The 57671-nt window shown below is 68.5% G+C and carries 40 protein-coding genes (1 of these 40 only partly in view); 18 read left to right on the plus strand and 22 right to left on the minus strand.

Annotated features, from left to right (window positions below; translation table 11 throughout):
• Positions 1-93 precede the first annotated feature (93 nt).
• Positions 94-1608: an alpha-N-arabinofuranosidase gene (locus G3I71_RS26810; RefSeq protein ID WP_164318121.1), complete on the plus strand. Its 1515-nt coding sequence runs from the start codon at positions 94-96 to the stop codon at positions 1606-1608.
• A gap of 14 nt (positions 1609-1622) precedes the next feature.
• Here the strand turns inward: G3I71_RS26810 and G3I71_RS26815 are convergent, their stop codons facing one another.
• Positions 1623-4619: a beta-galactosidase gene (locus tag G3I71_RS26815; protein ID WP_164318123.1), complete on the minus strand. Its 2997-nt coding sequence runs from the start codon at positions 4617-4619 to the stop codon at positions 1623-1625.
• Positions 4620-4713: 94 nt separating this feature from the next.
• On the opposite strand from G3I71_RS26815, the gene G3I71_RS26820 reads away from it, so the two are divergent.
• Positions 4714-5172, plus strand: coding sequence for an Rrf2 family transcriptional regulator (locus tag G3I71_RS26820; RefSeq protein WP_164318125.1), 459 nt, complete (start codon positions 4714-4716; stop codon positions 5170-5172).
• A 230-nt stretch (positions 5173-5402) separates the two neighbouring features.
• Positions 5403-7514 carry an N-acetylmuramoyl-L-alanine amidase gene (locus G3I71_RS26825; RefSeq protein ID WP_343243088.1) on the plus strand — a complete coding sequence of 704 codons (2112 nt, stop codon included), beginning with the start codon at positions 5403-5405 and terminating at the stop codon, positions 7512-7514.
• A gap of 98 nt (positions 7515-7612) precedes the next feature.
• On the opposite strand, the gene G3I71_RS26830 is transcribed toward G3I71_RS26825, so the two are convergent.
• Positions 7613-8488, minus strand: a complete 876-nt coding sequence (locus tag G3I71_RS26830) for an intradiol ring-cleavage dioxygenase (RefSeq protein ID WP_164318127.1) — start codon at positions 8486-8488, stop codon at positions 7613-7615.
• 359 nt (positions 8489-8847) lie between these two features.
• On the opposite strand from G3I71_RS26830, the gene G3I71_RS26835 reads away from it, so the two are divergent.
• Positions 8848-9492, plus strand: coding sequence for a DUF4360 domain-containing protein (locus G3I71_RS26835; RefSeq protein WP_164318128.1), 645 nt, complete (start codon positions 8848-8850; stop codon positions 9490-9492).
• A 131-nt stretch (positions 9493-9623) separates the two neighbouring features.
• Here the strand turns inward: G3I71_RS26835 and G3I71_RS26840 are convergent, their stop codons facing one another.
• From G3I71_RS26840 to G3I71_RS26850, 3 genes are all read right to left on the minus strand, one after another.
• Complete coding sequence (locus G3I71_RS26840; RefSeq protein WP_164318131.1) at positions 9624-10394, minus strand: intradiol ring-cleavage dioxygenase; 771 nt, start codon at positions 10392-10394, stop codon at positions 9624-9626.
• A gap of 170 nt (positions 10395-10564) precedes the next feature.
• A complete protein-coding gene (locus tag G3I71_RS26845) occupies positions 10565-11473 on the minus strand; it encodes a hypothetical protein (protein WP_164318133.1) in 909 nt (302 codons plus the stop codon).
• 333 nt (positions 11474-11806) lie between these two features.
• Positions 11807-12025, minus strand: coding sequence for a hypothetical protein (locus G3I71_RS26850; RefSeq protein ID WP_164318135.1), 219 nt, complete (start codon positions 12023-12025; stop codon positions 11807-11809).
• Positions 12026-12241: 216 nt separating this feature from the next.
• Here G3I71_RS26850 and G3I71_RS52335 point away from each other — a divergent pair, with 216 nt between their 5' ends.
• Both G3I71_RS52335 and G3I71_RS26860 read left to right on the plus strand, forming a co-directional pair.
• Positions 12242-18475: a DNRLRE domain-containing protein gene (locus G3I71_RS52335; RefSeq protein ID WP_343243089.1), complete on the plus strand. Its 6234-nt coding sequence runs from the start codon at positions 12242-12244 to the stop codon at positions 18473-18475.
• 78 nt (positions 18476-18553) lie between these two features.
• Positions 18554-19009, plus strand: a complete 456-nt coding sequence (locus G3I71_RS26860) for a hypothetical protein (protein ID WP_164318139.1) — start codon at positions 18554-18556, stop codon at positions 19007-19009.
• A gap of 101 nt (positions 19010-19110) precedes the next feature.
• Here the strand turns inward: G3I71_RS26860 and G3I71_RS26865 are convergent, their stop codons facing one another.
• Positions 19111-19359 carry a DUF397 domain-containing protein gene (locus G3I71_RS26865; RefSeq protein ID WP_164318140.1) on the minus strand — a complete coding sequence of 83 codons (249 nt, stop codon included), beginning with the start codon at positions 19357-19359 and terminating at the stop codon, positions 19111-19113.
• Entirely contained in the window at positions 19356-20204 is an 849-nt protein-coding gene (locus tag G3I71_RS26870) for a helix-turn-helix transcriptional regulator (protein ID WP_164318142.1), read from the minus strand. The genes G3I71_RS26865 and G3I71_RS26870 overlap by 4 nt, the downstream gene beginning before the upstream one ends.
• 159 nt (positions 20205-20363) lie before the next feature.
• Here G3I71_RS26870 and G3I71_RS26875 point away from each other — a divergent pair, with 159 nt between their 5' ends.
• From G3I71_RS26875 to G3I71_RS26885, 3 genes are all read left to right on the plus strand, one after another.
• Entirely contained in the window at positions 20364-20858 is a 495-nt protein-coding gene (locus G3I71_RS26875; protein ID WP_164318144.1) for an ATP-binding protein, read from the plus strand.
• A gap of 162 nt (positions 20859-21020) precedes the next feature.
• Positions 21021-21545 (plus strand): hypothetical protein, encoded by a 525-nt coding sequence (locus tag G3I71_RS26880; RefSeq protein WP_164318146.1) that lies wholly within the window; start codon positions 21021-21023, stop codon positions 21543-21545.
• A gap of 205 nt (positions 21546-21750) precedes the next feature.
• Positions 21751-23109 (plus strand): DUF3500 domain-containing protein, encoded by a 1359-nt coding sequence (locus tag G3I71_RS26885; protein WP_239149370.1) that lies wholly within the window; start codon positions 21751-21753, stop codon positions 23107-23109.
• Here G3I71_RS26885 and G3I71_RS26890 read toward each other — a convergent pair.
• The 9 genes from G3I71_RS26890 to G3I71_RS26930 all read right to left on the minus strand — a co-directional run bounded on the left by G3I71_RS26890 (position 23081) and on the right by G3I71_RS26930 (position 36799).
• Positions 23081-26179 carry an ATP-binding protein gene (locus tag G3I71_RS26890; RefSeq protein ID WP_164318148.1) on the minus strand — a complete coding sequence of 1033 codons (3099 nt, stop codon included), beginning with the start codon at positions 26177-26179 and terminating at the stop codon, positions 23081-23083. The genes G3I71_RS26885 and G3I71_RS26890 overlap by 29 nt on opposite strands.
• Positions 26180-26364: 185 nt before the next feature.
• Positions 26365-28062 (minus strand): histidinol-phosphate transaminase, encoded by a 1698-nt coding sequence (locus tag G3I71_RS26895; RefSeq protein ID WP_164318150.1) that lies wholly within the window; start codon positions 28060-28062, stop codon positions 26365-26367.
• Positions 28063-28250: 188 nt separating this feature from the next.
• Positions 28251-29315 carry an aldose epimerase family protein gene (locus G3I71_RS26900; RefSeq protein WP_239149372.1) on the minus strand — a complete coding sequence of 355 codons (1065 nt, stop codon included), beginning with the start codon at positions 29313-29315 and terminating at the stop codon, positions 28251-28253.
• Between the two features lie 102 nt (positions 29316-29417).
• Positions 29418-30662 (minus strand): multiple monosaccharide ABC transporter permease, encoded by a 1245-nt coding sequence (mmsB, locus tag G3I71_RS26905; RefSeq protein WP_164318154.1) that lies wholly within the window; start codon positions 30660-30662, stop codon positions 29418-29420.
• Entirely contained in the window at positions 30659-32209 is a 1551-nt protein-coding gene (gene mmsA / locus G3I71_RS26910; RefSeq protein WP_164318156.1) for a multiple monosaccharide ABC transporter ATP-binding protein, read from the minus strand. Before mmsA ends, mmsB begins: the two co-directional genes overlap by 4 nt.
• A 32-nt stretch (positions 32210-32241) precedes the next feature.
• Positions 32242-33354 carry a multiple monosaccharide ABC transporter substrate-binding protein gene (gene chvE, locus G3I71_RS26915; RefSeq protein ID WP_369335574.1) on the minus strand — a complete coding sequence of 371 codons (1113 nt, stop codon included), beginning with the start codon at positions 33352-33354 and terminating at the stop codon, positions 32242-32244.
• Positions 33355-33497: 143 nt separating this feature from the next.
• Positions 33498-34466 (minus strand): hypothetical protein, encoded by a 969-nt coding sequence (locus G3I71_RS26920; RefSeq protein ID WP_164318161.1) that lies wholly within the window; start codon positions 34464-34466, stop codon positions 33498-33500.
• Between the two features lie 174 nt (positions 34467-34640).
• A complete protein-coding gene (locus G3I71_RS26925; protein ID WP_164318163.1) occupies positions 34641-35645 on the minus strand; it encodes an alcohol dehydrogenase catalytic domain-containing protein in 1005 nt (334 codons plus the stop codon).
• Positions 35642-36799: a mandelate racemase/muconate lactonizing enzyme family protein gene (locus tag G3I71_RS26930; RefSeq protein WP_164318165.1), complete on the minus strand. Its 1158-nt coding sequence runs from the start codon at positions 36797-36799 to the stop codon at positions 35642-35644. Before G3I71_RS26930 ends, G3I71_RS26925 begins: the two co-directional genes overlap by 4 nt.
• 486 nt (positions 36800-37285) lie before the next feature.
• Here G3I71_RS26930 and G3I71_RS26935 point away from each other — a divergent pair, with 486 nt between their 5' ends.
• From G3I71_RS26935 to G3I71_RS26960, 6 genes are all read left to right on the plus strand, one after another.
• Positions 37286-38302, plus strand: coding sequence for a LacI family DNA-binding transcriptional regulator (locus G3I71_RS26935; protein ID WP_164318251.1), 1017 nt, complete (start codon positions 37286-37288; stop codon positions 38300-38302).
• Positions 38303-38535: 233 nt separating this feature from the next.
• Positions 38536-39534: an ABC transporter substrate-binding protein gene (locus G3I71_RS26940; RefSeq protein WP_164318166.1), complete on the plus strand. Its 999-nt coding sequence runs from the start codon at positions 38536-38538 to the stop codon at positions 39532-39534.
• A 151-nt stretch (positions 39535-39685) separates the two neighbouring features.
• Positions 39686-41224: a sugar ABC transporter ATP-binding protein gene (locus G3I71_RS26945; RefSeq protein WP_164318168.1), complete on the plus strand. Its 1539-nt coding sequence runs from the start codon at positions 39686-39688 to the stop codon at positions 41222-41224.
• On the plus strand, positions 41221-42342 hold the full coding sequence (locus G3I71_RS26950; protein ID WP_164318170.1) for an ABC transporter permease: 1122 nt from the start codon (positions 41221-41223) through the stop codon (positions 42340-42342). The genes G3I71_RS26945 and G3I71_RS26950 overlap by 4 nt, the downstream gene beginning before the upstream one ends.
• On the plus strand, positions 42342-43391 hold the full coding sequence (gene yjfF, locus G3I71_RS26955) for a galactofuranose ABC transporter, permease protein YjfF (RefSeq protein WP_164318187.1): 1050 nt from the start codon (positions 42342-42344) through the stop codon (positions 43389-43391). Before G3I71_RS26950 ends, yjfF begins: the two co-directional genes overlap by 1 nt.
• Before the next feature lie 272 nt (positions 43392-43663).
• A complete protein-coding gene (locus G3I71_RS26960) occupies positions 43664-44419 on the plus strand; it encodes a hypothetical protein (protein ID WP_164318189.1) in 756 nt (251 codons plus the stop codon).
• 163 nt (positions 44420-44582) lie between these two features.
• Here G3I71_RS26960 and G3I71_RS26965 read toward each other — a convergent pair whose 3' ends face one another.
• Positions 44583-46214 (minus strand): subtype B tannase, encoded by a 1632-nt coding sequence (locus tag G3I71_RS26965; RefSeq protein ID WP_164318191.1) that lies wholly within the window; start codon positions 46212-46214, stop codon positions 44583-44585.
• A 158-nt stretch (positions 46215-46372) separates the two neighbouring features.
• Positions 46373-46810, minus strand: coding sequence for a MarR family winged helix-turn-helix transcriptional regulator (locus tag G3I71_RS26970; RefSeq protein WP_164318193.1), 438 nt, complete (start codon positions 46808-46810; stop codon positions 46373-46375).
• 112 nt (positions 46811-46922) lie between these two features.
• Here G3I71_RS26970 and G3I71_RS26975 point away from each other — a divergent pair, with 112 nt between their 5' ends.
• Positions 46923-47951, plus strand: a complete 1029-nt coding sequence (locus tag G3I71_RS26975) for an NADP-dependent oxidoreductase (RefSeq protein WP_164318195.1) — start codon at positions 46923-46925, stop codon at positions 47949-47951.
• A 107-nt stretch (positions 47952-48058) separates the two neighbouring features.
• On the opposite strand, the gene G3I71_RS26980 is transcribed toward G3I71_RS26975, so the two are convergent.
• Complete coding sequence (locus tag G3I71_RS26980; RefSeq protein WP_164318196.1) at positions 48059-49246, minus strand: serine hydrolase domain-containing protein; 1188 nt, start codon at positions 49244-49246, stop codon at positions 48059-48061.
• A complete protein-coding gene (locus G3I71_RS26985; RefSeq protein ID WP_164318198.1) occupies positions 49243-51861 on the minus strand; it encodes a M14 family zinc carboxypeptidase in 2619 nt (872 codons plus the stop codon). The genes G3I71_RS26980 and G3I71_RS26985 overlap by 4 nt, the downstream gene beginning before the upstream one ends.
• Positions 51862-52033: 172 nt before the next feature.
• Between G3I71_RS26985 and G3I71_RS26990 the strand changes: the two genes are divergently transcribed.
• The gene (locus tag G3I71_RS26990; protein ID WP_164318200.1) at positions 52034-52840 is read left to right on the plus strand and encodes an EI24 domain-containing protein; all 807 of its coding nucleotides are present in this window, start codon (positions 52034-52036) and stop codon (positions 52838-52840) included.
• On the opposite strand, the gene G3I71_RS26995 is transcribed toward G3I71_RS26990, so the two are convergent.
• Positions 52813-54147 (minus strand): pyroglutamyl peptidase, encoded by a 1335-nt coding sequence (locus G3I71_RS26995; RefSeq protein WP_164318202.1) that lies wholly within the window; start codon positions 54145-54147, stop codon positions 52813-52815. The genes G3I71_RS26990 and G3I71_RS26995 overlap by 28 nt on opposite strands.
• Before the next feature lie 138 nt (positions 54148-54285).
• Between G3I71_RS26995 and G3I71_RS27000 the strand changes: the two genes are divergently transcribed.
• Positions 54286-56781, plus strand: coding sequence for a glycoside hydrolase family 3 C-terminal domain-containing protein (locus G3I71_RS27000; protein WP_164318204.1), 2496 nt, complete (start codon positions 54286-54288; stop codon positions 56779-56781).
• Between the two features lie 143 nt (positions 56782-56924).
• Here G3I71_RS27000 and G3I71_RS27005 read toward each other — a convergent pair whose 3' ends face one another.
• Positions 56925-57671, minus strand: the 3' portion of a protein-coding gene (locus G3I71_RS27005) for an aldose epimerase family protein (protein WP_164318206.1). Its footprint extends 276 nt past the window's final position; the window shows 747 of its 1023 coding nt (coding positions 277-1023); the start codon falls outside the window, past its right edge — the gene reads right to left on this strand; its stop codon occupies positions 56925-56927.

Raw genomic sequence — 57671 nt, forward strand, 5'->3', positions numbered from 1 at the left:
AGTTGCGAGCGGGCGCCGATATATCGAACGCCGACGAACGCCGGTGACCGCCGATGAACAGAACACCGCACGCCGAATGTCGGAGAGGAACCCATGTCCCGCACCGCCCGCTTCACCCTCGACCCCGCTTTCAAGGTCGGCGAGGTCAACCCCCGACTCTTCGGCTCCTTCGTCGAACACCTCGGCCGCTGCGTCTACACCGGCATCCACGAACCGGACCACCCCGCCGCCGACGAGGCGGGCCTGCGCACCGACGTCCTGGACCTGGTCCGGGAGCTGGGCGTCACCACGATCCGCTACCCCGGCGGCAACTTCGTCTCCGGCTACAAGTGGGAGGACTCGGTCGGCCCGGTCGACGAACGCCCCCGCCGGCTCGACCTCGCCTGGCGCTCGACGGAGTCCAACCGCTTCGGGCTCTCCGAGTACATCGACTTCCTCCGGAAGATCGGTCCGCAGGCCGAGCCGGTGCTGGCCGTCAACCTCGGCACGCGCGGGGTCGCCGAGGCCCTCGAACTCCAGGAGTACGCCAACCACCCCTCCGGCACCGCCCGTTCGGACCTGCGTGTCACGCACGGCGACAAGGACCCGTTCGGCATCAAGATGTGGTGCCTCGGCAACGAGATGGACGGCCCCTGGCAGACCGGCCACAAGACCGCCGAGGAGTACGGCCGCCTCGCCGCCGAGACCGCCCGCGCGATGCGCCAGCTCGAACCGGACCTCGAACTCGTCGCCTGCGGCTCCTCCAGCCAGAGCATGGACACGTTCGCCGAGTGGGAGTCGACGGTCCTCCAGGAGACGTACGACCTGGTCGACTACATCTCCCTGCACGCCTACTACGAGCCCCACGACGGTGACATCGACTCCTTTCTGGCCTCCGCCGTGGACATGGAGTCGTTCATTGACAACGTGGTCGCGACCTGTGACCACGTCGGCGCCCGCCTCAAGTCGAAGAAGAAGATCAACCTCTCCTTCGACGAGTGGAACGTCTGGTACATGTCGGGGTGGCACGCGATCGAGAACTCCGGCGCGCGGGACTGGGCGGAGGCCCCGCGCCTCCTGGAGGACGTCTACTCCGTCACCGACGCCGTCGTCTTCGGCTCGCTCCTCATCGCCCTGCTGCGGCACGCGGACCGCGTCACCGTCGCCTGCCTCGCCCAGCTCGTCAACGTCATCGCGCCGATCATGACCGAGCCGGGCGGCCCGGCCTGGCGCCAGACGACGTTCTTCCCGTTCGCGCAGGCCAGCAGGTACGGGCGCGGCGAGGTCCTCGACGTACGCGTCGACTCGCCGACGTACGAGACGAAGAAGTACGGCGAGACGGACCTCCTGCACGCCACCGCCGTACGCGCCGACGACGGCACGGTCACCGTCTTCGCCGTGAACCGCGACCGCACCCAGCCGCTGCCTCTCGAAGTCGTCCTGAACGGCCTGGAGTTGACGTCGGTCGTCGAGCACAGCGTGATCGCCGACGCCGATCCGGACGCCCGCAACACCCTGGACGACCCGGAGCGCGTCACCCCGCACCAGGCCACCGGCACCACCCTCCAGGACGGCAGGTTGACCGCCGTACTGGAGCCCCTGTCGTGGAACGTGATCCGACTGGCCTGAGCCCTACCGGCAGTTCACGGGCCGGGGGAGGGAACGACCGTCACCGGAACTCCCCCGGCCGAACTGCCCGTCAACGTCAGCCGTACGTCCCCCGGCCCCGACTCCGTCGTACCGTCCGAAAGCACCGCCAGAGCAAGGGTGTTGGCGCCCCGGGTGCGCAGGACGCCGTTGGGGAGGGCGAAGGTGTGCTGGGGGCCGACGTCGTTGACGTACTGGCCCATGTTCCAGCCGTTCAGGAAGATCTGGACGCGGTACGCACGCGCCGGATCGTCCTCCAGTACCAGCCCGATCGACGCGTCGACGCCCGGATCGACGGCGAGCCGGAACCCGGTCCGGTACCAGGTCACCCCCTGCCGCCGCCGCTCGGCACGCGGAAGGCCGACCGCGGGCCAGTCGTCGTCCCCGAACCCCGGCAGATGCCAGCCCGACCGTTCCCCGTACAGACCGCCGGTGTTGAGCGGCCCACGCACCGGATCGGCCGCCGCCGCACCCTGCAACCGCCAGCCCACCGAAGGAGAGGCACCCGCGAAGGTCACCGCCGTCAGACCGCGCGCGACCTTGTGCGTGTCCAGGGCCTTCCCGTCCATGTCGTGCTGCATCCGCCGCACCAGCACGGACAGTACGTGTGTGCCAGGCGTCCGCACCTTCTCCGGCACGTCGAAGGCCGCCGTGGCTGCCCAACTCCCATTCCTTACCGTCTTCTTGTCCGGCACCGGCATCCGGTGCGTGCCCAGCGGCTCACCGTCCAGCCAGGCCATCAGCAGCCCCTGCGTCCCGGTGCTGTAGGCGAGGGACACGGATTCCGTCCCCGTGGCGTCGGTGAAGGAGCCCCGGTACCAGACGTCCCCGTAGTGGAAGCCGTAGTCGTCGGCGAACAGCACGGGCTGCCCGTCGGGCACGGCGGTCGTACTGAACGTCGAAGTCCGGTCGGCGACCGTCCAGTTGGCGTCGTCGAACCCGGGCTCGGACTCGGGGTTCTCCGCCTGCCGCCGCCAGCCGTCCAGCGTGGGAAGCGTGACCGCCGGGACCCCCGCCAACGGCTCTTCGGCCCGCAGACTCCCGGAGCCGGTGGACCGCACCCTCAACGTCCTCTGATTCCAGACCACTTCACGAACACCGTCCGGCCCCCACACCTCAAGTTCGGTGGCCTCAACGGTGTCCCCGGTCAACCGCACTGCGCTGTCCCGTAGTTCGGCGGTCCGCAGCAGGGGCGGCCCGTAGACCAGCACCGACCCCGACGGGGTCTCGCGCGGCCACAGCCGTACCGAGGTCTCGTCGTCGGCGAGGAGGAGAAGGAGGGGGGCCTGGACGCCACCGCCTTCCACCAGCACCCGGGTGAGCCCGTCGAGCCGGGCGGTCACGCGCACTCGCCCGTTCGCGTACGAGGACTCCGCGTCCCCCGAGAGCACGGTCACCGTCGGCTCGCTCGCGCACTCCACCGCGGTCACCGTCGACTCACCCGCCCGGCCCGTCAACACGGCGATGTCCTGGCGCCCCGCCGCCAGCCACAGCATCGGCTGGGCGTTGGAGTACGCCAACTTCCGCCGCCCCAGGGCGATTCCGGCGGCGAGGAGACGGGCGTCCGAGGCGGGGACGGTGACCGGCAGAGAGGTCCCGGCGACCGGGAGCGTCGAGGTGGCCGACTCCGGGGAGTCGTTGCGCAGGACGTACACGTGGGCTCGGGTGTCCGGGTTGGTGAGGTGGTAGACCTTGATCCGCCCGTCACCCGCCGAGCTGCTCCCTGCCGCGACGCCCTCGGCCCGGTCCAGTTTGGCCAACTCCGGTACGGACCGCACCAGATGGCCGAACTGGTGCATGGGGACGACCTTCGGGGTCGCCCGGCGCCCCTCGTCGAAGGCGGCGCCGTAGTCGTACGAGGTGTACACCTGCGGGGCTGGCAGCCAGCCCCAACTGGTGCCGCCGAAGGTCATGTAGACGTTGTGGACGGTGATGCCGTTGGCGAGGTTGGTGAGGTAGAAGCGCCGCTCGTAGGCCGCGTCCCGGGTCCGTGCCGACCCTGCGTATCCCGCCCCGTCGAACTCGGCCCCGCCCCACGGATCGAACCAGCCGCCCCCGAACTCGGGGATGAATCCGGGGGTATCCGGACTCGCCGTGGCCCCGCCCTTCTCACCGCCGATGCCGAAGTGCCCCCAGTCCGGCGGGATCTGGTCAGGGTCCGGGTATCCGTCGAAGCCGTACAGCCAACGCCCGCGCTCGCCTCCGGTGTCGAAGGTGCCGGGGGCCCAGTAGCCGTTCCTGCCGAGGTCGTTGTGGAAGAGGGGGACGTCGATTCCGTCGGCGCGGACCTTGGCGTACAGGTGGGCCATGTAGTCGACGCCGGCGGGCTCGGTGACGTACGAGCCGTACTCGTTCTCGATCTGGTAGAGCAGGACCGTGCCGTCGCCCCGGGTGTGGAGATGGCGGGCCGCGATCCTGTTGACCGCCGTCAGCCACTCGTCGACGTACCCGAGATAGGTGGGGTCGGAGGTGCGGGCGCGGCCCTTCGTCGCGGTCAGCCAGCCGGGGAAGCCGCCGGCGTCGACCTCGGCGTTGATGTACGGGCCCGGACGCAGGATGACGTACAGGCCGGTCTCGGCGGCCTGGCGCAGGAACAGGTCCAGGTCGCGGACGCCCGTGAAGTCGTACCGGCCGGGAGCGGGGGAGTGGAAGTTCCAGGCCACGTAGATGCTGACGGCGTTGTAGCCGTGCGCGCGCATCTTCTGCAGGACGTCCCGCCACAGGGACGGGCTCGGCAGGCGGAAGGGGTGCATCTCGCCCGACCACAGGACGAGCCGTCGGCCGTCGACGTGGAGGGAGTAGCGGTCGAAGCCGACGGTGTGCGGGAGGCCGTCAGCCGAGGGCGGGTCGGGGGCCGGGCCGGTGGGCACGGTGTGGGCCGCGTACGCCGACCCGCCCGGGCCGTCGGAGCCCATGCCGGCGCTCGCGCTGAGGGAGAGGCCGAGGGCGGCGGTGCCGGCGAATGCGGTGAAGGTCCGTCTGCTCAACACCAACGTGGTCTCCTCGGCCGTACGGGGCCCGCGTGTGTGCGATCGCGGATGAGCGGGTGCGGTCATTGTCCACACCGTGACGACCGACAATGACCCCATGAGGATCTCGGCGCGGGCGGACTACGCGGTACGAGCGGTGCTGGAGCTCGCCGTACGGCAGGACGAGGGCGCCGTGAAGGCGGAGACCGTCGCCGCGGCCCAGGCCATTCCGCACAAGTTCCTGGAGGGCATCCTCGGCGACCTGCGGCGCGGCGGGATCGTCGACTCCCGGCGCGGCGGCAACGGCGGCTACCGGCTGGCGCGCCCCGCCGCCGGGATCACCGTCGCGGATGTCGTCCGGGCCGTCGACGGGCCCATCGTGTCGGTGCGCGGCGAACGGCCGACCGGCCTCGCCTACACCGGCCCAGCCGAACCGCTGCTGCCGCTGTGGGTCGCCCTGCGCGCCAACGTCCGCAAGGTGCTGGAGGGGGTGACCTTCGCCGATCTGGCGTCGGGGGAGCTGCCCGAGCCGGTGCGGGGGCTGGCCGAGGAACCGGCCGCCTGGGAAAACCCGTAGAGCCGGCAGAGTTCGCAGATCGCGCAGGTCGCGCGAATCTCGTAAATTTCTCAGTATTTCAGGGCCGGTGCACGGTGACTGATCTTGCTCCAACGGGGCGCTCATAAACCACTGGGATGGATGAATATCCCCGTTGGTGCGTTGACGTCCATCGCTCTCCCGACACCTATATCCCTGTGAATTCGCTGAGATCGCTGAGATCGAGTCGAGGGTGGGGCATCGGGGCCGTTGTGGCCGCCGGTGTGTCCGGGGTGCTGATCGTGCAGGGTGTGAGCGGCGGTGACGCGTACAGCGTGGCCGCCGACGGCAAGCCGGGCTCCGTGCCGCTCGCGAGCGAGGAGTACGCGGCGGCGCTGAAGATCGCCGCCGACGGTGACTCCGCGACGCTGGCCAAGCGGGACACCAAGCCGTTCAGCCTGCTCGGCGTCACCTGGTCCGATCCGTCGGCCGGCATGGCGGGCAAGGTCGAGGTCCGTACCCGCGCCGCCGGTACCGACACCTGGTCGTCCTGGCTGGAGCTGGGCACGGACAGCGGACCCGGCGAGGAGGGCGCGACCCGCGCCGGTACCGAGCCCGCGTGGGTCGGCGCGTCCGACGGCGTGGAGGTCCGGGTCGACGGCAAGGAGTCCGCCGAGCTGCCCGAGGGACTGCGCGTCGACATGATCGACCCGGGCACCGGTGCGGTCTCGGACCTGGAACCGGTGGGGTTCGCGGCAGATGGGGGCACCGAGTCGCCGGGCACCTCGCCCGTGCGGACTCCGACGGCGACGGCGACGGCGACTTCGGCTCAGGCCTTGCCGGCCGCCCCGCTGTCCACCGCTGCCAGGCCGCCGATCACCTCACGGGCGGGCTGGGGCGCGGACGAGTCGATCAGCCCCGAGGAGCCGAACTACCTGGCCAACGGGATCAAGGCGGTGGTGGTCCACCACACCGCCGGGACCAACGACTACACGTGCGACCAGTCCCCGGCCATGATCCGCGCCATCCACACCTACCACGTCAAATCGAACGGCTGGCGGGACATCGGCTACAACTTCCTGGTCGACAAGTGCGGCACGATCTTCGAGGGACGCAAGGGCGGGGTCGACAAGGCGGTCCTGGGCGCACACGCCTACGGCTTCAACACCCAGACCACCGGCATCTCGGTCCTCGGCAACTACAAACTGGTCGAACCGCCGACGGCCGTGCTGACCTCGGTCGCCCGGCTCGCCGCCTGGAAGCTCGGCCAGTACGGCGTCGACCCGGCCGGCACGACCACGCTCACCGCGGGTGCGTCCGGGACCAGCGAGTACAACACGAGGACGTGGAAGACGGGCGACCGGCTCTCCTTCCCGACCATCCACGGCCACGGCGACGGTTACGCCACCGAGTGCCCGGGCATCAAGCTCCACGCCCAACTGGCCGTCATCCGCGGCTATGCGGCCGGCCCGGTCACCGGTCTCTCCCTCAAGTCGGTCACGGGCGCGGGCACTTCGGGCACCCGCACATACACCAGGTCGGCCACGACGGTCAGTTGGTCGGCGACCACCCCGGCTGTCCTGATCACGAAGTACGAGGTACTGGTCGACGGCAGGGTCGCCGCCACCACCGACGGTACGGCTACGTCGGCGAAGGTGAACCTTGCGCTCGGCACGCACTCCGTGTCCGTGCGGGCCACCCACATCTCCGGGCGGGCGACGACCACCGCAGCCGCGACCGTCGTCGCCGAGACGAGCGCGCCGACCTTCACCACCGTCCCGAACCTCGCGCTGCGCGCCGGGACGGTGGAGACGGCGGCCGTCCCGGTCACCCTGAAATGGAAGGCGACGGACTCTGCCGCCCTGAAGGAGGTGCGCCTGACGGCCCCGGTCGCCAGGACGTACGGCCCGACGGTCACCGGCGCCGACGACCTGACCTCCAGATCCGGTGCGGCCACGACCTGGTCGATGACGGCGTACGACCAGGCGGGCAACACCAGGGCGGCCTCGGTCGCCGGTACGCCGGTGATCCTCCAGGAGACCTCGGCGATTCGCACGGGCACCTGGACGACGAAGTCGTCGGCCGGTTACCTGGGCGGCACGTCGTACTCCAGCTCCACCAGGAACGCCTCGCTGACCTGGACGTTCACCGGCCGCTCGGCCGCCCTCGCGGTGTCGCGGGGCTCGACGTCCGGCCAGGCCGACGTCTTCGTGGACGGGGTGAAGGCCGCCACGGTGGACCTGAGGTCGTCGACGACGAAGTACCGCGACGTGATCTGGACGAAGAGCTGGAGCGCGAGCGCCAGGCACACGGTCAGGATCGTGGTCGTCGGCACGACTGGCCGCCCGGCGGTCACGACGGACGGCCTGGTCTACCTGAAGTAGGGCGACCGGCCCGCCCCTGCCCGTGTGAACAACGCGCACAACTTGAACAACCTGAGTGCCGGCCTCGTACGGCGCTCAGGTTGTTCACGTTTCCGGGCTCAGCTGGAGGTGTCCACACCCACGGTGAGGGTGGCCTTGTAGCCGTCGGAGACGCTGGAGCCGAGTGCGGTGAGTGTCAGCAGACCGGAGGTGGCGCCGGCGTCGTCGTAGACGCTGTCGGCGGAGAGGAGGGTCTCCGAGGTGGTGTTCGCCGAGTAGGGGGAGGTGGCCTGGACCTTCGCGTTGATGGCCGCGTCGAAGAAGAGCTGACCCGTGTGGATGAGCTCGCCGCCGGTGTACGAGGTGTCGGTGAGCGTGACGTCCGTGTGCACCCGCATGTGGATGTGGACGGCGCGGGAGATGTAGTGGCCGGGCCAGATCGAGATGATGGTGGCCTGGCCGTTCGCGTCGGTCAGCTGCCCGCCGCGCAGGAAGGTGCCGTTGTCCTCCTCCTCGTGGCCGTTGCCGCCGACGAAGCCGGAGTACTCGCCGAGGTGGTCGCAGTGCCAGAGCTCGACGAGGGCGCCTTCGAGCGGCGCGCAGTCGTTGGCGAGGTCGACGACGGTGAAGGTGTGCTGGACCTCGATGCCTGCCTTGTCCTCACGGATGTCCTCACGGACGAGGGCGCCGTCGAGGGAGTAGGGGCCTTCGGTGACCTCGGCGGTGAGGACACAGACGCTGCTGGTGGTCGACGAGGAGCTGTCCTCGGAGGTGGTGGCCGCCTCGGACTCCGTGGCCGAGGTGGTGGGGCTTGCGGAAGCGAAGCCGGCGACCGCGAGTCCGCCGACCACCGCCGCGGTGCCACCGCCGATCAGGACGCGGCGCCGTTGGACGGTCTTGCTCAACCGGTGTTTGCCCGCAGCGGCGTTGGTGTCGGAGAGGCCCTCGGCGGGGGTCTGGGGGGCGCTGTTCCGGTGGTTCGTGTTCTCTGTCATGTCCCGGAAACTTAGGGGCCTATCTGAGGATTACCTTAAATCGCAGCTGTGAATGCCCTGGGGACCTACCGCCCAACTCCATTGCTTTGGGGCGGACTTGGGGCACACTCCGCGTGGCGTCACGATGGCTGCGCGTTACATCGACGGGCGAAACAGGCCGCGCGGTGGCGGGGATTGGCCGGGGATCGACGTGGCTGCGGTCTGCCGGGCCGCCTATGCTGCGACCGCTCGACCTTCACAGATCCTTCATGGCTCAATCACAGGTTGAGCGCAGCTGTGGGCGCCCGTTTGGCATGCCCATGACTGTTGTGTGCGTGATTCTCACCCCCCACTGCATCACTGCGATGAAAGGGAGAAACATGGCTGGTGGCCTGCTCGTGAGCGGCGCGATAGCCGCTCTGTTCGCCGCTGCGATACCCGCACAGGGTGCCGGGTCGTCCTTCGAGGACCCGCCCCCGGACAAGATCGTCATCAAGGTCGCCACGGTGAACGGCTCCGGCTGTCCCGCGGGTACGGCCGCGGTGGCCGTCTCCGGCGACAACACCGCCTTCACTGTCACCTACAGCGACTACCTCGCCCAGGCCGGCGGCAACTCCGACCCGACGGCGTTCCGCAAGAACTGCCAGCTCAACCTGCTGGTGCATGTCCCGGCGGGCTTCACGTACGCCATCGCGAGCGTCGACTACCGGGGCTTCGCGGCCCTTCAGCGGGGCGCGAGCGCCCTCCAGCGGGCCTCGTACTACTTCCAGGGCTCGCCGAGCACGGCGTTCCGCACCCACTCGTACAACGGCCCGTTCAACGACAACTGGCAGGCCACCGACACCACGGACTGGGCCCAACTGGTCTGGGCGCCCTGTGGAGTTCAGCGCAACTTCAACATCAACACGGAGCTGCGGGTGAACGCCGGCTCGTCGACGGGCACCAGCTTCATGGCGATGGACTCGACGGACGGCGAGATCAACACGGTCTACCACATGGCGTGGCAGCCGTGCCCCGCGAAGTGAGGGGCGCAGGAACCGTCGGAGCCGTAAGGGAGTTGTAGGCCCGACCGACGGACGGCGCCCCGCTCACGGGGCGCCGTCCGTCGGCTCGGTGGGTGTGCGGGTGGTGCGGAGTTACGCCGGTGCTGCCGGCGTCAGCTGCTTTCCACTCCCAGGGTCAGCGTGCCCGCGTACCCCGCCGAGGTCGAAGTCCCCAGCGCGGTAAGGGTGAGGAGGCCGGAGGTGGCGCCCCCGTCGTCGTAGATCGAGTCCTGGGCGAGGGTGGTGCGGGTGACCGTGTTCGCCGCGTAGGTCGAGAGTGCCGCGACCTTCGCGGTGATCGTCTCGTTGAAGAACAGCTGGCCGGTGTGGAGTTCCGTGCCACCGGTGAACGAGCCGTTGGACGTGAGCGTGACGTTCTTGTGCACCTTGACGTGGATGTGGACGCAGCGGCCTCGGTACCAACCGGGGTAGACGGTGGTGATGTTGGCGATTCCGCTGGAGGTCGTCAGGACGCCGCCACGCAGGAAGGTGCCGTCGTCCGCCTCGTTGTGGCCGTTGTTGCCGACGTAGCCGGAATACTCTCCGAGGGCGTCGCAGTGCCAGATCTCGACGAGCGCGTTGCTGAGGGCCGCGCAGGTGTCGTCATCGACGACGGTGAGGGTTAGTTTGAGCGGGATACCTGTCTTGTCCTCGCGGACGTCGGCGCGGACGTACTGGCCGTCGAGGTAGTAGGGGCCTTCGGTCACTTCCTTTGTGAGGGTGCAGACGGCCGCGGCGGCGACAGGGGCGGTCTTGTCCGCGGTGGGGGCCGGGGATTCGGGTACGGCGGCGGCCACGGCCAGAGTGGCGGCGGTGGCGCCGGTCGCGATCAGGACGGTACGGCGTCCGATCGCAGTGGGGGGCGTTTCCGAAATCTCTGTCATGAACACGGCAAGGTAGTGGTGCTTGCTGTCGATACGCTGTCGGTTGGCTAGGGATTTGGCAAAGCGATGGTGCGTCAAGTCACTTGTGAGACAAGGGTTTTACGGGGCGGGGTGGGTAGGCCGGGCTGGGTGGGCCGGGGGTTCACGGGGCGAAGGGTTTGTCGCCCCCGTCATTCGTTCGGCAGCGGTCGGCCCATGAAGGCGTCCAGGAGGACGCGGTCACCCAGAGGGCGGTCCAGTTTGACGGTCACCTTCTCGCCGCGCAGATCGGAGGTGCAGATCGCGCCCGTGTCGCCCCCGACGATCGACGCCGACAGCACCACGCTGCCGTCGGTCTCCAGTGCGTCCACGGCGGGGCCGTCGTCGCAGGACCCGTGGTACGCCACGACGGTGACGGAACGGCCGTCCTCTGACACCTCGACCAACTGGCCCAGCTGCTCGAGTCCGTCGCGCGTCGTCCGGCCCTCCGCAGCGCTCCCGATCGGAGGTTTCGGGAGGTTCGACGGTTCGAAGGCGACGCGCCTGAGCGGCTCGTCGTACCCCTCCAACGTGAACAACCAGGCCGGCACGGTCGCGGGGCCGCGACTGGTGGCGATGGTCATCTCACCCAACTTGGCGCTGGTCACGGTGAGGTGAGGATCCTTGGGGCTGTCGACGCGGTCCAGGGCGGCGTAGGTCTGCCGCGCGTCCAGCAGCGGCAGGGTGAGCGATTCTCCGCCCTCCCACTTCGCTTGCCCCTCCTCGGGTGCGGTGGTGGGGAGTTCGCCGCGCAGTACGTAGTTCTCCAGCATGTAGGCCGTCTTGTCGTCGTCGCTGTGGAAGCCCTTGCTGGGCGACGGGGCCGCGTCGCCCATGGGGTAGTAGCCGCTGCGATACGCCTCGGCGGCCTTGGACCCGTCCCAGGCGTCGGCGACCTGCTGGGCACGGCTGTCCGACGGCGAGGAGGTGTCTCGGTCGCGGGGTTTGGTGCCGATGCCGTCCTCCGCCTTCTCGCCGCCGCAACCGGCCGCGAACAGGGCGGTGGTGAGGGTGAGAGTGAGGGCGAGTCGGGTGGTGGTGCGGGTGGTGTGCGTACGCATGGGTCCCCCCGGAGCTGACGCTGTTGGGACTATGACGCATCGGACCCGGTTTGCGTTCGATTCTGCGGGTTCTGGGTGGTCACATGAATGCAGTCCGGGGCCCGGCGGCACTTGGGCGGAGTGCACCGGCCCGGTGCCCGCAGCAGCGGCCGACTCGGCGTAGCGCTCGATCTGCAATTCGCCGCGCAGGTCGTCGAGTTCAGTCCGAGGTCTTCGCAGACTGCGAGATGGAGGAGCATGGGCTGTCGGTGCTCGCGGTGGAGGAGATCGTCCGCTCCTGCAGCACCCGGTGTATGACGTGCCCTGCCTGACGAAATCCTTCCAGAACCACGTTCACATGTACTCCAACGCGAGGCGCCAAGGCTGTGGGCCGACCCGCTTGTGCACTGTGGGCAGGCGTTGTCTACGGATGAGTAATGGCGCTTTCATGGCAATGTCCTGCGCTTTCCTCTTTTTAGCAAATTCGTCATCACCGGCTGCCGAGATGAATTGCCGAATCCGCATGGTCATCTGATCATTTTGTTCACCTCTGTCCGGGGCGTTGTGGGTCATTTGCGTCCCGTTTGGCATGTGCATGTAATGGAATTTCTCGTGGAGCAGGGCCTGTCCGGGTGCTGTTCAGCCCTGTAAATCTCTCTCATTGATCTCTCACGTGGAGATCGGCTTGAAGGAGATGTGATGGGTTTTTGGTTCACCGGCGGGCCGCCCGGTCCGTTCAGGGTGTCGGGCGCACTGTCTGTGCGCAGACGGATAAGACGGACTGCTGGAGTGCTGGCCCTGTTCCTGGCCATTGAGACGGCGATGGTTGTGGAATCGACGGGGCAGGCGATAGCCGTCACGTCCGAGACGACGACCACGACGTCGACCTCGACGAAGGCGGTGAGTCTCGCACAGGCGCAGGATGAGGCGTCGGCGGTGCTGATGGCGCGGTTGCAGAACCGGAAGATCGAGGTGCTGTCGGAGCGCACAGCGGACTCGACGACCTACGCCCTGCCTGATGGGACGTTGTCGGCGGAGGCGTACGCGGGGCCGATCCGGGTGAAGCAGAACGGTGTGTGGACGGACATCGACACGTCGCTGTCCGACACCGGAGTCAACCTCACTCCGGAGGCGGCGGCTGCGGACATCGTGGTGTCCGACGGCGGGGACAAGTCCTTGGCGTCAGTGTCGAAGGGTGAAACGTCCTTTGGACTGGGCTGGGAGGACAAGCTCCCCACCCCGACGGTGGAGGATGCCACTGCCTCCTACGACCTGGGCAGCGGGCAGACTCTGAAGGTCACCGCTCTGGCTCAGGGGTTCTCCGAGAACATGGTCCTGACCCAGCAGCCGGACGCCGCGACGTCGTACCGCATTCCGCTGGACCTGAAGGGTCTGACGCTGTCCCAGGCGGCCTCCGGGCACCTGCTGCTGAAGGACTCCGGCGGGAAGCTGGTCGCCGAGGCCCCGGCGCCGATGATGTGGGACGCGTCCAAGGATGCGGCGTCCGGGGAGTCGGCGCACCAGGAGCAGGTCGCCACGAAGGTCGAGACCGCGGACGACGGGTCGCAGACCCTGGTACTCACCCCCGCGGCCGACTTCCTGGCAACGGCGACGTATCCGGTGACGGTCGATCCGACCTCCACGCTGGCGGTGACCACGGACACCTGGGTGCAGACGCCGGACTACACCGACTCGCAGGTGTCCTCGACCGAGCTGAAGTCGGGCACGTACGACTCCGGCAGCGATGTGGCGCGCGCGTACCTGAAGTTCGACGTATCCAAGTTCACCGGCAAGGACATCACCTCGGCGACGATGTCGCTGTACAACTACTACTCCGCGACCTGCTCCACCTCGGGCGCGGTGACCCAGGCCCGGCGGATCACTTCCACCTGGTCGTCGTCCTCGGTGACGTGGAGTTCGCAGCCCTCGACCACCACCACGGACGTGGCGAACAACACCGGTCACTGGGGCTACAGCTCTTCCTGCCCGGCCGCCTACTCGAACTGGAATTTGCAGGCCATCGTGCAGGCCTGGGCCAACGGCGCGACCAACTACGGCCTGCAGATCCGCAGCGCGGACGAGAGTGACTCCACAACCTGGCGGCGATTTCGCTCCGCGAACTACGGTACGTCCGGCTACGCACCGAAACTGGTGGTGAACTACAACTCCTACGCCACCACCAGCGGGCTGGCAGTCTCGCCGAGCTCCGTGAATGCCTACAGCGGCAAACGGTACGTGACCACCTACACCCCCACCCTGTCGGCGAAGGTCACCGACGCGGACGGCTCGACGGTCAAGGGCCAGTTCGAGATCACCAACGACCCGTCGTACAGCGGTGAGACCTCGTACTCCTACACCGCCACCTCGGCGTCGGTGTCCTCCGGCGGCACGGCGAAGCTGACGATCCCCGCAGCCAGCCAGTTGGCCGCCGCACATCTGCGGATGCGGGTACGCGGTTACGACGGTGTCGACTACGGCTCCTGGTCGTCCTACATCTACTTCGTGCCTAACGTCGCCAAGCCCAACGCGCCCGCCGTCTCGTGCGCCACCTACGCCCAAGACACCTGGGTGGACAAGGCGTCGGGGTCGGTGACCTGCACGCTGGACACCTCCTCGACCGACGGCCAGGGCTACCTGTGGGGCCTGGACGATTCCACCACTCCGAAGTCGGTCTACGACACCGTGGATGGAAATGGTGGCGACCCACTGACCCTTTCCATTACGCCCGACCTCGGCTGGCACACGCTGTATGCCAAGACGATCGACTCCGGCGGCAACATCTCCACGGCGACGACCTCGTACAACTTCGGCGTGGGTGCCGAAGGGGCCGGCCTGCTCACCCCCGGTAACGGGGACAGCACAGCCCGCCGGGTCAGCCTGACCTCCACCGGCAAGAGCACCTACACCGGGGTCACCTACCAGTACCGGCACGGTGAGACCGACATCTGGACCAACGTCCCGGTCACACATGTCACCAAGACTTCCGACGGCTCCGCCGTATCGGCCTGGCCGGTCGCCGTGACCAGCGGCGCTCCGGCCCCGCTCACCTGGGACGTCACCTCGTCGGTGTCCACGGACGGGCCGATCGACATCCGGGCCGCCTTCACCGACGGCTCCACCACCGGCTACAGCCAGTCCAACACCGTGACCGTGGACCGCAACGCCGGCACCGCGCCGTCAGAGGACATCGGCCCCGGCGCGGTCAACGCGCTCACCGGTGACTTCACCGTCTCAGAGACCGACGCCTCGGCGTTCGGGATGTCCGTGTCGCGCATGGCGTCCTCGCGGCGCCCGACTGCCGGGTCGGACGCGACAGGCCAGACGGCGATCTTCGGTTCGCAGTGGACCTCTGGCGTCATCGCCGAGCTGACCGACTCGGACTGGTCATACCTGAAGCAGTCCACCGCCACCTCGGTGGCTCTGGTGGACGTGGATGGTGACGAGACCGGGTTCACCGCCACATCCGCCGGTGGCTGGAAGCCTGAGCCTGGTTCGGAGGACCTGACCCTGACGCAGTCGGCGACCACCGGCGACTTCACCCTCAAGGACGACCAGGGCACCACGACCACCTTCGCGAAGGTGGCCTCGACCGCCACCACCTGGCAGGTCTCCACCACCTCCCCGCCGACCACCAACTCCAGCACCGAGGTGGCCTCCGAGCTGGCGCCGGGCAGCACCACGCTGTCCCGCCCCAAGTACCTGATCGCGCCAACCTCCGCGGTCTCGCAGTCGGTCTGCCAGTCCACTCCGTCGGCGGTCGGCTGCCGGGTACTGGAGTTCGTCTACGCGACCTCCACCAGTGCCACCGGCTCCAGCACCGGATCGGACTTCGGCAACTACACCGGCCGGGTCCAGGAAATCCGCGAGTGGTCCACCGCCCCCGGTGCGACCGCAGCGACCTACAAAACTGTGGCGACCTACCGCTACGACGCCGACGGCAAACTGCGCCAGGAATGGAACCCCAACCTGTCGCAGGCCACACAAACGCAATATTCCTACGACAGCGCCGGCCGAATCACCGGGTACCAGTCTCAGTCGCAACTGGCATGGACCTTCACCTACGACACAGCGGGCAGCGGCATGCTGTTGACCGCCTCCCGGCCGACCCTTGCCCAGGGCAGCGCGAGCACGCTGGACGGCAACACCGCCACCACGTCCGTCGTCTACGATGTACCGCTGTCCGGCACCGATGCCCCGAACCAGATGAGCACCTCGGATGTGGACGACTGGGGTCAGACGGACGTCCCCGCCGACGCCACCGCGGTCTTCCCGCCGGACGCCGTCCCGGCTTCCCACACAGGCTCCGGCCTGTCGGCCACCGACTACACCCGGGCCACCATCACCTACACCGACGCCTCCGGACGGGAGGTCAACACCGCCTCCCCCGGCGGACACGTCACCACCACCGGTTATGACCGGTTCGGCAACAGCGTCATGCAACTCACCGCAGGCAACCGGGAACTCGCACTGACCCCCGCCACCAGCGGCGACAGCTACGACGAGCTCAGCCTGCTGCACATCGCAGGCGACACCACCTCCGTCCGCGCCGGACTGCTGTCGACTCTTTCCACGTATTCGACCGATGGCCTGCAGAAGCTGGACGAGAAGGGTCCGCTGCACATGGCGACCCTGACCTCGGCGCTGGCCGCCGGATCCGGCGGCACCGACCTGCCCGCGGGCACCTCCTGGCCGCTGCGCTCACACACCGTCAACACCTACGACGAAGGCCGCCCCACCGACGGCACCGCCAACGTCACGAACCAGGTCACCACGACCAAGACCGGGGCCTGGGCGGAGAACTACCCCTCCGACGCGGACGTGCGCACCAGTACTACTGCCTATGACTGGGTCAAGGGCCTGCCCACCACACAGGTCACCGACCCCGGCGGCCTTGCGATCACCACGACGACGTCCTACGACTCCCAAGGCAGGGTCATCAAGACCACCCAGCCGGCGTCCAGCGGCACCGACGCAGACACCACGGTGACCACCTACTACTCCGCCACCGGCACCGGTACCTGCAACGGCAGTCTCGAATGGGCCGACCAGGTCTGCTCCACCGGACCGGCCGGTGCCATCACCGGCGGCGGCACCAACCCGACCCAGTTGCCCACCAAAACCATCCAGTACGACTGGTGGGGCAACCAGGCCATCGTCACCGAGACCGCCAACTCCGTGACCCGCACCGCTACTCACACCTACGACAGCGCCGGGCGCGTCCTCACGACCGCCATCACCGGCGGCACCGGCACAGCCGTCCCGGACACCAGCACAACGTACGACCCCAGTACCGGCCGCGTCGCCACGGTCGCCACCAGCGCGGGCACTGTCAGCCACACCTACGACCAGCTCGGACGGGAGATCGCCTACACCGACGGCGCCGGCAACACGGCCACCAAGGCATACGACGCCCTGGACCGCCCGGTGAAGACCACCGACTCGGCCCCGTCCACGACCACCTACACCTACGACACCACCCTGGACCCGCGCGGTCTGGAAACCTCCCGCACCGACTCCGTCGCCGGGACCTTCTCCGCCGGCTACGACGCGGACGGTGACCTGGCCACCGAGACTCTGCCCGGCGGCTACACCCTCACCGACACCCAGGACGAGACCGGAGCGGAGACCTCCCGGGTCTACAGCCTCGGGACCGGAAGCGACGCCACCGTCGTCGCCTCCGACGCCGCCGATCACACCGTCCAAGGCCAGACCGTCGCGGACGTCGACAGCAACGGCCAGACCCGGTCGCGCAGCTACACCTACGACGCCGCCGGCCGCCTGACCCAGGCCGATGACACAGCCGCCGACAGCTCCTGCACCCGCAGGAACTACACCTTCGACAACAACACCAACCGCACCGCGCTCGCGGTCTCGACCAGTGACGTCGGCTCCGCCTGCAGCAGCACCGGCGCCACCACCACCTCCTACACCTACGACACCGCCGACCGTCTCACCACCTCCGGCACCGTCTACGACGCCTTCGGCCGCACCACCACCCAGGCCTCCGGCACCACCATCGGCTACTACACCAACGACCTCGTCCACCAGCAGACTTCCGGCACCAACCGGCAGACCTGGACCCTGGACGCGACCGGACGCCTAGCCGCCTGGACCACCGAATCCAACAGCGGCGGCACTTGGACCCAGATCGGCTCCAAGACGAACCATTACGGTGCCGACGGAGACAGCCCAGACTGGACCCAGGAGACCAGCAGCACCCTCACCCGCAACGTCCAAGGCATCAGCGGAGACCTCGACGCCACCACCAGCGCCACCGGCAGCACTGTCCTCCAGCTGACCGATCTGCACGGTGACACCACTGTCCAGCTCCCGGTGGACACCTCGGTCGCCCCGACTGCCCAGTCCTACGACGAGTTCGGCAATGCCGAGGACAGCACCGCGGCCACCCGCTACGGCTGGCTCGGCGGCAAGCAGCGCTCCAGCGAAACAGTCACCAGCGCCATCCTCATGGGCGTCCGCCTGTACGACCCGACGATTGGACGCTTCCTCCAGATCGACCCGGTCCCGGGAGGCAGCGCGAACGCGTACGACTACTGTGGTGGCGACCCTGTCAACCAGTTCGACCTCGACGGCCAGTCCTTCTGGGGCCGCACATGGAGTTTCGTCAAGAATCACCGCACTACGATTCTGACAGTCGGTTCGTTCATTCCAGTCGTTGGCGAAGGATTCGCCGTAGCCGCAATGATCAGCGGAGCCTACGACGCATACAACGACTACAGGCACGGCGACTATGTCGGTGCCGCGCTGGACGTCGCAGGTGTCTTCTCCGGCGGAGCCAGCTATGGGTACCGTTTCGCCGCCCGCTCCGCAGAGCGCCGAGCAGCAAGGCTGGCCCGTGGAAGATACGCCACCAGGCGCGCCTTCCACAGGGCTCGGCGGGCCATGAAGCGGCGAGGGATTCGTTACCATCGGTATCGAAGCTACTCCGACAGATTCGGCTGGGGCGCGGGAGCCGCCTACGAGGGAAGGTATTGGTGGCATAACCGTCACCACTATTTCTAGCCCACAGAAGCACTTATTTTCCGGTTCGGGCCTGAAATATTCAAGGCCCGAACCGGACCCGAGCGGAACGATCCAAAAATGATCGAGTTCGAATACTTTCTCGCCAGGGCGGCAGTCGAGAGATTCACCGACCGCGAAGAGCGTGAGCAACTCATAGACAGCATGCGAAAGGTGAATGCCGGAGAGATGGACCCGGATTCGCTGATCGACTTCAACTCCTTCCTCGGCATCGCCTGGTGGGGTGTAGTTCTTACCGCATTCACCTTTGGTGCGATCGCGTACGTGATCACCGATTCTCTCTCGCCAGAATCAGTTGCTGCGGCTGTGGGGAGATTTGCGTTTTCCCTCACCAGCGGAATCACTCTGTTCCAGCTGGTGATTACCGCGAGACGCCAGATGGGCGAAGCGGGAAGGCGCGGATCCTTTCGCCTGGCAAAATTTCGTATTGCGCTTCTGCCTTCATGGCTGGACCTGATGGTCATCGTCGCACTATGTGTTCCCATGTTCTACATCAACCCATTTGCGGCAGGTTGACCTAGATCGTTTCTGAGTCCTCGTCGGCGTCCTGACGGGGACTCTGCGTTTCCGATCTCCTGGTGTGGAGGTGCGGATCACTGGGCCCGGCAGAGTCAAGTTCAGACCCTGGCGGCGTACGAGAGGAAGCCGGCCCAAGTGGTGGGGGAGAGGGTGAGTTGGGGGCCCGCCTTGTCCTTGGAGTCCCGGATGTGGACGGTGCCGGGGCAGGTGGCGACCTCGACGCAGTCGTCGCCGGAGGCGCTGCTGTATGTGGACTTGTGCCAGGAGAGAGCGACTTCGACGCAGTCATCACCCTCGGAGCCGCTGTAACTGCTCTTGAACCAGGCCAGATTGGGCGTCGTCCTCATAGCGCTCCTCGCATCCGCTCCAGCAGGCTCCGGGAATCTTCAGGTGTCAGAGCCTGCGAGCGCAGTTTCGCATACCGCTGCTGGAGGACGCTGATCTCTTTCGGGTCAGAGATGAGACGGCCGTTCTTCTGCCCCTCGGAGTAGGCGAACCACTTGTTCTTCGGTGTCTCCAGCAGCCGCAACGGCCCGTCCAGCCCCGCGTGTACGGGCTGCCGCAGGGGCATGAGCTGGATCTCCACGTTCCAGTGCTGGTCGATCACGGCCAGCAGGTGGTCGAACAGCTCCCGGGTGACCTCCTCGCCGCCCGTGTGCCGCTCCAGCACCGCCTGTTCGAGGATGAAGCTGAACGAGCATGGCGGATTCCGCTGCACGGAGAGCAGCTTCTGCCGTTCCAGACGGGCTTCGATCCGCCTGTTCAACTCCTCCTCGACGGGCAGCGGCGGCACGCTCATCGTCACGGCACGCGCGTACGCCTCCGTCTGCAACAGGCCCGGAATCAGGCGGCATTCGTACGTGCACAGGCTGATCGCCGTCCCCTCCATCTGCGCCCACCGCCGGAACCACGCAGCCAGCCCCGGTTGCCGATTCAGGAACTCGGCCGCCTTCTTCAGCGCCCCCGTGTTCCCCAGTGCCACATCCGCCCGGTCCACGAACTCCGGATCGGGCATCCGCCTCCCCAGCTCGACCGAAGCCACCGTGTGTTCGGAGAACCGCACCGCCAGCGCCAGCTCCCTCCGGCTCATCCCCATGTGCTCGCGCAAGGCCTGGACCACCGCTCCGAACGTCCGCAAACTGTCCGAGAACTCCGGCTCGCCGCCCGTGTCCCCCCGCGTGCCCTCAGTCATCGTCGGCCACCTCTCGCGCACTCGCCCCGCCGCACTCACTCGACCCGCTCATGGTCACGTGCGGTGACGAGTACTGTCCAGCCCGTAACCGCGTACGCTGCCCCGGCGTACACGGCTCCGACCTGGTGAAGTGGCCCTCCCGTCCGCCACATTGGGCGCATGAGCGCATCCCAGGCCCCCCAATACCCGGTTACCGTACGTATGTTCACCCAGCGTCTGAGTCCCACCGCGCGAGGTGCCCGTCTCGCCCGGCATCTCGCTGTGGGGCAACTGGACGCCTGGGGCATCCCGTACGGCTCCGATGTCTCCGAGGCCGTCGCCGTGATCGTCGCCGAGCTGGCGGCGAACGCCGTGACCCATGGACGCGTCCCCGGGCGGGACTTCGAGCTGCGGCTCACGCTCGTCACGGGCAGCGTGCGCGTCGAGGTCACGGACAGCCGCAGCGGCTCGCGCCCGCCGGGACCGAGGGACGTACGCACTCCGTTGCCCCTGGCGGAGTCCGGGCACGGGCTGGTCATCGTCGACGCGGTGGCGGACCGGTGGGAGGTGCTGGACCGGGAGCCACCGGGTAAGACAGTACGGGCCGAGGTGGATGTACCGGGGTGGTGGTCGTTGGTGAGGCGGCAGAAAGGTGGAGGAGGTGTAGAACCCTGAGATGTTGATCTGCTTCGGCTGCAAATTCGGGGCTTTGTGGCGAGTGCTGTCGGTGGAGACGGCGCCCCCGACTCGATCCGGGCGGGTGGTGTCCAGCCATCCGCTTCGTAGTGTTGCACCAAGAATCAAGAAGGGTGGTTGGGCGTGGCGGATGGTCATTCGGTGAAGACCCTGCGGAGAAGGTCTTACAGGGTTATTTCGGAATTCGTTACATTTTCTTTTGGGGTGATGGCGGCAGTGATTGTCGTTGACCTGGGGCCGGTTCTTGAGGGTGGCCCTATCTTGGGTATTGCTATGTGTTTCGTAGTCATCGTGATGACTCGTCGCATTATGGGTTCGCGCGTTGTCCTCGACGGACCCATTGTGACGGTGATTAATCCGCTGATGACATATTCTGTGCCGTGTAAAGAGATTTCCAGGGTAAGTTTGGGTGGCGATGGCACTCTGGTCATCTGGACTCGCGGCGGGGAGAAGGTCCTGTCCGTGGGGTTCGGTGGCTCGCTGATCGATCGGTTCGTTGGCTCTACGGAACGAGCCGTGAAGCAAATTGAAGATCACCGGAAGAGGGATAGTGGGAGCAGAGATCCGGGTGAATTTGGACAAAAATTCACTACCGCATGGATTGCAGACTTCTCCATGGGGGGTGCCTTGGTGTGTGCGGCAGTGGCTGTTGCTGTCGGAATCTGAAACGGGGGGTAATTCTGGTTAGCCGAGTGTGTGCTGTGTCGTGCCGAATCCCGAATCGAGAACACCGGTTTGCAGGGCGCGGGTGAAGGTGAAGGTGTCCTCGTCGCAGGCGAGGTAGCCGACAAAGACGTGGAGCCAGGTGCTGATGCGGGTTGTCCAGGTCCGTCTTCAGGTTTCCCTCAGCTTCGCGCCGCACCGTGGCTTCATGTCTGAACACCGCCCCCGCACCCCCCAAACCGAGCGCAGTCGCCGCTGGTTCATGAACAACGCGTTGCTCACCGGCGGAGTCGCCGCCCTGGCGACCATGACCGGCTGCTCCTCCGGATCCTCCGACTCGGCGGGTACGTCGTCGTCCTCGTCCTCCTCGTACGGCGGGCCCCCGAGCGGTATGCCCTCCGGTGGGCCAGGTGGAGGTGCTCCCGGGGGTGGCGGAGGGACGGGACCCGGGGCCAGCGAGGTCAAGTACGCCGACTTCACCGGGGTCACCACCGACGGGAAGACCGTCGACGGGCTCTACTCCATCCACTCCACCGACGTCTCCACGGACGCGATCGTCAAGGCCGCGCAGGCCTTCCTCGACGAGCTCTCCAGCGCCCAGCGGAAGTCCTGCGTGTTCGACGTGGACGACGACGAGTGGCTGGCCTGGAGCAATGTGGACGGGTACTCGCGTGCGGGCGTCCGGATGGGCGACATCACGGAAAAGCAGCGCAACCTCGGGTACGCGCTCCTCGGCACCGCGCTGTCCGCCGACGGGCTCACCCAGACCCGCAACATCATGAAGCTCAACGCGTTCCTCGGCGACTACAGCGGCGGCGGCCGGGAGACCCTCACCGAGGGCGCCTACTTCTTCACCTTCATGGGGACCCCCTCCACCAGCAAGCCCTGGGGCTTCCAGTACGAGGGGCATCACGTCGCCATCAACTACTTCGTCCTCGGCGACCAGGTCGTCATGACCCCGACCTTCATGGGCTCGGAGCCGACCTCGGCCACCTACAACGGCGAGAAGATCACCACCTTCAAGAAGGAGACCACCGCCGGTCTGACCGCGCTGCGAGCCCTGACCGACGCCCAGCGCAAGAAGGTCGTCTCCTCGGAGACCAAGGCCGGCGACAACCTCAAGGCCGGCGCCGGACAGGACAACCTCAAGCTCGCCTACCAGGGCCTGGCCGCCGCCGAGTTCAGCGACACCGCGCGGGACAAGCTGCTCGACCTGGTGCGCGTCTACGTCGGCAACATGGCCGACGCGCACGCCGAGGTGCGGATGTCCGAGGTGGAGGACCATCTCGACGACACGTACTTCTACTGGATCGGTGAGACGAAGGATTCCTCCGCCTTCTACTACCGCGTGCACAGCCCCGTCGTACTCATCGAGTACGACGCCCAGTCGCCGCTGGGGTACGGCAACAAGTCATCGTCCTCAAGCGGCGGCGGCGGCGGTGGTGGCGGCATGGGCGGGCCCGGCGGCACGCCCACGCAGCAGCACATCCACACCATCATCAGGACCCCCAACGGGGGCGACTACGGCGTCGACCTGCTCAAACTCCACCTGGAGCAGGATCACTGATCTCCCGGTGTCCTCGGACAAGTTGGCGGCACCGGAGCGCGCGATCCGCCAGGGCGCCGTTCGTCGTGCAGAGTTCCTCCAGGTAGTGGAGGAGGTCTGTGACGGTGTCGGGGTCCGGGCCTACCGCCAGGAAGGCGTCCGTCGCCGCAGACAGGTCGCCTTCCGGTTCCAGGAGCAGCATGCGGAACACTTCGGCGAGCCTGATTTCGGCCTCGGTACCCTGCGCTCTCTCGGCCAGTACGGCGAACAGTTCGGCCCACTGCTCCGCACCCGAGGCAAGCCCTGTCGCCAACGTGTCCAGCATCAGCTTCTCGAAGAGAAAGCTGAGTTCGTCGGGCTCGGACGCCACGGCCTGCTCAAGATCCTCCCGCGCCTGCGAGTGCCGCCCGGCTTCTCGATGAGAGACACCACGTTGGGACAGGGCCCAGGTGTACGTGGGGCTGAGATCGAGTGCCGCGGTGAAGTCGGCGACGGCTTCGTCGTGTCGGTCGGTCTGTCGGTGGGCTTCGCCGCGTTGGGCGAGGGTCCAGGGATCTGCGGGGTTGAGGGTGATTGCGGCGGTGAGGTCGGTGATGGCTTCGTCGTACCGGCCCGCCAGTCGGTGGGCTTCGCCGCGGTGGGCCAGGGCCCAGTCGAGGCTGGGGTCGAGGGTGATTGCGGCGGTGAGGTCGGTGATGGCTTCGTCGTACCGGCCCGAGGAGCGGTGGGCCTGTCCGCGGGAACCGAGAGCCCAGGAATATGCGGGGTCGAGGGTGATTGCGGCGGTGAAGTCGGTGACGGCCTCGTCGTACCGGCCCGCCAGTCGGTGGGCTTCGCCGCGTTGGGCGAGGGTCCAGGGATCTGTGGAGTTGAGGGTGATTGCGGCGGTGAGGTCGGTGACGCCTTCGTCGTACCGGCCCGCCTGTTGATGGGCGCCGCCGCGTTGGGCCAGGGCCCAGGAGTATGCGGGGTTGAGGGTGATTGCGGCGGTGAGGTCGGTGATGGCTTCGTCGTACCGGCCCGAGGAGCGGTGGGCCTGTCCGCGGGAACCGAGAGCCCAGGAGTATGCGGGGTTGAGGGTGATTGCGGCGGTGAAGTCGGTGACGGCCTCGTCGTACCGGCCCGCCAGTCGGTGGGCTTCGCCGCGGTGGGCCAAGGTCCAGTCGAGGCTGGGGTCGAGGTCGATTGCGGCGGTGAGGTCGGTGACGGCCTCGTCGAATCGGCCTGCCAGTGTGTGGGTTCGGCCGCGACCACCGAGGGCCCGGACGTCTGCCGGATCTAGGACGAGCGCCGCTGTGAAGTCGGCGAGGGCTTGGTCGAGATGGCCGAGCCAACGATGGGTGTCACCGCGGTACGCCAGAGCCCGGGTGTTGCGCGGATCCATGGCGATGGCACGGCTCAGTTCCGTGATCGACTCCTCGTCGCGGTCCGCCAGATACAGCTCCCGTCCGAGGTACGTTTGTGCCCAGGCTCGTGCCGTCTTATTCAGCCGGCCGTGGGCCAGCAGAGCCGTGAGTGCGGCGAGCGCCGGCTGGTCGCCGGTGACCGCCTGCTGAAGACGGTCGGCCCAGGTGCGCAGAGCGGGATCGGCGGTGTCCCGGGCTGCCTGGCCCAAGCTGTCGGTCCATTGACGCAGGATCGACGTGTCCTGCGCGGCGGCATGGACGGCCTGTTCCAGCGCTGCCGTCAGCTGGGCCGCGGGCCGGGCGCACAGCCGGTGGTAGGTCTCGGCCAGGCGATGTCGGCGCCAGCGCGGATCGTCCCACCGCTTCTCCTCGGGAATCCCCTGCTCGGCCTCGGTCCGCCAGGTGGCGTGTGCCTCGGCGAGGCCGTCGTGTGCGGTGGTCCAGCCCTGAGGGGAGTGGAGACGCTGTCGGCGCACCATGCTCGCGCGCACCACGGCGTGATACGACTTGAAGTCGCCGCGCCCGCTGACGAACGGCTGCTCGCACAGCCATCCCCACAGCCCTTCTGCTTCCGGCGGAGCGGCGGCGGCGAAGATGTCCTCGTTCAGCTGCGGAGCCAGCGCGCACGCCAGCACCGTCTCCTGCTGCTGTTCGTCCTTGATCCACTGCACAAAGCGTTTGACGGCCGTGTCCACCACGTCCCCATCGGCGTCGACGTCCTCGGCGGCCACAGGACGGGCCAGGGCCAGGAGTCCCACGAGCAGCGGCAGCCCCATCGACAACTGGAGCACCGCCTCCACCACGTCGGGTTCCGTCACACCTCGCGAGGCCAGCAGCGCGCGGGTCTCAGCCTCGGTGAACACCTCCAGCGGTACGTCCACCACCAGCGGCCGCAGCAGCGCCCACTCCCGCTCGGCAAGCGGGTCCCGTCCGGCCAGTACGACCATGAGGTTGACCGGCAACGGCCCGAACACCTCGTTCAGCAGATCCCGCAGCCATCCGTCCAGATAGCGGTCGGTCTCCTCCCAGGTGTCGAAGAACAACACCACCCACCTGTGCCGGTCACACAGCCGGCGCAACTCGGAGACGAACGCCCGGTTCACCTCCGTCACGTCGCCCCCACGCCCCCGGCGGCTGCGGGTACCCGCCCGCAGCCGGTCCAATCCCTGGGCCGCGGCGTCCGGGTTGGCCATCGCGGCCACCGCACCGGCCCCCGGGACCAGCGTCGCGGTCGCCCCGAGCACGGCCTGCGTCACCACCCGGCTGGACAGCGAGGCCTCGCCGTCCGCCGGGACCGGATCGGCGGTCGTCTCCTCCTGCTCCCGGCGATACTGCTCGGCCGCGCGGTCGAACTCCTTGAGCGGGCCCGTCTGTTCGGCCAGCTGTCGGGCAAGCTCCGTCAACGTCTGCTGCACGCCGTGGGCGTCGTTCTCGTCCACCACTGCCGTCACCGCGCCCGCCGACCGGGCCGTCTCCTGCCACTGTCGCAGCAGCGTGGACTTACCGATGCCACCCACCCCACGCACGTGGAACAGGTACTCCGCCGGATCTGTCTCCGACTGAGGATCCTTCCCCAAGTTCTCGGTGAACAGCGACAGTTGCGCCCGCCGCCCCACGAACTGGGCCTGCAGACGCCGTCGGTTCAGCTCACCGCGCGATGGACCCCGACGCTCAGACCCCGACATGCCCGTACCCCCGTCTCGGCCTGAGACCCATCATGCCGTGCACCAGCACGGTACGCAGTGGCGGCGACGCCGTTTACCGGCAAACGCCAACGTGCCGTCACCCGAGCCCGGGTGACGGCACATCAGCGATACATCAGCGTCGCGAGACTGACCGATCAGGCGACGCCGGAGGCGGAAGGGCCGCTTCAGCCCGTCTGGCCCATGCCCGCCGGGTTCGGCCAGCTCTGTGCGGCGGGCCAGCCCGTCGCCGGGGCAGGGGCCAGGCCCGGGCCGGTGGTGCCGCGGACCTGGGCGGCCGTGAGGCCGTTGCGGGCCGGGACGCCGGAGGGGGTGGGCTGCTGCGGAACCATCTGCTGGGGCTGCGGCTGCTGAGGGATCGGCGGCTGCTGCATCTGCATCTGGGGCTGCTGCATCTGGGGCTGCGGGACCTGCTGCGGTTGCTGCTGCTGCATCTGCATGCTCGCGCCGCCGTAGCTCTGCCCGCCGCCGCCGTAGCTCTGCCCCGCGCCGCCGTAGCTCTGCGCGGCCATCGCCGCCGGCATCTGCTGCATGGCGGCGGGCATCTGCATCGGCATGGGAGCCTGCATGGGCGTCGGCATGCCGGTACCGGCTGCCGCGGCTGCTGCCAGCCCCGGCATACCGGTACCGAGGGCCTGAGCGGCAAGGCCCGGCATACCGCCCCCGTTGGTGGCACTGACCAGCCGGTCCACCGCCGCCATGCCCGAGCTGTAGTTGGCCGCTGCGGCCAGCTCCGGTACGGCGGCTCCCCTTCTGGTCCCGTAGAGCACCTGCTCCAGGCCGGACACCAGGCGACGTACGTCCACCTGGGGGCGCACCACGAGACGCACGAAGCGACTGGACGAGCCGATCTTGTTGCCGCACTCACGGATCAGGATGCGATGCTCGGTGAGCATCCGGTCCCGGACCACGGTGCCCTCGGCGCCGACGGGGAGGCGCACGAAGAGGAAGTTTCCCTGCGACGGGTAGACCGTCAGACCGGGCAGGGAGGAGAGCTGGCTGGCCATGTCGAGGCGGTCACGGCGCACCTGGTGGAGGCTCTGCATGTACTCCTGGCCGTGCTCCTTGAGCATGAACACCACGTACTCGGCGAAGGCGTTGAGGTTCCACTTCGGCAGCATCGAGCGGACGCGGCCCGCGAGCGACGGGTTGGCGACCATGTAGCCGAAGCGGATGCCGTGCAGACCGAAGTTCTTGCCGAGGCTGCGCAGGACGATGACGTTGGGGCGGATCATCGCCTCCTGCACGACGCTCGGTTCGGCCTCCGCGTCGGCGAACTCCAGGAACGACTCGTCGATGATGATCAGGTCGAGGTCGGCCATCGCGTCCATGAACTGCACGAGCGCGTGCTTGTGCAGGAAGCCGCCGTCGGGGTTGTTGGGGTTGCAGATGACGGCGACGCGGGTGCCACGCGCGCGGATGAACTCGGCGTACTGGGCGAGGTCGAGGTTGAAGCCGCTGGACTCCTGGAGCGGGAACATGTCGACCCGCTTGCCGGTCTCCATGGGCTGGTCGGTCCAGCGGCCGAAGGTGGGGACGGGTACGGCGAGGGACTCGCGGACCAGCAAGTGGTCGATCCACGTGATCAGTTCGGTCGAGCCGTTACCCATCGCCACTGCCTGCGGCGGCAGTTGGAGCAGATTGCACAGCTCGGCGGTGATCGTGTCGGCGCTGCTCGGGTAGAACGTGATGATGTCACGCAGCCGCGCCGACATGGTGTCCATCATGGCGGGGGTGGGGAAGTAGGGGTTGCACGGGATGCAGAAGTCGACCGGGCCGGTCCCGTCGCTCTCTCGCGCGAGCGCAGCCATCGAGGGGCTGTGCGCCGCCGTGCTGCGAAAGAGCGAGGTGACGTTGTCGGCCATGGAACCTCCGTATGTGGCGGACCCGTTGGGGAGGACGGGTCCTCCGGCTCTGGGTGGCCCGCGCGGGGGAGTACGGGCCGTCCCTGAATACGGATGGCTGTGGGGCGCTGTTCAACGGCTGTGGTTTCGATAGAAAATTGTGAAGCTCCTGTGAAACCGGTCGCGAATGTAACCCTCGGTAACAGCGGTCACGCGCCGAACGAGTGGATCGTCGTCGTGCGATAGGTCCGGCCGGGGTGCAGCACCGTGGACGGGAAGTCCGGCTGGTTGGGTGAGTCCGGGTGGTGCTGGGTCTCCAGGCACAGCGCGTCGCCCTGGCGGTGGATCGCGCCGCCGGTGCCGACGAGGGTGCCGTCGAGGAAGTTGCCCGAGTAGAACTGGAGGCCGGGCTCGGTGGTCGCGATCCGCAGCGTGCGGCCGGACGCCGGGTCCCTGAGGGTGGCGACGTGCTCGGGCTCCGCCGTGACGCCCTTGTCGAGCACCCAGTTGTGGTCGAACCCCTTGGCGTACAGCAGCTGTTGGTGGGCGACCCGGAGGTCCGCACCGACCGTCTTGGCCGCCCGGAAGTCGAAGGGGGTGCCCGCGACCTCGGCCGGCTCACCGGCGGGGATGAGGCCGGAGTCGACGGGGGTGTAGCGGGCGGCGGCCATCTCCAGCTCGTGGCCGTCGACCGAGCCGCCGCTCTCGCCGGCCAGGTTCCAGTAGACGTGACTGGTGAGGTTGACGACGGTGACCTTGTCGGTGGTCGCCTCGTAGTCGATGCGCCAGTCGCCGTGCTCGGTGAGGGTGTAGGTGACCTTCGTGCTCAGCGTGCCGGGGAAGCCCATCTCGCCGTCGGCGCTGGTGTGTTGGAGGCGCAGACCGACGTCCTGGCCCTGCGTGAAAGGCTCGACGTCCCAGACGGCCTTGTCGAAGCCCTCGCTGCCGCCGTGCAGGCTGTTCCCGCCGTCGTTGACGGACAGCTGGTACGACGTGCCCTCCAGCGTGAACCGGCCCTTGCCGATGCGGTTGCCGTACCGGCCGATCAGGGCGCCGAAGTAGGGGCTTGAGGCGACGTAGTCCTCGATGGTGTCGAAGCCGAGGGAGACGTTGGCGTACCTGCCCTCGCCGTCCGGGATCTCCAGGGACTGCACGATCCCGCCGTACGACAGGACCTTCAGACGGGTGCCGCCGTTCTCCAGCGACCAGCGGTGGATCTCCGTACCGTCGGCGAGCTTGCCGAAGAGTTCCTTCACGGGGTTCCTGCCTTCCATGACTCCGCCTCTCATGACAACTGCGAAAGCCGAAGGGCCCCGCGGACCGGTTGACCGGTTGCCCGCGGGACCCACGACATGACGTGATGACGAACTACGTGCCTACGAACCGACCTTGCGCTTGTTCCACACGTCGAACCCGACCGCCGCCAGCAGTACCAGGCCCTTGATGACCTGCTGCCAGTCGGTGCCGATGCCGACGAGGTTCATACCGTTGTTCAGCACGCCCAGGACCAGACCACCGATGATCGCGCCGAGGACGGTGCCCACACCGCCGCTCATCGACGCGCCGCCGATGAACGAGGCGGCGATCGCCTCCAGTTCGAAGTTCAGGCCCGCCTTCGGCGAGGCCGCGTTGAAGCGGGCCGCGAAGACCAGACCCGCCAGCGCGGCGAGCATGCCCATGTTCACGAAGACCAGGAAGGTGACCTTCTTGTCCTTCACGCCCGACAGCTTGGCCGCCGGGAGGTTGCCGCCGATGGCGTAGACGTGGCGGCCGAAGACAACGTTGCGCATCACGTAGCCGAAGCCGGCGACCAGCGCGCCGAGGATCAGCAGGACCACCGGGGCACCCTTGTAGCTGGCGAGCAGCATCGTCACCGTGAGGACGGCGGCGGCCAGCGCGACCAGCTTCAGCAGGAAGAGGTTCCTGGGCAGGATGTCCAGCGAGAACTCCTGCTGCCGCTTGCGGTCCCGGACCTCCTGGAACACCACGAACGCGAGCAGACCGAAGCCCAGCAGCAGCGTCAGGTTGTGGTAATTGGTGTCCGGGCCGACCTCGGGCAGGAAGCCGTTGGCGACCTTCTGCAGGCCCTCCGGGAACGGGCCGAGCGTCTGCCCCTCGAGGAAGATCTCGGTCAGGCCGCGGAAGACCAGCATGCCCGCCAGCGTCACGATGAACGACGGGATGCCGAGATACGCGATGAAGAACCCCTGCGCGGCTCCCGCGAGCGCGCCCATGGCCAGGCACAGCAGCACGGCGAGCGGCCAGGGGACGTCGTTCCTGACCATCAGCACAGCGGCGACCGAGCCGATGAACGCGGTCAACGAGCCCACGGACAGGTCGATATGGCCCGCGATGATGACCAGCATCATGCCGATCGCGAGGATCAGGATGTAGCTGTTCTGCAGCACCAGGTTGGAGACGTTGCGCGGCAGGATCAGGTCGCCGTTGGTCCACACGGCGAACAGCGCCACGATCACACCGAGGGCGATCAGCATGCCGTACTGCCGCATGTTGCGGCGCATACCGTCCAGCAGCAGTTGCAGCAGACCGTCGCCGCCCGGCGAGCCGCTCTTCCCCGGCGGCGCGGGGGCCGGCGTCTTGGCGGTCACATCGGTGCTCATCGCGTTACCTCTTTGTCCTTCGTCATCTGACGCATCAGCGATTCCTGCGAGGCCTCCGCCCGCGAGAACTCACCCGTCAGCCGTCCCGCGGCCATCGTGTAGATGCGGTCGCACATTCCGAGCAGTTCCGGCAGCTCGGAGGAGATGAAGACAACCGCCTTGCCCTCGGCCGCCAGCTTGTCGATGACCGTGTAGATCTCGAACTTGGCACCCACGTCGATCCCGCGGGTCGGCTCGTCCAGGATCAGTACCTCCGGCCCCGCGAAGATCCACTTGCTGAGGACGACCTTCTGCTGGTTGCCGCCCGACAGCTTGCCGACCGGCTCGAAAACGGTCGGGGCCTTGATGTTCATGGACTTGCGGAAGCCCTCGGAGACCTTCCGCTCCTCGTGCTCGTCGACCACACCGTGCTTGGTGACCTTGTTCAGGGCACTGAGCGAGATATTGCGGTTGATGGTGTCGATGAGGTTGAGGCCGTAGTGCTTGCGGTCCTCGGTGACATAGGCGATGCCGTGCTTGACCGCCTCGGAGACGGACTTCGTACGGATCTCCTTGCCGTCCTTGAGGACCACCCCGCCCGTGTACCGGCCGTAGGTGCGCCCGAAGACGCTCATCGCGAGTTCGGTGCGCCCGGCGCCCATGAGGCCCGCGATACCGACGATCTCCCCGCGCCGCACGTTGATCGACACATCGTCGACCACCTTGCGCTGCTGGTCGATCGGGTGGTGAACGGTCCAGTTGCGGATCTCCAGGGCGGGCGAGGCGCCCTCTTCCGGCTGGTGCGGGGTCCGCTCCGGGAAGCGGTGTTCGAGGTCGCGGCCCACCATGCCGTTGATGATCCGGTCCTCGGTGGTCTCCTCGGCCTTCACATCGAGCGTCTCGATGGTCTGGCCGTCGCGCAGGATGGTCACCGAGTCAGCGACCGTCTCGATCTCGTTCAGCTTGTGCGAAATGATGATCGAGGTGATGCCCTGGTTCTTCAACTCCAGGATGAGCTCCAGGAGTTTGCCGCTGTCCTCGTCGTTCAGTGCGGCCGTCGGCTCGTCCAGGATGAGCAGCTTCACCTTCTTCGAGAGCGCCTTGGCGATCTCGACGAGCTGCTGCTTGCCCACGCCGATGTCGGCGACCCGCGTCTGCGGGTTCTCGTCCAGCCCGACCCGCCGCAGCAGCTCGGTGGCGTGCCGCAGCGTCTCGTTCCAGCTGATGAACCCGCGCGAGGCGTGTTCGTTGCCGAGGAAGATGTTCTCCGCGATGGACATGTAGGGCACCAGGGCCAGTTCCTGATGGATGATCACGATGCCGCGGTGCTCGCTGGCCCTGATGTCCTTGAAGGACACGACCTCCCCCTCGAAGAGGATGTCCCCCTCGTAGGTTCCGTGCGGGTGGACGCCGGAGAGGACCTTCATCAAGGTCGACTTGCCGGCGCCGTTCTCCCCGCAGATGGCATGGACCTCGCCCTGACGGACGGTCAGTGTGACGTCCGACAGCGCTTTCACGCCGGGAAAGGTCTTGACGATCGAGCGCATTTCCAGGACGGGTCCCGCCATGGTCGTGCCTGCCAATCTATGGTGTGCGGGTGTTACTTGAGGTCGCCGGCCTTGATGTAACCGGAGTCGACGACGACCTTCTGGTAGTTCGTCTTGTCGACGCTCACCGGGACCAGCAGGTACGCGGGAACGACCTTCGAACCGTTGTCGTACGTCTTGGTGTCGTTGGTCTCCGGGGTCTCGCCGGTGAGCGCCGCGTCGACCATGTTCGAGGCCACCTTGGCGAGTTCGCGGGTGTCCTTGTAGACGGTCATCGACTGCTCGTCGGCGATGATCGACTTCACCGAGGCGACCTCGGCGTCCTGGCCGGTGACGACCGGCAGCGGCTTGTCCTTGGAGCCGTAGTCGTCCGACTTCAGCGAGGACAGGATGCCGATGGAGATACCGTCGTACGGCGAGAGCACCGCGTCGACCCGCTCGGTCTTGTAGGCCGCGGTCAGGATGTCGTCCATGCGCTTCTGCGCGGTGCCGCCGTCCCAGCGGAGCGTGGTGACCTGGGTCAGCGCGGTCTGGCCGGACCTGACGACGAGCTGCTTCTTGTCGATGTACGGCTGCAGGACCTTCATCGCGCCGCCGAAGAAGTACTTCGTGTTGTTGTCGTCGTTCGAGCCGGCGAACAGCTCGATGTTGAACGGGCCCTTCTTCGAGCCGTCCGCGAGGCCGAGCTTCTCCAGGATGTAGTTGCCCTGGAGCGCGCCGACCTTCTCGTTGTCGAAGGACGCGTAGTAGTCGACGTTCTTCGTGCCGAGGATCAGACGGTCGTAGGAGATGACCGGGATCTTGGCGTCGGCGGCCTGCTGCAGCACGTTGTTCAGCGACTTGTTGTCGATGGCCGCGATGATCAGCGCCTTCACACCCTGCGTGATCAGGTTCTCGATCTGCGACACCTGCTGGTCGGGGTCGTCCTCGCCGTAGACCAGGGTGGTCTTGTAGCCCTTCGACTTCAGGTCCTTGACGACGTTGGCGCCGTCGGCGATCCAACGCTCCGAGGACTTGGTGGGCATCGCGATGCCGATGGTGCCGCCCTTGGCACTGTCCCCGCTCGCGTCGCTGCCACCCTCACCGCTCTGCCCGCAGGCGGAGAGGGAGAGGGCGAGGGCAGCCGAGCTGGCTATGGCGGAGAGTACGGCTCTGCGAGTACGCATGATCATCATCCTTGATGTCGTGAGGCCAGGAGCGGTCTGGCGGTTCGGGCGCCCTGTCGGCGGTGCGTAAGGAACCCGAGAGAGATTCGTGTCGGAGTCTGTTCGACTGCGTCGTGTTTTGTGAAGGGGCGTTGTCCGTAACGTTATGCAGGCGTTTCGAACCGCTTGAGATCGCCGGGCAGTCGCGAGCCGAGCGGGGCCATGTCGCCGTCGGCCCCGTGCCGCGCGAGCAGGTCCAGCGCGAGCCGGCCGCGACGTACCCTCTCCTTGGCCGTGTTCAGCGCCAGATCGCGCATGTGGTTGCCGTAGGGGTAGATCCCGGGTGCCTTCGACAGGCCGAACTTCAGGTAGAGCGGTGCCCCGCGCCGGATCAGCTCGGCGACCTCGTACATCCGGATGTAGCCGCCGAGGTCGTCGGGGGCCTCGATGTACATGTCCATCGGAGCGGCCGACACCCGCCGGATCTCCGTGAGGTGATCGAGCGTCAGATCGCTCGGCACGTTGATCGAGTCACCGCCGAGGTTCTCGTACACGGCGTACGCGGCCGGGTTCACCGGCCCGATCAGCGCCGACACCTTGAGCGTCGTCCCGGCCGGGATGATGCCGGCCAGCCGCGCCCGGTGCAGGGCCCACAGCACGCCCTCGTCGGCGACGAGCAGGCACTGCACGCCCAGCTCGGTCGCGCGTACGGCGTCCTCGACACACCCGGCGACCGCGTCGTGACCGCGGGCGCGCAGGCCGCCGCCCTTGGAGTCGGTACGGGTGGAGCCGCCGATGTCCCAGGTGCCGCGCGGACCGGTGAACAGGCAGAGCTCGATGTCGCGCTCGGCCGTCGTCTCCACCATCTCGGTGATCTCGGCGTCGGTGAGCATCCAGACACCGCTGCCCTGGCTGACCCGGTGGATCGGCACATCGAGCCGCGAGGCCTCCTTGAGGACCACGCCGAGCGCCTCGGGCCCCTCGACGGAGGGAACCTCGGTACGCCAGCGTCCCCCACCGGGGAAGGTGTGCGGAGAGGCGTCGGCGGGGTCGAGGGCGGGCGCGCCCAGGCCGAGCGCGGCGAGCGCCTGCTCTCCGGGGCGGCGGGCTGCGGAGGCGGTGGTGTCGGTCACAATCTGTCCTTCAGGATCGGCAGGCCCGGCAGGTCCGGCGGTTCGGCGGGTTCGCGAGGTCCGGCAGGTTCGGTATTTCGGACAAGGTTCGCGGCTCTGGGTGCACAAGGCTTTGGATGTACGCCGGTACGGAGTCGTCAGGTACCCCGTACCGGCGTACGGCTCAGGGGTGTGTCATGGCCGCAGCAGGACCTTTCCGACCTTCGGATCGCCGGATCCCACCAACTCGATGGCCTGCGGAAACTCCTCCAGCGGCAGCTCGTGCGTGACGAGCGGCAGCGGGTCGAGGAGCCCGGCCCCGAAGACCCGTACCGTGTGCGCCCAGGCATCCGGCGCCGCACCGAACACGGTGTGCACCTCCAGCTGCCGTACGACGAGATCCGTCGGGTCCAGCCCGTCCGCGCCCGCCGCCGGGATCCCCGTAAGGACCAGCCGCCCGCCGCGCCGCAGCAGGGCGGCGGCGGTGACCGCCGCGTCCGCGGACCCGGCGGTCTCGATGACGACGTCGAAGTCGCCGGGGAGCTCCTGGTCCTTGGTGCGGAAGTCGGTGGCGCCGAACTTCTTCGACAGCTCGGCGCGGTCCGGTCGCGTCCCCACGACGAGCAGCTCGGACGGCGAGCCCGCCTTCAGGAACTGAATGGCGAACATCCCGAGCGTCCCGGTGCCCACGACGGCGACCCGCTCGCCTGGAACGGCGTTCGCCTTGAGCGCGGCGGCGGCGATGCACGCGGCCGGCTCCAGCAGCGCCGCCGCCGTGAGATCCGCGTCCTCGGGCAGAACGTGCAGCAGCCGGGCGGGCAGCGTCAGCGTGGTGGCCATCGCGCCGGGCTCGGTGAACCCGGTCTCCTCGTACCCCGCCGAGCACAACGTTGTCTCTCCCGCGTGACAGCGGTCGCACACCTGGCAGTTGCGGAAGCCCTCGCCAACCACCTTGCTGCCCACAAGAGTTGACGGCACTCCGGCCCCGACCGCGGTCACCGTGCCGGACCACTCGTGACCCGGCGTGAGGGGGTAACGGACGTACCCCTCCGGCCTGTTGCCCTGGTAGACCTCGCGGTCGCTGCCGCAGATGCCGACGGCGTGCACCCGGACGAGGGCCTCGCCCGCCTCCGGCTGACGAGGCTCGTGCGACACCAGACGGTGCTCACCCGGAGCCTCGATCACTACCGCGCTGCTCACTCGGTCCCCTTGGGCTTGCGCTGCTCCCAGCCCTCGGCCCACAGGTCGAAGCGGGCCTGCTGCTGCGGGAACTCCGCCGCCGCGTCCACGTCCAGCTCGACACCGAGGCCGGGCTTGTCGGAGAGGTGGAAGTAGCCGTCCACGACCTCCGGGGCGCCCGAGACGATCTTCTTGATCTCCGCGTCCGCGAAGTCGTTGAAGTGCTCGAGGATCTTGAAGTTCGGGGAGGTGAACCCGACCTGGAGGGAGGCCGCGGTCAGTACCGGTCCGCCCACGTTGTGCGGCGCGACCAGCACGTAGTGGGTCTCGGCGGTCGCGGCCAGCTTGCGGGTCTCCCAGATGCCGCCGATGTGACCGACGTCGGGCTGGATGATGTCCACGGCCTGGCTCTCGAAGAGCTCCCGGAACTCGATCCGGTCGTGGATCCGCTCACCCGTGGCCACCGGGATGTCGACCTTGGCGGCGACCTTCTCCAGCGCCTTCAGGTTCTCCGGCGGGCAGGGCTCCTCCAGCCACGCGGGCTTGAAGGGCGCCAGGTCCTTGGCGAGGCGGATGGCGGTGGCGGGGGAGAAGCGGCCGTGCATCTCCAGCATCAGCTCGGTGTCCGGCCCGATGGCGTCCCGCACGGCCTCGATCAGGGAGACCGCGTACAGGCTCTGCTCGTGGTCCAGCTCGAAGTGGCCGGTCCCGAAGGGGTCGATCTTGAGCGCCTTGTAACCGCGCTCGACGACTCCCTTCGCCGCCTTGTGGTACGCCTCCGGAGTGCGCTCGGTGGTGTACCAGCCGTTGGCGTACGCCTTGACCTTGTCGGTCACCTTGCCGCCGAGCAGCTGCCACACCGGCACGCCGAGGGCCTTGCCCTTGATGTCCCAGCACGCCATCTCGATCACCGCGATGCCGGACATCACGATCTCGCCGGCCCGGCCGTAGTCGCCGTACTTCATCCGCTTGACGAGGTCCTCGACTGCGAACGGGTCGGAGCCGAGAATGTGATTGGTCTGGGCCTCGTGCAGATAACCGAGCAGGGCGTCGGTGTGGCCCAGCATGCGGGTCTCGCCGACGCCGGTGAGTCCCTCGTCGGTGTGCACCTGGACGTAGGTCAGGTTCCGCCACGGCGTCCCGACCACGTGCGTGCTGATTCCCGTGATGCGCACGGTACTCCCTAAGTCCTCTTGGCCTGTTCGAGATTTCGTCACTTGTTCGAAATGCTGTCGCGACAGTAAGGATGCTTCGGGCAGAGTGTCAATGGGTCGAACAAACAACCGTTGCCGCGTTTTGGACTGCCGCCGTCCGTTCCCACATTGCCGCACCGACCCCCCTGCTGCCCGCCGACTGTCGCGTTATCCAACCGTGACGACCTCCCTGACGCAGCCCTCTTGACCGCCGCCGATTGTTAGCGCTCACAATGACCTCCGCATTCACCAATCGTCGCCCAACGGCATCGAGGGAGGTACGAGCGTCATGTCGGCAGTGCCCCAACCTGCTAGCCCGCCCGGCGCCTCGGGGCTTTCCGGAAGCCCCGAGTGAGGCCGGCGGCGCGAAGACGACCGCCCGCACCACAGGACTTATCCGCAGACAGACGCCAGGGAGGTGCAGCCGTGACACACTCGCCGATCCAGTCGCAGCTCCGGCCGCCCACCATGGCCGACGTGGCACGCCAGGCCGGCGTGTCCCACCAGACCGTGTCCCGCGTACTGGGCGACCACCCCAACGTGCGGGACGAGACACGGGCCAGGGTGCTGCAGGCCATCGAGGAGATGGGCTACCGCCGAAACTCCTCCGCACGGGCGCTGGCGACCAGGCGCACCCTGACCCTGGGTGTGGTCGCCTCCAACACCACGCTGTACGGGCCGGCCAGCACGCTGTTCGCGCTGGAGGAGGCGGCACGTGCCGAGGGGTATCTCGTCTCGACGGTCAGCCTGCGCGAACTGACGGTCGAAACGCTGTCCGAGGCCATGCACCGGCTCAGCGAGGGCGGGGTGGAGGGAGTGATCGCCCTCGCCCCGCAGCGGTCGGCGGTCGAGGCCCTCACCGAACTCCGCCATCCCTTCCCGGTGGTGGCGGTGGGCACCGGCTCCGGCGTGGAGATCCCCAGCGTCAACGTGGATCAGCGGCTGGGCGCGCGGCTGGCCACCCGTCATCTGCTCGCCACGGGCCACCGCACGGTCTGGCATCTCGCCGGGCCCGAGAACTGGCAGGAGGCGGTGGACCGGGCCGACGGCTGGCGGATGACCCTGGAAGAGGCCGGCGTGGAACCGCCGTCGCCGCTGCGGGGCGACTGGAGTCCGCTCTCGGGTTATCGTGCGGGCCAGGAACTGGCCGGCTGGGTGGGCCGGGGTCTGACCGCCGTCTTCGTCGCCAACGACCAGATGGCACTGGGGGTGTTGTGGGCGCTGCGTGAGGCGGGCGTGCGCATTCCCCAGGACGTCGCGGTGGTCGGCTTCGACGACATCCCGGAGTCGGAGTTCTTCGCTCCGCCGCTCACCACCGTCCGGCAGGACTTCTCGGCGGTCGGCAAGCAGAGCATCGCCCTGCTGCTGGATCTCATCGAGGGCCGTACCCCCTCCGGGACGCCCCAGGTCGCCATCGAACCCCAACTCCTCGTCCGCGCCAGCACTTTCCCCTACGCCCCTCAGTCGGCGACCGCTCCCGGCTGAGGGGGCACCGACCGGTTCGACGATCGTCCCCGCCCCACCAGCGTGGCCGATATCTCGAACAGTGATCGACAGGTAGGACGTTTCCCGACCTGTCGCACCGAGCCCCACGAGAACCAAAAAGAACCACCGGCACCACCAGCATCAACAAGCCCCACGAGTACCAACGAGTACCAACGAGCACCACGAGTGACAGCGGGCCCATCACCGGGCCGGCTCTTCAAAGGAGAAGACACATGCTCAACAGACGAAACTTCCTCACTGCGGCGGTCGGCGTGGCGGCTGCGACGGGCCTGGCGGCCTGCGCCAAGAAGGACGAGAGCGACTCCACCGGCTCCAGTGACGGCAAGATCGTCCTCGGCTTCTCGCAGGTCGGCTCGGAGAGCGGCTGGCGCAGCGCCAACACCGACTCGGTGAAGGCCGCGGCCAAGGAGGCCGGGTACAACCTGAAGTTCTCCGACGCGCAGCAGAAGCAGGAGAACCAGATCTCCGCGATCCGCAGCTACATCACCCAGGGTGTGGACGTCATCGCCTTCTCCCCGGTGGTCGTCACCGGCTGGGACGCGGTGCTGAAGGAGGCCAAGGCCAAGAAGATCCCCGTGGTCCTCACCGACCGCTCCGTCGAGACCTCCGACGAGTCCCTGTACGTCACCCTCGTCGGCTCCGACTTCACGGAAGAGGGCCGCCGCGCCGGCAAGATCCTCGAGAAGGTCCTGGAGAAGGCCGGCCACAAGGGCGCCGTGAAGATCGCCCAGCTGGAGGGCACCACCGGTGCCGCCCCCGCGATCGAGCGCGCCAAGGGCTTCAAGGAGGTCATGGACGCCGACCACGCGGACGACTGGAAGATCGTCGTCAGCCAGACCGGTGACTTCACCCGCGCCGGCGGCAAGCAGGTCATGGCCGCCTTCCTCACGTCCAACCCGGACATCAACGTCCTGTTCGCGCACAACGACGACATGGGTATCGGCGCCATCCAGGCGATCGAGGCAGCCGGCAAGAAGCCCGGCAAGGACATCCTGATCGTCACGATCGACGGCGTGAAGGACGGCTTCATCGCCATGTCCGAGGGCAAGATCAACGCCATCGTCGAGTGCAACCCGCTGCTCGGCCCTCAGCTGATGGAGGTCGTCAAGAAGGTCAAGGACGGCGAGACGGTCGAGCGCTGGATCAAGACCAAGGAGAGCGACTTCATGCAGGACCAGGCCAAGGCCGCCCTCCCCACCCGCAAGTACTGACCGACCGCACCCATCGGCAGGGAGCCTCCGGCCGACCGAACCCTCCGTCGTACGGAAGGTCGGTCCAGGGGGCTCCCTGCGGGCCTGAACGAAATCGCGGGCCCGACCAAAACAACCGTGGGCCTGAACAGAGAGTCAGAGGAGCGCTGCCATGGCAGAGCCGCGGCCCGTCCTGGAAATGACGGGCATAGTCAAGGAGTTTCCGGGGGTACGGGCTCTGTCGGGTGTCGACTTCCGGCTCTTCCCCGGCGAGATACACGCCCTGATGGGCGAGAACGGAGCCGGTAAGTCCACCCTCATCAAGGTGCTGACCGGTGTCTACCCGCTGGACGACGGCACGATCACCCTCGACGGTCAGCGTGTGCGGATCGACAGCCCGTTCCAGGCACAGCAGGCCGGCATCAGCACCGTCTACCAGGAGGTGAACCTCTGCCCCAACCTGTCGGTGGCGGAGAACATCTTCATCGGACGTGAACCCATCCGCTTCGGTCAGATCCAGTGGACGCGCATGCGCAAGGACGCGGCGGAACTGGTCGACCGGCTCGGCCTCGACCTCGACGTCACCGCGCCCCTGTCCTCGTACCCGCTGGCCGTGCAGCAACTGGTCGCGATCGTAAGGGCGGTGGGCACCGGCGACAGCGACGGCGCCGGAACCGGCACCAAGGTGCTCGTCCTGGACGAGCCGACGTCCAGCCTCGACCGCGACGAGGTCCTCGAACTGTTCCGCCTGATGCGGCAGTTGAGGGACGAGGGCGTCGCGATCCTGTTCGTCTCGCACTTCCTCGACCAGATCTACGAGATCTGCGACCGCATGACCGTCCTGCGCAACGGCACCCTCGTCGGTGAGCACCTGGTCAGCGAGCTCGACCAGGTCGGACTGATCCAGCTCATGATCGGCAAGGCCATGGACCAGCTGGAGGGGCTCCACGAGCACCAGCTGCACGCCGAGGTCGGCGAGACACTGCTCACGGCGGAAGGCCTCGGCCGGACGGGCGGCGTCGCCCCCTTCGACCTGGAGATCAAGAAGGGCGAGGTCGTGGGCCTGGCCGGCCTGCTCGGCTCCGGCCGCACCGAACTCGCCCGGCTGCTCTTCGGCGCCGACCAGCCCGACAGCGGCAAGGTCACCATCGACGGCAAGCCGGTCTCGATGAGCGCCCCGAACGCCGCGATCGGCGCCGGGGTCGCGTTCTGCTCCGAGAACCGCAAGACCGAGGGCCTGGTACCTGAACTGACGGTGCGGGAGAACATCATCCTCGCCCTCCAGGCGGCCCGCGGCTGGACCCGGCCCATCCCGGCCGCCCAGCGCGACGAACTCGTCGCCAAGTACATCAAGGCGCTGGACATCCGCCCCGCCAACCCGGAGGCCCGGGTCGGCCGGCTCAGCGGCGGCAACCAGCAGAAGGTGCTGCTCGCCCGCTGGCTCATCACCCAGCCGAAGCTGCTGATCCTGGACGAACCGACGCGCGGCATCGACGTCGGCGCGAAGGCGGAGATCCAGAAGCTCGTGGTCTCGCTCTCCGAGGAAGGCATGTCCGTGCTGTACATCGCGGCCGAACTGGAGGAGGTGCTCCGGCTCAGCCACACCATCGGCGTGCTGCGCGACCGCAAACTGGTCGCCCAGATCGCCAACGGGCCCGAGATCACCCCCACCCGGATCCTGGAGACCATCGCGAGCGGAGAGCACCAGTGACCACCACTCCCCGTTGGCGGGCGCTGACGCAGCACCACCTGTTCTGGCCGGTGGCCGTGCTGGTCTTCCTGCTGCTGATCAACGTTCCCTTCACCCCCGACTTCTTCTCGATCAAGATGGCGGACGGCCACCTCTACGGCAGCCTCGTCTCGATCGTGCTGTTCGGTTCGCCGCTCATCCTGGTGGCGGTCGGCATGACCCTGGTCATCGCGACCGGCGGCATCGACCTCTCCGTCGGCGCGGTCGTCGCCATCACCGGCGCCCTGACCTGCTCGTACATCAGCGACCAGGCCGACCAGAACTCCCTGGCCGGAGTGTTCCTGGCCATGGGTATCGGCCTGGTGGCAGCGGTCGTGTGCGGTCTGTGGAACGGCTTCCTGGTCGCCCGGATGGGCATCCAGCCGATCATCGCGACCCTCATCATCATGGTCGCGGGCCGAGGTGTGGCCCAGCTGATCACCGACGGCCAGATCATCACGATCAACAGCGAGCCGTACAAGCTGATCGGCGGCGGCTACTGGCTGACGCTGCCCTTCTCCATCTTCGTGGTGGCCGCGGTCGTGGCCGTCACGGTGGCCCTGACCCGCCGCACCGCCCTCGGCCTGCTCGTCGAGTCGGTCGGCGGCAACGCCGAGGCCAGCCGCCTGGTCGGCATCAGGTCCCTGCGCATCAAGATCATGGTGTACGTGTTCTGCGCCCTGTGCGCCGGCATCGCGGGCCTGATGATCAGCTCCAACACCTCCGCCGCGGACGGCAACAACGCCGGCCTGTGGATCGAGCTCGACGCGATCCTCGCCGTGGTGATCGGCGGCACCTCACTCCTGGGCGGCCGGTTCTCCATCGGCGGCACGGTGGTGGGCGCCCTCGTCATCCAGACCCTCACCACCACGATCTACACCATCGGCGTACCGACCCAGACCAACCTGGTCTTCAAGGCCGTCGTCGTCATCGTGGTCTGCCTGCTGCAGTCCCCGAAGTTCCGCACCAAGGTCTTCGGCGGGAAGTTCGGAGGGAAGTTCGGCTCCGGGTCCGGCGCGAAGGGCGGTGGCACCCCGGCCGCCACCCCGGCGGACACCGCCCCGACGACCGCGGCAGCCCCGAAGATGGAGGTGTCGTGATGAGCACGACCGCACAGCCCCCCCAGGCCCAGAACAGCCGTAAGACGACCACGAGCACCAGTGCGGCCACGGCGTCGAAGGCCGCGCGGCTGCTCGGCGACCGGCGGCTGCCCGTCGTGGTGACCGCCACGCTCTTCCTCGTGATGTACCTCGTGGGCCTCGGCCGCTACCAGAACTACGGTTTCGGCGAACCGCAGGTCTTCCTCAACCTGTTCATCGACAACGGCTACCTGCTGGTCGCCGCGGTGGGCGCCACCTTCGTGATCCTCTCCGGCGGCATCGACCTGTCCGTCGGCTCCGTGATGGGCTTCACGACCATGCTCACGGCATGGCTGGTGGAGAAGCAGGGCCTGCCCATCCTGGTCGTCATCCCCATCGCGCTGGGCGTGGGAGCCTTCGGCGGCTTCCTGATGGGCTACGCGATCCACAACTTCGAGATCCAGCCCTTCATCGTGACCCTCGCCGGCCTCTTCCTCTTCCGGGGCCTGTGCCTGGTCATCAGCAAGGAGTCGATCGCCATCGACGACTCCTCGGTGAGCAGCATGGCGCAGGCGCAGGCACAGCTGGGGGTGGGCTTCCTGTCGATCGGCGCGATCATCGCGCTGGTGGTACTGGCTGTCGCCTTCTACGTCCTCCACTACACCCGCTTCGGCCGCCGGGTGTACGCCATCGGCGGCAACGAGCACTCGGCCATGCTGATGGGCCTCCCGCAGGGCGGCACCAAGATCGCGGTATACACGGTGAGCGGCTTCTGCTCCGCCCTGGCGGGTCTGCTCTTCACCCTGTACATCCAGTCCGGCGACCCGCTGCACGCGACCGGCATGGAACTCGACGCGATCGCCGCGGTCGTCATCGGCGGCACGCTGCTGACGGGCGGCTCGGGCTATGTCCTGGGCACCCTGTTCGGCGTCCTCGTCCTGGGCCTCATCAAGAGCATCATCCAGTTCGAGGGCACGCTCAGCTCCTGGTGGACGAAGATCGCGACGGGCGTGCTGCTCTGCGCGTTCATCCTGATCCAGCGGGCCATGACGGCCCGTAAGAAAACCTGAGCCGCGGAGGGGCGCCTTCGTGCCGGAGCGGTGTGTCAGTGTCAGGAGATGGCGCGGAATGATCGGGCTTGACCTCAATCAGGCAAACCCGAAAAGGCGGTTCTGCACAGAACCTTCACAGGAGCCTCTAGGAATGGTCACTGTGCGGAACCTAGTCTTCCCGCGTCATGGACTACTGCCCCACCTGCCAACGGCACCTCGACGAGGCACTTGCCTGCCCGGAGTGCGGCGCGTCGGACGCACCTCCCCGTACGTACGGGGAGGAAAGCGACGTGCGCTCGGAAGCGGGGGCTGAGGCGGACGAGGACGGTTCCGGTGAGTCGCCCCGCCTCGGGCGGGCGGCTGCCCGGAACCGCGGACGCGGCCGTGGCGGTGGGCGGGGACGCGGCCGTCGCCGTACGCAGGCCATGGCCCAGGACGCCGAGCGCGTCGAGGACTCCCAGGACACCGAGGGCATCCAGGACGCCGAGGACTCTCAGGACACCGAGGGCACTGAGCGTGCCGAGGACACCGGCCGGGCGGGCGCCAGCAGGCGTGACCGCAAGGCCGCGGCGCACCGGCGGCGACGGAAGCGGGCGCTGCTCGTCGTCGCGGGGTTCGTGCTCGCGGCGGGCGGACTGAGCCTCGCCGAACTGGGCACGGACGCCCCGGGGGCGACCCCGAACCCCGCGGCGGCGACCAGCGAGGCGGCGGACGACACGGCGAAGACGGAGGCCGACGACACGGAGTCCCCCGTGTCCGGCGATTCGGCTTCGGCGGACGACGACGCGCCGGACCCGGCGTCCGCGGACACACCGAAGTCACCGTCCACGCCGAGGAGTTCGGCATCGCGGGCGTCCTCGGACTCGCCGAGCAGCAGTACGGACCCACAGTCGACGCCGGCCGTCACGGCGCCGACGCCGACGAGGGCCGAGTCCTCGGCGACCCCCTCCTCGTCGGCGTCCCCGTCCGCGGACCCGACAACAGCGGACCCGACTGTGGAGGCGTCCCCTTCGGAAACGTGCGAGATCCTCCTGGGGTGCGGCTAGGGCTGTCGGCCGGGTGAGGCTGCCGCAGCGGGCCACGAGGGGCGAGGAACCGTGCTGAAGGCCGTGGCGCCGAGCCTGACAGAGAAGGAGCCCGGCGCCACGGCCGCGGACGCCGGGACGGGAAGAACCGGCGCCGCGTCTTGGAGGGGGAATGGGCGGACGGCTACTTGGTCCTGGTCGTGACCTTGGTCTTGTGGCCGGTCACCTTGGCTATCCAGGTGATGAAGTCCGCCGCGTCGTCGTTCGCCCCGTGCCCCGAGTCCCAGTACATCGCCGCGTTCACGTCGTCCCCCAGCCCCTCAAGGCTCGCCGCGAGGTTCCCCACCACCGACAGTGACGTGTCGCTGTCCTTCGTACCGACCCGGATCCACCAGTGCTTCGCCCGCGACGGATTCCGCTTGGCGAGGAACGGCATCGGGTTCATCAGCGTCAGCTTCTCGGGCAGGTCACCGGCCAGCCGCGCACTGCCGCTGCCCTCGTGCCGCAGGCTGTACAGCGTGAAGTGGCGGGCCTGCGTCGTCCCCGCGCCGAACAGGTTGTTCTCCCCGGCGGAGAGGTCGAACGCGTCGAACGCCGGTGTGTCCTTCTTCCGCGCCCCCACATGCGTCAGGAAGTCGGCCCAGGTGAACGTCGCCTTCCCACCCGCCCACGTGATGAAGGTGTTCGCCGCCAGGTAGGTCGAACGAGCCGTCTCCGAAAGGGACTTGAGGTACTTGGTGGCGGCCGGCCGGAGGTAGGTCTCCAGCAGGTGGTCGTCCAGGTTGCGGGCCGTCAGCGCGCCGAACCCCTTCGCCCGGAGCTTGAGCGACGCCTGGTACTCCGTGAAGGCGGTGCTCAGTTCCTTCGACACCGTCTGGTCCACCAGCGAACCCGAACCGAGCTTGTTGGCGCCCCAGTTCCACTCGTACGCCATGTCCGCGTGTTCGAGGTCGGTGATCGGGCACCAGTCGCCGCTGGCGAAGATCGCGTCGCTCGCGTCGGCCGCGCCCAGCGCTTTCAGGTACTTGGCGTAGAGCGGGCTGTCGCCCGACGCCCCGAGCAGCGCGGACAGGGCGCCGCCGGCACTCGTACCGGAGGAGACGATCCGGTCGGTGTTGCCCGGGATACGGCCCTTGTTGAAGCGGACGTACTTCACGGCGGCCTTCAGATCCACGATCGCGGCGGGCGCGGTGCCGTAGTACGTGCCGGACGAGTCGACCAGCGTACGGCCGCGCGCCCCCGGTTCCACGACCACGTACCCAGCCGCCAGCCCCAGCTTGGCGTTGCTCACCATCCCGCCCTGGCCGTCCACCTGGGCGTTGCCGCCGGACTCCACCTCGCCCGAGCCGGTGGACGCCGAGGCGGATGCGGATGCCGACGCCGTGGGGGCGCCGCCCCCGGGCGTGCCGGTCATCTCGGCGCCGCCCACTCCGGTCGCGTCCGCCACCGACGACGGCATGTATCCGCCCACCGAGTTGGCGAACAGGATGGGCGCGCGGGTCGCGTCGACCGCCGTACCGTCGATCTTGACGGGGACGCTGACGTTCAGGCTCTGGTACTTCTCGTCGACCGGGTTCGTGACGTACGTGATCGCCTTGTAGAAGTGGTACGTCACCGACTTGTCGCCGGCGTCCGTGGTGATCGTCGTGGTCAGCTCGGTGTACGCGTCCTTGTCGAAGACGAGCGCACCGGAAGAGGACGAGGATGCCGACGACGTGGACGCCCCGGATGCCATGGCCTCGTTGCTCATGAACGTGGCGATCGCCGGGACGGCGACGGCCGCGCCGAGTCCTCCGATTACGGTCCTGCGCTTCACGATGTCTCCTCGGAGCTGTGAGGGGGTGTCTGCGCATGCGAACGTAATTCGGTGGCGACTAAATCGTCAACAATTTCGTTCAACTCATCGCCAACACACAGCAGCCCCTCATGGAACGTAAAGGCGCCCCATGCCTGCGTCGGCGCTCATGCCTGCGACTACGCCTCCACCATCCGCAGCAACAGGCTCCGCAGCAGCACCCGTTCCTCGTCGGACAGCCCGGCCAGTGGTTCCCGGGCGAAGTCCAGGGAGTCGCGCAGGCTCCGCGCGACCCGGAGCCCTTCGTCCGTGCAGGCGGCCAGCTTCACCCGGCGGTCCGAGGGGTCGGGGCGTCGCTCGACCAGGTTCCGGGACTCCAGCCGGTCCACGATCCCGGTGACGTTCGACGGCTCGCACCGCAGTTTCCGTGCCAGCTGGCGCATCGGCAGCGGCCCCAGGGAGAGCAGGCTCAGCAGGCGTGCCTGTGCTCCGGTGAGGGAGTGCTGGGTGGCCGCCTCCTCGTACTCCTCGTGGTAGCGGGCCACGACCGCGCCGATGAGGTCGATGACCTCCAGGGTCAGGGGATCGCGGCGGCGGGTCTTCTCCGGTGTGGCCATGCTCTCCAGGCTACCTCTTTACTTGACACCATGAAATATTCAGGAGCATTATTGTTTCAGTTGGTGAAACAAGTGAGCCTGAACATCTGAGCCGCACCGGAAGGCCCCCCTCATGTCCGACGCACCCACCCCCACCCTCCCCACCGTCAACCGCGAATGGCACCTGCTCAGCCGTCCGGTCGGCTGGCCCAAGGCCGAGGACTTCGCCCTCGTCGAGGCCGAGGTCCCGCAGCCCCGCGCGGGCCAGGTGCTGGTGCGGAACCTGTACGTGTCCGTGGACCCCTACATGCGTGGCCGGATGAGCGACGCCAAGTCGTACGTCGCCCCCTTCGAGCTGGGCAAGGTCATGCAGGGCGGGGCCGTCGGTGAGGTCGTCGCCTCCAACGCCGAGGGCTTCTCCGTCGGCGACCACGTCCTGCACTTCCTCGGCTGGCGCGAGTACGCGGCCGTGAACGCGAAGGACGCCGTCAAGGTCGACGCCGAGGCCGCGCCGCTGTCGACGTACCTCGGTGTGCTCGGCATGACCGGCCTCACCGCCTACGCGGGCCTCCTGCGCACCGCCTCCTTCAAGGAGGGCGACGTGGTGTTCGTGTCGGGCGCGGCCGGCGCGGTGGGCGGCCAGGTCGGGCAGATCGCCAAGCTCAAGGGCGCCTCCCGGGTCATCGGGTCCGCCGGGTCGGACGAGAAGGTCAAGCTGCTGGTGGAGGAGTACGGCTTCGACGCCGCCTTCAACTACAAGGACGGGTCGGTCGGTTCGCAGCTCCGCGAGGCCGCCCCAGACGGCATCGACGTGTACTTCGACAACGTGGGCGGCGACCACCTGGAGGCGGCCATCGGCTCCCTCAAGCACGCCGGCCGTATCGCCATCTGCGGCATGATCTCCGTCTACAACAACACGGAGCCCGCCCCCGGCCCGAAGAACCTCGCCCGCCTCATCGCCACCCGCGGCCGCATCGAGGGCCTCCTCGTGGGCGACCACTGCGACCTCCAGGCGCAGTTCGTCGAGGAGGTCGGCGCCTGGGTCCGCTCCGGCGAGCTCAAGTACCGCGAGACGGTCGTCGAGGGCATCGAGAACAACCTGGAGGCGTTCTTCGGGGTCCTGCGCGGCGACAACACCGGCAAGATGATCGTCAAGTTCTGAGCCAACAGGCCTTCTGTGCTGCCTTCTTCATCGCCTTCTTGACGGTACGACCGAGGCCGCACCCCTGGACGTGGGGTGCGGCCTCCTCCGCTGAACGGGAGAGCGGCTCAGCCGCGCAACGCAGCCCTGTGCGCGGCCCGTACGAACCGCTCGTTCTCCGGCGCCGCTCCGCCCGGGAAGGCGTACCGACGGCGGGTGTAGCCGTAGGCCAGACCGCTGTGCGGGTCGGCGAAGGCCTGCGAGCCGCCCGCGCCGCTGTGACCGATGGTGCCCGCACCCAGGAACGGGTAGGCCACGTCAGCGGTCTTCTGGAAGCCCAGGCCGAACGACTTGTGGCCCCGGGCCACCAGGTCGTAGCCGGTCGAGTGGAACTGGCCGAACTCCGCGACCGTGTCCGGCTTCAGCAGCGGCGCGTGCTCGCCGACCGTGCTGATCGCCGCCGCGTACAGCCCGGCCAGCCCACGCGCCGAGGCCACCCCGCCGACCGACGCCGGACCCTTGGCTCGGACCAGCCGGTGGTTGGGCAGCGACTCGATGTCGGTGGGCTCGACCCCATTCCGGTTGAAGGCGATCGACGCGAGCGTGTGCGGTCCGGAGGGCAGCGAGTCGAGCAACTCCCTTTCCGTAGGCGTCGGTTGCATCGGCTGGACGGTACGGAAGCGCGGCTCCAGCGCCTCCGGCAGACCCAGATGGAAGTCCAGGCCGTACGGGGCCCGCACTCGCTCCTCGTGAACCTCCTGGAGCGTACGGCCCGTCGCGCGCCGTACGATCTCGCCGGTCAACGCGCCGATGACCAGGGCGTGGTAGCCGAAGGCGGTGCCCGGGCGCCAGAACGGGCGTTGGTCCGCGAGGCGTTCGGCGATCAGCCGGTCGCAGGCCAGTTCCTCCAAAGTGAAACCGGCGTCGGCGCCGACCAGACCGGCACGGTGCGAGATCAGGTCGCGCAGAGTCAGCGTGGCCTTGCCCTCCGGGGCGAACTCCGGCCAGTAGTAGGTGACTTTGCGGTCCAGCTCCAGAGTGCCCTCCTGGACCAGCAGGGCGACCACGAGATGGGCGGCGCCCTTCGTGGACGAGTACACGCCGTAGAGGCTGTCCGGCCCCGCGTCCGGCTCGCTGTCCGGGGCCGCCCACAGGTCGACGACCCGCTTGCCGTGCACGTACGCGCACAACTGACCCTCGTAGTCGGGCAGTTCACCGGCGACGAAGGCAGTGAACTCCTCCCGCACCGCCTCGAAGCCCTCGGTGACCGTGCCCCGGACGAGTCGTCCCGCTGCCTCGGTGGTCTCCTGCGTCATCGGCTCTCCTCGCTCGACGTACCGATCGTCGTGGTCGGCACGCTCAGCAAAGCACGTGCCACCTGTGCGAACTCCCCCTTGGGGTGATCCCGGAACAGCGGCTCGGTGCCGAACAGCACCGCGTGCGGCCCGCTGACCACCGACGCCTGTCCCGTCGCTGCCGCCGGACCCCCGGACCCGTCCGACAACGGCCGCCAGTGCCCCGAGACGAGAAGATTCCCGGTCCCGTACGACTGGTCGACCCGCACCCCGGGGCCCAGGTCCGTGAACCAGACGGGCGCATAGACGAACCCGTGGTCCGGCGCCCCGCCGGTGACGAGACTGTGACCCGAATTCACCACCCGGACAACGCCGTTGGCGTCCCCGTTGCCCTCGACCAGCTCGGCCGCCAGCAGCCCGGCGGCGGAGTTCAGCGCGGCCCCGTCGGCACCCCGGCCGACCAGCCCCCGGGAGCCGAGGAAGGCGTCGAGTGCCGTACGGGCGGCCGGGTTCAGGCCCTCGTACTCCACGCCCTGCGACACGAACAGCACATCCACCCCCGACCAGTCGAAACCGGCGTTGAGGACGGCCGTCGACACCGGCGTGACCTCGAAGTTCATCTCACGCAGCGCGAACAGCTCCCCGGGCGTGACGGCCGCCGCGACCCGGGTGCGATGCAGAGCGGCCGTGCCGACGGCCTTGGTCGCGTCGAACGCCACGTCGTACGTCCGGGCCAGCGCGACCGCCTCCTTGCGCGCCGACGCCGGGACGATCGCACTGCCGTCCGCTGCCCGCCGTACCGAAACCCCTTCTCGGAGAAGGGAGTTGAGGGCGGCGATCTCGCGCGGGTCGTCCAGCCGCAGCCGCAGCTTCCCCTGCGGAGCGACGTACCCGACCCGTGTCGCCGCCGTCACCGCCCGGACGGGCAGCCCCAACAGGCTTCCGCCACCGACTGGTTGGACGGTCGCGCCCCACAACCGGCCAAGGCTCCAGCCTGAGATGTCGTACATCACCGACACCTTGTCGCTGATGTCCCGCCCGTCGGCGAGCAGCACGTTCGCCAGCCCGCGTTTCGGCTGGCGCATGTCGACGACGTACGAGCCCTTCGCGTACGGCCGTCCGCCGAGCCGGAAGTCGCGGCTCGCGCGGGTGACCCGGACGTCGTTGGCGAGTAGATGGTCGACCAGCCGGGCGGCGGCGGGCCCGGAGCGCTGGGCCGGGGCACCGGCCGGAATGACGTACGCACGGGGGAAGGTGGTCGTGTAGACGTCCTCCGGCCCGATACCCGGCACCCCCGGGACGGTCGCCGCCGACACCGGCACCTGAGCGGCCCCCGAAGCGCCGCGCCGGAAGACCTCGATCTGGTCGGCGACGAGCGAAGTCCGGTGATCCTGGACGTAGTCGAGAGTCGCCGTGATGGCCGCGCCGGCCACGGCGACGTTGATCGCGGAGCGGCGGCGCAGTTCCTCCACCGGCAGGGTGTCGTAGGCGCGGTTGTTGACCGTCATCGGGATCTCGACGGTGTGCGCGGCGACCGTGCCGTGGAAGGCCGCGTACTGCGGGGTGAAGATCGGCGGCCAGTCGTCCCAGCCCTCCTCCTGATCACGGAACGGGATCTGGGCGGGCTCGACGCCGTCCTTCCGGGGCGTGTAGCCGAGGCCGTTGACCGCGGCCTCCATACCGAGGGCGTTGGCGTAGGTGTTCTTCAGGAAGAGGTCGTACTCGTAGTTCTCGCCGTGCGGGGGAGTGGTGGGCTCGATGAGGGTGCCGTTGACGTATCCGTGCAGGTCGAGCATGACGGTCGGCTGCTTGTCGATCTCGATCTGCCGCATCGCCCGCCCCTCGGGCTGCGAGGAGGTGACGAAGTCCCGGTTCAGATCGAAGCCGTTGGCGTTGGCGCGGGTGCCGGCGATACGGCCGTCCGGGTTGGCGGTGATGTTGAAGTAGATCCGGCTGTGCGTGAGCAGGTCCCGCGTCCTGGCATCGGTGGCGGTCGCGAGCCGCTCGATCAGCTTCAGGGAGGCGTCCGTACCCTCCCACTCGTTGCCGTGGATGTTGTTGTTGAAGAAGACGGGCGCCTTGTAACTCCGTTTGACCGCCTGGCTTTTGGCGGCAACAGACGGCGCGTTCTCGATCAGCTCGCGCATGCCCTCCTGGGCGCGCGTCTGGGCTACGCTCTCCGGCGCGGTGACCGTGACGAGATACAGCCGGTGCCCGCCCGCCGAACGGCCGGCGACCTCGACACTCACCCGGTCGCCCAGCTTCTGGAGGGCGTTCAGCTTCGGCGCGATGGCGTGGTACGGCGTCAGGCCCAGCTTGATGGACTTGTCGGCCGGGTTCTCCGGGTCGGGGGACAGGGTCTGTTCGCGGGGGTAGCCGCGCCCCTTGTCGGCGAGGTCGGTGACGGGCGCGGTGAGGGCGCGGGTGGCGGCACCGGCGGGGGCCGTCGCAGCGCGCGGGCCGACCGCGGACCGCTCGCCCTCCGCCTCCGTCCCCGCACCCTCCACCCCCTCACGGGTGACGGGCTTGCGGTCGGCGGTGGCGGTGTGGGGGGTGAGCAGGAGCGAGCCCGCCGTGGTGACGGCGAGGACGGTGAGCAGAACAGGGCTCGGTGGAACGGGTCTTGTGCGACGCACGCGTACCTTCTCCCATGCTTCCTGTACTTCCTGTGCTTCCTGAGATCGGTACGGCGAGATGTACCTCCTCGACTCAACGCCAACAAGAGGGTCTCCGCGCCACGGATGCCCCGGACGGCGGATGCCGAAGGGGCCGGAAGAGGCTGGGGGAGGCCCCCGATAGAGTTCCCCCATGAGCGATCTCGCGACAGGTTTCCGCTATCTCCTGAAGGGCCAGCGCTGGGTCGCCCGACACGGCAAGCAGTACGGATTCGGGCTGCTCCCCGGCCTGCTCACCCTCGTCCTCTACCTCGCCGCCCTGACCGCCCTCGCCCTGTGGGGCACCGACCTCACCACCTGGGCCACCCCCTTCGCCGACGACTGGTCGAGCCCCTGGCAGGGTCTCCTCCGAGGCTTCCTCACCGGCCTCCTCTTCGTCCTGGCCCTGCTTCTCTCGGTCCTCACCTTCACCGCGATGACCCTCCTCATAGGCCAGCCGTTCTACGAGAACCTCTCCGAGAAGGTCGACCGGGACGTGTCCCCCGACGGCACGGCCCCCGAGTCGGGCCTGCCGCTGCACAAGGAGTTGTGGATCTCGGCCCGCGACAGCCTCCGGATCCTCGTACGGGCCCTGTGCTGGGCGGTGCTCCTCTTCGCTCTCGGCTTCGTCCCGGTCGTCGGGCAGACCGTCGTACCCGTGATCGGCGTCGTCGTCACCGGCTTCTTCCTCACCGAGGAGCTGACCGGAGTCGCCCTTCAGCGGCGCCGGGTCGAACTCCGGGCGCGTCTCGCCCTGTTGCGCTCCCGCAAGTCGCTCGTGTGGGGTTTCGGTACGCCGCTCGGGGTGGCCTTCCTGGTGCCGTTCGTCGCCGTCTTCCTGATGCCGGGCGCGGTCGCGGGCGCCACGATGATGGCCCGCGACCTGCTCGGCGAGGAGACCCGGGAGTCCTCCGGCGACGAGGACTCCGACGATCAGGAGACGTCGGCCTCGGCATCCTGACCGGACGCGTCCACGGCCACGGTCAGGATCGACCGCACCTGGGCGATGATGTCCAGCCGGTTCCGCACGAACTCGGGGTCGGTCACGGCCCCGGTCGCCGGGTCGGTGTTGCCCGTCCCGAACTGCAGCACAGGCGTGTGCACATGCCCGCCGGGAAGCGTGGCGCCCAGACCGAGCCGGTCGCGCAACAGGGTTGCCCGGTAGGCGATCTCGTTGGACAGGTAGTTCCCGCCGCCCCCGGCCCGCGCGGTCGACCCGTCCGTGGGTCCGGATGCCCGCACGACGGGATCGGTGCCTCCCGCCGGGATCTCGGTCACGCTCGTGTTGTCGTACACGGGGAAACGCCCGGTGTTCGCGGCGACAATGGCCTTGTAGGGCAAGGTCGTTGACGTCCACTGCGGCTGTGAGGCGGGGTCGCCGACCGGGACGGTCTCCGTGCGGCCGATGTTCTCGTTGTCCGGGAAACCGCCCCGCCAGGCCCCGTTGGTCCGCTCCACGTCGAACCGCCCGACCCGCCCCTGACTCACGGTGGCGAACAGATCGACCTTCGGCAGGAACGGCTTCAGTGTCCGCTCCACCGTTCCCTCCGCGAAGTCCTGCCAGCGCACCGGGAACACCGCGGTCTCGACCCTGACCCGGCCCTCCGCCGTCTCGATCACCGTGCCGTCGAGAGCGAGCGCGGTCGCACCGGACGGGTTGGAGATCCGGATGTCACGGTCGAGCGTGAACGGATCGAACCCGGTGACGAGCACCCGCTTCAGCGCCCCGCCGGCGCAGGGATAGCGGATCGACGTCTGCCCCCGCGAGTTCCGCTCCAACTCATCCAACAACGCCGCCCGTTGCGTCTCACTCACCCCGAACGACGGCTCCCACACTCGCAGTTCACGGGTCATCCCGAGCCGCGCCCAGTAAAGCGGCCGGTCGTCGTCCCGGCTCAGGTCGCCGCCGGCCGGCCCGCGCCCCTGCGCCCGGTCGACGGCCCGCTGCCACAGCGCCGCTCCCTGGCGTACGACGAGCCCGCGGGCCTCCGCGTACGAGCGTGCGCCGCCGAGCGCACGGGCGAACTTCGGGGCCACGGCGTCGAACCCGGAACGCCGGAGGATCTCCTGAGGCGCGGCCTTGTCGAGCCGCTGCTCCTCGACCGTGGGTGCGACCGAGGTGCCGACCGAGGTGCCGGCCGAGGTGCCGGCCGAGGTGCCGGCCGAGGTGCCGGCCGCGGAGGCGGAGGCGGTGGCGGTGGTGGGCGCCGAGAGCCCCGCCAGCAGCGCGAGCCCGAGTATGCCGATCCGAACACTTGGGGAATTCAAGGGAGTTCAGCCTTCCGTCGCCGTGGGGACACAGCAGTGGGGTGCTGCCGGACGGCCGCAGTATCGCGTGGCTGAAGTGGTCTACGCCATAGTGGGAGGCGGGGAGACGTTCATGGACTTCGACGAGGAGGCGCCCACGTGACGGAGACACCGCAGGTACCGCAGGCACCACAGGTATCGCAGGCATCGAGCGACGAGGCACGTGAGGCGGCCGTCGAGGCGGCTCTCGGCAGGCTCGGCCTGGACGCCAAGGCCCGGCTGCTGGCCGGGCAGGACATGTGGTCGCTGCCGGCGCTGCCCGAGATCGGGCTGAGGTCCCTGGTCATGTCCGACGGCCCGATCGGCGTCCGCGGCACCCGCTGGACCGCCGACGACCCCTCCGTCGCGCTGCCCTCCCCGACCGCCCTCGCCGCCACCTGGGACCCCGAACTCTCCTACAGGGCAGGCGTGTTGCTGGCCCAGGAGGCCCGCCGCAAGGGTGTCCACGTGCTCCTCGCACCCACCGTCAACCTGCACCGCTCCCCGCTCGGCGGCCGGCACTTCGAGGCGTACAGCGAGGACCCGTACCTCACCGGGCGGATCGGCACCGGCTATGTGAACGGCGTCCAGTCCGGCGGCGTCGGCACCACCGTCAAGCACTTCGTCGCCAACGACGCCGAGACCGACCGCTTCACCGTGGACAACCTGGTCTCCGAACGCGCCCTGCGCGAGCTCTACCTGGCCCCCTTCGAGGCAATCGTCGAGAACGCCCACCCCTGGGGCATCATGACCGCCTACAACACGGTCAACGGCACGACGATGAGCGAGCACCGCTACCTGGTCAACGAGGTCCTGCGCGGCGAGTGGGGCTTCGACGGCTACAACGTCTCCGACTGGATGGCGGCCCGCTCCACCACGGGCGCGATCGACGGCGGCCTCGACGTCGCCATGCCCGGCCCGAGGACGGTGTACGGCGCCCCCCTCGCCCGGGCCGTACGGGACGGACGCGTGGCCGAGGCCACCCTCGACGGCGCCGTACGCAACGTACTGCGCCTCGCCGCCCGCGTCGGCATCCTGGCGGGCGCCGAACCCGCCGTCGCCGTCGCCGACCTCCCTGCACCGGTCGACGGCGAGGCACTGGCCCGTGAGATCGCCCGCCGCTCCTTCGTCCTGGTCCGCAACGAGGGCGCCCTCCCGCTGCCCGAAGGGCGTACGGTCGCCCTCGTCGGAGCCGCCGCCCGCGACGCCCGCGTCCTCGGCGGCGGCTCCGCCACCGTCTTCCCGGCCCGCGTCGTCTCCCCGCTCGACGGCCTCACCGCAGCCCTCCCCGAAGGCACCCTGACGTACGCCGTCGGCGCCGACCCGAACACCGAACTCGCCGTCGCCGACAAGGGGTTCGCCCTGCGCGCCGTCTGCCGCGACACCGCCGGCACGGTCATCGGCACCGGCTCCGCGCCCAGCGGCCAGATCAACTGGATGGGCGCGGACCTCCCCGACGGCGTCACCCACGACCGGCTCCACACCGTCGAACTCACCGGCACCTTCACCCCGCGCGACACCGGCCCGCACACCTTCGGTATCAAGGGCCTCGGCGCCTTCATCCTCACCGTCGACGGCACGACGTACTACGACGACGTCCAGACCACCGACAGCGACGACCCCTTCATCTCGTTCTTCGGCGACCCCGAACCCCGCGCCGAGGTCCGACTCACCGCGGCCACACCGGTCGAGGTGTCCCTCACCTACGCCGTCACCTTCCCCGACGGCGCCGCGATGAAGTCCGTCGGCTTCAGCCTGTGCCACCAGGCACCGCAGCGCGGCCCCGACGAACTGATCGCCGAGGCCGCCGAGGCCGCCCGCGCAGCCGACACCGCCGTCGTCGTGGTCGCCACCACCGACCGCGTCGAGTCCGAGGGCTTCGACCGAACCGATCTCCAACTCCCCGGCCGCCAGGACGACTTGGTGCGGGCCGTCGCCGCCGCCAACCCGAACACCGTCGTGGTCGTCAACTCCGGCTCCCCGGTGGAACTGCCCTGGCGCGACGAGGTCGCCGCCGTGCTGCTGAGCTGGTTCCCCGGCCAGGAGGGTGGCGCGGCCCTGGCGGACGTACTCACCGGCGCTCAGGAACCCGGCGGCCGGCTCCCCACCACCTGGGGCGCGCTCACCGACGCCCCCGTCACCCGGGTGACCCCGACCGACGGCGAACTCCCTTACACAGAGGGCGTGTTCATCGGCTACCGCGCCTGGGAGAAGGAGGGCAGGACACCCTCGTACCCCTTCGGCCACGGCCTCGGCTACACCGACTGGACGTACGAGGCGGTCGAGGCGGAGGAGAGCCGGGCGGACGGGGTGACGGTCACCGTCCGGGTCACCAACTCGGGCGCACGCGCTGGCCGCGAGGTAGTACAGGCGTACCTCGCACCGACCGTTCAGGAAGCGTCGGACCCCGACCGCCCGGCCCGCTGGCTCGCCGCCTTCGCCGGGATCGAGGCCGCCCCCGGCGAAACAGCGGAAGTAACCCTCGAACTCCCGCGCCGCGCCTTCGAGATCTGGGACGAGTCCGCCAACGCGTGGGCCTTTGTGAAGGGTTCGTACGAAATCCAGGTGGGCCGCTCGATCACCGACCGCAGGCTCACCGCGCCGATTACGGTCTAGCCGAGGGCAGTCCGCCCCACCAGCCGGCCCCGGCCCGGGACCTGACTCCCGGACCGGGGCTCGCCGGCGGCCCGTACGGACCGGGCACCCTGAATGCCGCGCCCCTCAGCCCCGTACACCGGTCTCAGTCCGGTACATGGATCTCACTCCCGTACCCCGAACCCGAACACCGTCTCCGAGCGGAACGTGTCACCCGGCCGCAGTTCCGTGCTCGGGAACTCGGGCCGGTTCGGCGAGTCGGGGAAGTGCTGGGTCTCCAGGGCGACACCGTGCCCGGGCCCGAACGGCTCGCCCAGGTGGTCGGCGGTGTAGAGCTGCAGGCCGGGCTCGGTCGTCGCCACGGTCACGAACCGCCCCGACGCCGGGTCGTACAACTCGGCGACCGCCACCGAATCCACCGTCCGCCCCTTGTCGAGGACGAAGTTGTGGTCGTACTCGACGCCCACCTTCCGCTCCGTACGGAAGTCGAAGCGGGTGCTCGCCACCGGCTCGACGCCCGTCGGGATCAGGTCCGCGTCGACCGGGGTGTACCGCGAGGCGTCGATGCGCAGTTCGTGCCCGGCCGCGCTGCCGGAGGCATGTCCTGACACGTTCCAGTACGTGTGGTTCGTCAGGTTGATCACCGTCGGAGCGTCCGTGACCGCCTCGTACGCGATCCGCAGCGCCCCGGCCGCGTCCAGCGTGTACGTCGCGGAGATCTCCAGGCGACCCGGGAACCCCTCCTCGCCGTCCGGGCTCACCCGGGACAGCCGCACCCCGTGCTCGACCGGTTCCGCGTCCCACACCCGCTTGTCGAAGCCCTGGACGCCCCCGTGCAGACAGTTGGGCGCGTTGTTCCGCGCGAGCGGGTACTTCTGCCCGTCCAGTACGAAGACGCCGCCCGCGATGCG

The organism is Streptomyces sp. SID12501, from assembly GCF_010550245.1.
In the GTDB taxonomy this organism is placed as follows: domain Bacteria; phylum Actinomycetota; class Actinomycetes; order Streptomycetales; family Streptomycetaceae; genus Streptomyces.

Coding starts and splice junctions, on each gene's coding strand:
- G3I71_RS26810 (WP_164318121.1), top strand. CDS start 94: ATGTCCCGCACCGCCCGCTTCACCCTCGACCCCGCTTTCAAGGTCGGC.
- G3I71_RS26820 (WP_164318125.1), top strand. CDS start 4,714: ATGAGGATCTCGGCGCGGGCGGACTACGCGGTACGAGCGGTGCTGGAG.
- G3I71_RS26830 (WP_164318127.1), bottom strand. CDS start 8,488: ATGACAGAGAACACGAACCACCGGAACAGCGCCCCCCAGACCCCCGCC.
- G3I71_RS26835 (WP_164318128.1), top strand. CDS start 8,848: ATGGCTGGTGGCCTGCTCGTGAGCGGCGCGATAGCCGCTCTGTTCGCC.
- G3I71_RS26840 (WP_164318131.1), bottom strand. CDS start 10,394: ATGACAGAGATTTCGGAAACGCCCCCCACTGCGATCGGACGCCGTACC.
- G3I71_RS26845 (WP_164318133.1), bottom strand. CDS start 11,473: ATGCGTACGCACACCACCCGCACCACCACCCGACTCGCCCTCACTCTC.
- G3I71_RS26850 (WP_164318135.1), bottom strand. CDS start 12,025: ATGACCCACAACGCCCCGGACAGAGGTGAACAAAATGATCAGATGACC.
- G3I71_RS26860 (WP_164318139.1), top strand. CDS start 18,554: ATGATCGAGTTCGAATACTTTCTCGCCAGGGCGGCAGTCGAGAGATTC.
- G3I71_RS26865 (WP_164318140.1), bottom strand. CDS start 19,359: ATGAGGACGACGCCCAATCTGGCCTGGTTCAAGAGCAGTTACAGCGGC.
- G3I71_RS26870 (WP_164318142.1), bottom strand. CDS start 20,204: ATGACTGAGGGCACGCGGGGGGACACGGGCGGCGAGCCGGAGTTCTCG.
- G3I71_RS26875 (WP_164318144.1), top strand. CDS start 20,364: ATGAGCGCATCCCAGGCCCCCCAATACCCGGTTACCGTACGTATGTTC.
- G3I71_RS26885 (WP_239149370.1), top strand. CDS start 21,751: ATGTCTGAACACCGCCCCCGCACCCCCCAAACCGAGCGCAGTCGCCGC.
- G3I71_RS26890 (WP_164318148.1), bottom strand. CDS start 26,179: ATGTCGGGGTCTGAGCGTCGGGGTCCATCGCGCGGTGAGCTGAACCGA.
- G3I71_RS26895 (WP_164318150.1), bottom strand. CDS start 28,062: ATGGCCGACAACGTCACCTCGCTCTTTCGCAGCACGGCGGCGCACAGC.
- G3I71_RS26900 (WP_239149372.1), bottom strand. CDS start 29,315: ATGGAAGGCAGGAACCCCGTGAAGGAACTCTTCGGCAAGCTCGCCGAC.
- mmsB (WP_164318154.1), bottom strand. CDS start 30,662: ATGAGCACCGATGTGACCGCCAAGACGCCGGCCCCCGCGCCGCCGGGG.
- mmsA (WP_164318156.1), bottom strand. CDS start 32,209: ATGGCGGGACCCGTCCTGGAAATGCGCTCGATCGTCAAGACCTTTCCC.
- chvE (WP_369335574.1), bottom strand. CDS start 33,354: ATGCGTACTCGCAGAGCCGTACTCTCCGCCATAGCCAGCTCGGCTGCC.
- G3I71_RS26935 (WP_164318251.1), top strand. CDS start 37,286: ATGGCCGACGTGGCACGCCAGGCCGGCGTGTCCCACCAGACCGTGTCC.
- G3I71_RS26940 (WP_164318166.1), top strand. CDS start 38,536: ATGCTCAACAGACGAAACTTCCTCACTGCGGCGGTCGGCGTGGCGGCT.
- G3I71_RS26945 (WP_164318168.1), top strand. CDS start 39,686: ATGGCAGAGCCGCGGCCCGTCCTGGAAATGACGGGCATAGTCAAGGAG.
- yjfF (WP_164318187.1), top strand. CDS start 42,342: ATGAGCACGACCGCACAGCCCCCCCAGGCCCAGAACAGCCGTAAGACG.
- G3I71_RS26970 (WP_164318193.1), bottom strand. CDS start 46,810: ATGGCCACACCGGAGAAGACCCGCCGCCGCGATCCCCTGACCCTGGAG.
- G3I71_RS26975 (WP_164318195.1), top strand. CDS start 46,923: ATGTCCGACGCACCCACCCCCACCCTCCCCACCGTCAACCGCGAATGG.
- G3I71_RS26980 (WP_164318196.1), bottom strand. CDS start 49,246: ATGACGCAGGAGACCACCGAGGCAGCGGGACGACTCGTCCGGGGCACG.
- G3I71_RS26990 (WP_164318200.1), top strand. CDS start 52,034: ATGAGCGATCTCGCGACAGGTTTCCGCTATCTCCTGAAGGGCCAGCGC.